The following is a 54,428-nucleotide window of genomic DNA, read 5'->3' on the forward strand; positions in this document are numbered from 1 at the left end:
ACTGGCGCTCGATCTGGGCGGCCGACCTGATGGAGGCGCTCTGCGCCGACCTGACGGCCCGTGGATTCGCCGCGTGGAACCTGGAGTACCGCCGCCCCGACCTGCACGGCTGGGACGCCACCACCGCCGACATCGCCGCCGGCCTCGCCGCCCTCCCCTCCATGGCCGCCTCCGAGACCACGACTCTGCCTGGAGCCGTTTCGGGGGAGGGGATGCTGCTCGACCTCGATCGGGTGGCGGTCGTCGGGCACTCGGCCGGGGGCCAGCTGGCCCTCAGAGCCGCGGCCGACGGCGCGGGCGTGGCGCTCGCCGTGTCCCTCGCAGGAGTGCTCGACCTGGAGGAGGGCGACCGCCGCCACCTCAGCTCGGGCGCGGTCGCGGCGGCGCTCGGCGGTCACGCCTCAGGGGAGAGCGAGGTGCCGCACGAGCGGTACACCTCCTCCAGCCCTCTGCTCCGCCTCCCCCTGGGAGTGCCGCAGCTCATCGTCCAGGGCTCGGGCGACGACCTCGATCTGGTCGACTTCAGCCGCAGGTACGCCAGGGCAGCCGAGGAGGCGGGGGACGAGGTCACCTACATGGAGATGTCAGGCGACCACTTCGCGGTGATCGCCCCCCGCACGCCCATCTGGCGCACCACCGCCCTGGCCATCGCCGACCACCTCTCCCGCAGGGTCCCGCCCAAGAAACCGGGCCTCTCCTGACCTCCTGCTCTCGAGAAGCGACATGCCGGTCGCCCACGGCGGGCCGGGCCGTCGGGCGGTGGCGTTTTCGTTCGCCGGGCCGTACGAAGGAAAAAGGAGGGAAGGGAGCCACTGTGGAGGTCACCATCGTCGGAGCCGGTCTGGTCGGCTGTCTGCTCGCCTGCTACCTCTCACGCCGCGGCCACGAGGTCACCCTCTACGAGCGCCGCCCCGACCCGAGGGCGGCGGGCGCCGAACGCGGCAGGTCGATCAACCTGGCGATCTCCGAGCGCGGCATCGACGCGCTGCGCAGGCTCGGCCTGGCCGAAGAGGTGCTGGCCGAGGCGCTGCCGATGCCGGGCAGGATGATGCACGCCACCGACGGCGCGCTCACCTTCCAGCCCTACTCTGCCGACGGCTCGCACGCGATCAACTCCATCAGCAGGGCCGCTCTGAACCGCAAACTCCTCGACGCCGCCGAGGCGCACCCGAACGTCACGGCCAGGTTCGGCCACCGGCTGGCCGGCATCGGCAACGGCACGCTGGAGTTCGAGACCGACGGCGGGCCGGTCACGGAGAAGGGTCCGCAGGTCGTCATCGGCGCCGACGGCGCCTACAGCGCGGTCAGGGCCAGGCTGCAGGCCCTGCAGGGGACCGATTTCAGCCAGGAGTACCTCGACTACGGCTACAAGGAGCTGACGATCCCGCCCAAGCTCGGCGAGTTCGCCTTCGACCCTGGAGCGCTGCACATCTGGCCGCGCGGCAGGTCGATGATGATCGCGCTGCCGAACCCCGACAAGTCGTTCACCTGCACGCTGTTCTGGCCGCATGAGGCGCTGGCCAGGCTGGACACTCCCGAGCGGGTCCGCGCCCACTTCACGCAGGAGTATCCCGACGCCGCCGAGGTGATGCCGCACCTGGCCTCCGACTACGCCCGCAACCCCGTCGGCCACCTGGTCACGATGCGCTGCGACCCGTGGCACGGCGCGGTCGGCGGCACGCTGATCGGGCTGGTCGGCGACGCGGCCCACGCGATCGTCCCCTTCTACGGCCAGGGCGCCAACTGCGGCTTCCAGGACTGCGTCGAGCTCGACCGGTGCCTGGAGGAGACGGGCGACGACTTCGCGGGGGCGCTCGAGCTGTTCCAGCGGCGCAAGGCCGACACCGACGTCATCGCCAGGCTCGCGCTGGACAACTTCGTGGAGATGCGCGACAAGGTGGGCTCCAGGGTGTTCCTCGCGCAGAAGAGGATCGAGCACGCGCTGGAGCGGATGCTGCCCGGGCGTTACGTCTCCCGCTACGAGCTGGTCTCCTTCACCACCACCCCGTACGCCGAGGTGGAGCGGCGGATCGCCCGCCAGCGAAGGTGGGCGGGGGCGTCCGCGGCCGCGCTGCTGATCGCCGGGGCGGTCACCTGGAAGAGATGGCGATAAGTCACGATTCCGATCGTGGTGACTCCCGAGCAAGTGCCCGGATCCGCTTCCGCGATGACGAAGCGCCGTCCAGGCGCCCCACTGTCACGGCGTCGGCTTGCTCCCGCTGTTTGACCGGCCCTTTTCGTGCGGCTGGCACGGCGCGGTCACAAATGGCAGATGAGGGCGATGGCGCCTCATTCCCTGAGCCGCCTGGATCCTCTTGGACGATCCGTGGCAGGAAAGGCTCACTATGACAGCGACGTCAAACACAACTCCATCAGGTCAGCCCGAGCGTCCGGGCATGAGGGATGGGGTGTGCAGCGAGTTCACCGTCGTTACCAAGATCAAGCCGGGCCATGCGGATGCGTTGCGTGAGGATCTCGCCACGCTCGCCAGCGGGTCGGATGACGCCGAGGCCCGTGCGGCGCTGCGCCAGATCAGCACCCTGCACGACGCACGTCACGTGATATTCGACAACGGCACCAGGCACCTGTTCGCCAGCGTCTTCGACGGCTCATGGGACACCTACATCGACGACTTCGGCAAGACGGCAATCGGGGGCCGCTTCGACAAGGTCTTCTCGCACACCGAAGGGGTTCCCCGGCATCACCCGATCCGAAGGTGAAGGACTGGTTCCTCGCCCAGCAGGCGCCCGCGGGGGTCTTCGTCAGCTCCTATCCCGATCTGACCGTCCAACACCTCCAGCGCCCAGGAAGAGGCGCTCCTGGCGGCGAAGATGGTCGGGCGCTGGCCGAGCGGGGCGCCGTTGGCGCTGACCCGGAGCATGACGACCCGGCGCTGGGCGCCGATCCGCACCGCAACAACGACTTCCTGTACCGGGAGAACGACGATCGCGGCTTCCGATGCCCCGCCGGTGCGCACATCCGGCGTGCCAATCCCCGCGATGCCACCATCATCGGCGACGCCCGGATGCACCGCCTCATCCGCCGCGGCGCCACCTACGGCCCGCCGCTGCCAGAGGGCGTGCTGGAAGACGACGGTGCCGACCGGGGCCTGATCGGAAGCTTCATCGGAGCCTATCTCGAACGCCAGTTTGAGTTCATCAAGACCGAGTGGGTCAACGACGGCAACTTCATCGGCTTCCCCGGCGAGAAGGACCCGGTAGCCGGGCATCACGACGGAACAGGCAGCGCCACCATCCCGCAGAAGCCGATCCGGCGCCGCCTGCAGAACCTGCCCAGCTTCGTGGTCACCCGAGGCGGCGAGTACTGCTTCATGCCGGGCCTGCGCGCCCTGCGCTGGCTGGCCGAGCTGAAGGACTGACGGCTGGACGATGTCGCGCGGCGATCTGTTGGCTCTCACGCATCGGGGGTAGCGGCAGGGATCGACCCGATTCAGGAGGACACGAACGATGACGTTCAATCCGCTGCGCGAGCGGGGCATCCCGCTGGACAAGCAGCTGCGCAACTGGCGCGAGCTGAACGTGACACCGATCGATCCCGACCACGCCGATCCCTACACCCGCTGCCGCATCATCGCGATGAACGGCATCGAGGTCGAAGCGGTGATGTTCAGCCACCAGATGGCCAGGCACTGCCCGGACACCGAGATCAAGCAGCAGCTCGCGCGGGTGCGCTACATCGAGGCGCAGCAGCAGAAGGCGGTCAACTGGCTGCTGCCTGGGCTGGCCTCTGTGCTGGAGACCACGCTCGCCTACGAGCAGGTGGCGGTGGACCTCACCGCCTGGGTGGCCAGGATGGAGCCGGACCCGTATCTCCAGCAGGCCTACCAGTTCGGCGTGCTGGAGGACTTCGACCATCTCTACCGCTACGCCAACCTGTACGAGATGATCGAGCACCGCAAGGCCGAGAAGGTCGTCGATCAGCTCACCGAGGTCATGCCGGGCCGTCCGACGATCATGCATCACCGCGATCCCGTCGACAACGTACGCGAGCCGTACGACAGGGCGACGGTGGACCCGCTCTCCAAGCTGCACGCGCTGACGATCATGTCGGCCGAGCAGCAGACGATGAACTTCTACATGAACGTGGGCCCCGAGTACATGGAGCCGATCGCCCGCCGGCTCTACCAGGAGATCGGGCTGATCGAAGAGGAGCACGTCACCCACTACGAGTCGCTCGTCGACCCGGGGGAGACCTGGTGGGAGATGCTGCTCAACCACGAGTACAACGAGTGCTACCTCTACCACTCCTTCATGGAGACGGAGACGGATCCGAAGGTGAAGGCGATCTGGGAGCTCCACCTCAACATGGAGCTGGAGCACCTGCGCCTGGCGGCCGAGATGTTCAACAAGCACGACACCCGCGACGTCGCCGAGGTCGTCTCGCCGAAGCTGCCGAAACCGGTCACCTTCGAGCCGAACAAGGAGTACGTCAGGGACCTCATCGCCACGCAGATCGACTACACCACGATCGGCACGGGCTACGTGCAGGAGGCCCACGAGCGCTTCGAGAAGTTCCAGGAGCAGATCCACGGCGGCGAGCAGCCGCCGAGCGAGGCCGTCATCGAGGAGAACAAGGCCAAGTCGGGGGAGGAGTACCGGCTGGAGACGGAGGGCCCGCACCCCGTCGAACGGCTGCGGCTCAGCTGAGAGGGCGAAGGACCGGCCGGACCACCCGGCCGGTCCTGCCTTCTCCCCTGATCAGCTCTGCTTGCCCATCGCCTTCCTGACGACGTCGCGGATCCTGTCGGCCATCGCGACCGGCGTGCCGATCAGCATGTTCGCCGTCGCGGTCTCGACGCCGGCGTGCGGATGCGTGGGCGCCAGCGCCTCGGCCGCCTTGACCCCTGCGGCCATCGCCCTGCGCTCGGCCTGGCTGGTCTCGGCGCGCAGGTGGGTGAACTCGTAGCGCTCCTCCGCCCTCGCATGGGCCAGGACGGCGGTGCGCAGCAGGTCCAGGTTGGCCAGGAACCTCGGGTCGTCCACCCCCGCCTTCTCGATCTGGGTGAGCATGTCCTTGGCCGCGTTCTCCTCGGCCAGCCGCTCGTCCACGACCTCGTCACCGCCGGCCAGCTTGCGCCGGGCGTAGGGGTGGACGACCTCCTCCTCGGCCGTCTCGTGGACGGCGAGCAGCCGCACCAGCCTCTGGAACGGCTCGCCCCTCGCGTCCGGTGGCGCGCTCTCGACCTCGGCGAACAGGTCCCTGATCATGGCGTGCTGCCGTAGGAGCAGATCGACGACGTCGTTCTCGTCCATCAGCTCAGGCATCGTGTGACGGTCACCCATGAGTGTCCTCCTCTCGAGTGAAGTCCGCGCCTACCCCTCACACGAGCACGAACACCTCCCACCCCTCGTCGTGGACCGCTCCCGCGAGGGGGTCGGCGGTGAGACGGGGCAGCTCGCCCAGGTCGATCGGGCACCTTCCCTCGCCCAGCCGCGCCAGCCCGTCGCTCACCTCCACCCCGGCCAGCTCCCGCAACCGGTCCCTGTAGGCGACCAGGTCGTCCAGCGAGACGGCGCGGCGGCGGAAGCGCTTGTTCGGGTATTCCGCCGCCAGCCTCGCCAGCCCCTCGGCCGCCTCCGGGGTGGGCTCGAGGACGGTGAGCACCAGCACGTCGCCGCGGTGCCGTACGGCGTACCAGTCGCGGTCGGGCAGCCGGGTGCTCGCCAGGTAGCCGTAGCCGACGCAGAGCACGAGCAGCGGACCCTTCAGCACGTAGTACCTGAGCGCCCTGAACGGCTCGGCCCCCGGGCCTCGGCGCACGCCGTGGTGGCGCAAGGCCGCCGCATCCCCTCCTCGGCCTGGGGCGTCGGCCGCAGGACGGTCAGGACGAGCTGCTCGCCGTGGTCGACCGCCAGCCACTCCCGCCCGGCGGGAAGCCGCCCGGGCAGCCGTCCGGCGCCGAAGGCCACCACCAGCGCGGGCAGGTCGGCAGGGACCCCTTGCCACCGGCCCGCGCGGCGATCAGGATCGTCGAGGGAGCGGCGGGATGGACCAGGCAATGATCGTGAAGACGTCCTCGGGTCGGGTCTCCGGCATCCGGGTGGAGAACGTGCACGCCTTCCTCGGCGTGCCCTTCGCCGCGCCGCCGTTCGGTGAGCACCGCTTCAGACCTCCCACGCCACCCGAGCCGTGGGAGGGCGTGCGGCCCGCCGTCGAGCACGGCCCCGCCGCGCCGCAACGCCCGGCCCAGGACATCGGGCTGTTCGCGCCCGACGTCTTCCGCTACGGAGCCGACTGCCTGAACCTCGACGTCCACACCCCCGACCCGGGTGCGGCGGGGCTGCCGGTGCTGGTCTGGTTCCACGGAGGGGCCTTCTCCGTCGGCGCGAACTCCGCCGCGTGGCAGCGCGGGCACCGCTTCGCCCGCGACGGCGTGGTGTGCGTGGCCGTCAACTACCGGCTCGGCTTCGAGGGCTTCCTCGCGCTCGACGACGTCCCTGCCAACCTGGGCGTGCTCGACTGGCTGGCCGCCCTGCGCTGGGTACGGGCCAACATCGCCGCCTTCGGCGGCAACCCGGCCGACGTGACGATCGCGGGCCAGTCGGCGGGAGGGGCCGCGGTGGCGACGCTCATGACCATGCCCGACGCCGCGGGCCTGTTCCGCAGGGCGATCGTCATGAGCGGCTCGGCCACCCTCGTCACCTCCCTGGCCGAGGCCAGGGCCCAGGCCAAGGAGCTGGCGGCCGTGCTCGGCGTCAGACCGGTGCGCGAGGACTTCGCCGCGCTGCCGCCCGAACGTCTGCTGGCCGAGCAGCCGCCGCCGACGACGGGACAGCTCGGTTCGCTGGGCGAGTCGGTGGCGATCAAGCCCGTCGTCGACGGCCAGGTGGTGCCGGGGGTCCCGCTGGAGGCGATCGCCGCTGGCATCGGCGGCCACCTGCGGCTGCTGGCGGGCAACACCTCGCAGGAGGCCGATGTCTTCGTCAGGCGCATGGTCGAGGGCATCGACCAGGGCACCGCGCGTGAAGCGGCCGAGGCGCTCGGCTTCTCCTCCGACCCCGAACCGCCGCCCGCAGAGCTGGTGGCGAGGGCGGTCACCCACCGCCTGTTCATCAGGGAGACGCGCCTGCTCCTGCGGGCGCGCTCAGCGGCCATCGCGCCCACCTATGCCTACGAGTTCCGCTGGGAGTCGCCGCTCGAGAGCCCCGCGGGCGGCGGCAGGGTCGGCGCGGTGCACAACCTCGACCTGCCGTTCGTCTTCGACGTGCTCGACGCCCCAGGCGTGGCGCGCACCGCGGGACACCACGCGCCCCAGGCGCTGGCGCACGAGATGCACGGAGCGTGGGTGCGCTTCGTCAGGGACGGCGATCCTGGCTGGCCCGCGGGGGTGAAGCGGATCCTCAGGTAGGGGCCTCCCCGCAGAAGGGGTGGTGCGGGGCGGCGGCCGGTCGCAGACTGTGAGCATGCAGTCCTATTCCAGCGCCATCGCGGACGTCGCGCTGCTCGGCGAGACGATCGGGGAGAACTTCGAGCGCGCGGTCCTGCGCTTCGGAGATCGGGAGGCGCTGGTCGAGGTGGCGACGGGCCGCCGGTGGACCTACGCCCAGCTGAACGACGAGGTGGACCGCCTGGCGCGCGCCCTGACCGCCAGAGGCATCGCCAAAGGCGACAGGGTGGGCATCTGGGCCCCCAACTGCGCCGAGTGGGTCTTCGTGCAGTACGCCACCGCCAAGATCGGCGCGATCCTCGTCAACGTCAACCCCGCCTATCGCGGCCACGAGCTGGAGTACGTGGTCAGGCAGTCGGGCATGAGCCTGCTGATCAGCGCCGTGGCCCACAAGGGCGGCGACTACCGCGCGATGGTCGAGGAGATCGGCTTCGGCGAGGTCGTCTACCTCGGGCAGGACAGCTGGCAGGCGCTGCTGGCCGAGCAGGCCCCGCTGAAGGAGGTCGCGCTCTCCTTCGACGACCCGATCAACATCCAGTACACCTCGGGCACGACGGGCTTCCCCAAGGGCGCGACCCTGTCGCACCACAACATCCTGAACAACGGCTTCTTCGTCGGCGAGCTGATCCACTACACCGAGCACGACCGCGTCTGCCTGCCGGTGCCGTTCTACCACTGCTTCGGCATGGTGATGGGCAACCTCGGCGCCACCTCGCACGGCGCGTGCATCGTCATCCCCTCGGCGGGCTTCGACCCCGAGGCGGCCCTGCGCGCGGTCGAGCAGGAGCGCTGCACCAGCCTGTACGGCGTGCCGACGATGTTCATCGCCGAGCTGGCCCTGCTGGAGAACCCGGCCACCGGCTACGACCTGTCCAGCCTGCGCACCGGCATCATGGCGGGCTCGCCCTGCCCCGTCGAGGTCATGAAGCGCGTCGTCGGCGAGATGAACATGCCCGAGGTCGCCATCTGCTACGGCATGACGGAGACCTCGCCCGTCTCCACGATGACCAGGACCGACGACAGCCTGGAGCGTCGCACCGAGACGGTCGGCCGCGTGATGCCGCACGTCGAGGTCAAGATCGTGCACCCGGAGACAGGCCTGACCGTCCCGCGCGGCGAGCCGGGCGAGCTGTGCACGCGCGGCTACTCGGTGATGCTCGGCTACTGGGAGGAGCCTGGCAAGACCGCCGAGGCGATCGACAGGGCCCGCTGGATGCACACCGGCGACCTGGCGGCCATGGACGACGACGGGTACGTCAACGTGGTCGGCCGGATCAAGGACATGGTGATCAGGGGAGGCGAGAACATCTACCCCAGGGAGATCGAGGAGTACCTCTACCGCCACCCCGACATCGCCGACGTGCAGGTCATCGGCGTGCCCGACGACAAGTACGGCGAGGAGCTCATGGCCTGGATCGTCGTGCGCGAAGGGGCCGAGCCGCCCACCGCCGAGGCGATCAGGGAGTTCTGCGCGGGGGAGATCGCCCACTACAAGATCCCGCGCTACGTCCACGTCGTCGAGGCGTTCCCGATGACCGTGACCGGCAAGATCAGGAAGGTGGAGATGCGCGAGCGCTCGATCGGCCTGCTCGGGCGGGGCTGAGGCGCGCCGTCCTGGCGCTCGCGTCAGGTCCTGTCGGTGCTGGTCTCCTTGATGAAGCGGCGCAGCTCCGCGCACAGGCCACCGGGGTTGTCGAGCGGAATGAGCGTCCGCGAGTCCGGGATCTCCACGTACTCGCCCCTCGGCAGCAGGGCGGCCAGCCGCCGCCCCGTCTGCGGCGGCATCATGCGGTCCTCGGCTCCCCACGCGACCAGCGCGGGCCCGCGGAAGCCCCGTAGCCGCTCGGCCGCCTTCAGATAGGTGTCCTTGTCGACACTCCTGCAGAACTTCGCGAAGTCCCTGCGCACCTCGGCGTCGGTGAGCAGGGGGCCGTACCACCGGCGCACCAGTTCGTAGGGGATGGGGCGCTTGGCCATCCCGCCGAGCGAGGTCCGCATCCGTACGAGGAACGGGACCCTGAAGGACTGCAGCAGGAGGAAGAGCCCGCCGGGGACCCTGCTCGCCGCGTGCAGGGTCCTGCCCTGGACACCGGGCGGATAGTTCTCCAGCGCCTCGCACGAGGTGAGCACCAGCCTGCCGATGCGCGCGTCGCGCACACCCACGAGCAGCTGGGCCGTGCCGGCGTCGTTCTGGACGAGAGTGACGTCACGCAGGTCCAGCCGCTCCATGAACTCGGCGAGGACGTCGGCGACCCCCTGCGCCGACAGGTCGGCCTCCGGCCGCATCGGCCGGCGATGGCTCCCGATCGGCAGGACGGGGACGACGACCCTGTAGTCGGCGCGCAGGTCCTCCACCACCGCCTGCCACACCGACTCGTCGAAGGCGAGGCCCGGCACGAGCACCACGGTCTCGCCCGGGCCGCCGGTGTCGGTGTAGTCGATGCGGCCGGCGGACAGGTCGATGTCAGGCATGGCTCCACCCTCTAGATAGATCGATCTAGTGAGAGACTATCCGTCATGAGAACGACAGGCGATACCAGGGCCCGCATCCTGACGGCGGCGACCGAGCTATTCAGGCGTCAGGGATACGCCGCCACCGGCATGAAGCAGATCGTCGCGGAAGCCGGGGCCCCCTACGGCTCGGCCTACCACTTCTTCCCAGGCGGCAAGGCGCAGCTCGGCGAGGAGGTGATCAGGACCTCCGGCGCGGCCTACCTGGGCCTCATCGCCCAGCTCTTCCCCGAGCCAGGCCCGCGTGCCGACCCCGCCCTCGCCACCGCCGAGGCCTTCGCCGCCGCCGCCGTGACCCTGCGGGAACTCGACTACGCCGACCCCTGCCCGGTCGCCACCATCGCCCTGGAGGTGGCCAGCACCAACCAGACGCTGCGCGGGGCCGCCGCGGAGGTCTTCGACAGCTGGATCGACGGCCTGGCCGCCTACTACTCGGCCTGCGGCATCGCGGGGCCCGCCGCCCGCGACATCGCCACGTCCGTCATCGGCCTGCTGGAAGGCGCCTTCATGCTCGGCAGGACGGCGCGCTCCACCCAGCCCGTGCTGACGGCGGCCACGGCCGCGGCCGCCGTCGTCCGCGCGACGCGGGCGCCGTCCACCGAGGCGTGACGAGCTTCCCTGCGTCCTGTGGGGTTGTTGGCAAAGCCGGCCGTCGTCGAGCCGTACAGGGCGGCACTGACCACGCTGCGGGACTCCGCGCCTCCCATCCCCGCCGCCACAGGGCGCTCGCCCAGGACTTCGGCGAGGGCTGGCGTCGGGGAGCACTCGACAGGTTCTCGGCATCCCCGGCGAGTCCCGGGCCGCCCGACCGCCCTCCGGGCGTCCCAGGTGGGCCGCCCGCTTGTCTGAATGCACCCCTGTAGCCGAGGGCGGCGGCGGGCCATTCTGAACGCATGCGACTGCCGAACCTCCGCCGCGCATCCCGACCTCATCGGTCAACTCGCCGGCGACAGCAGCGAGCTGGGGTGCCGTTCAGTTGCTCCTCAAGCCCCGTTGCCGACGGCGTCGCTGGGTGAGTACCCATCAGACTGGACGGCTCTCGCCCGTTGCGGGGCGGGAGCCGAATTGTGCGCGTGATCAGGAGGCGGGCGGTGGCGCGCTTCCTTCGTAGAACGGGTTCTCGGGCAGACGCTCGGGTGTGACGAGCAACCGGATCACGCCGGCCTTCACCTGCCACGCGTTCCAGACGATCCAGCCGGGTCCGACCCGGTCCGCAGGTAGCGGCTGGAAGGACGACATATTCCCCGTTTTCTTATCCGTTCGAATGAGACTGAACACCGCGGTCAGGTTACGCTTACGCGCCTCAGCCAGGATGTCGTCCACGGGGCGGCCGTTTCGCAGCCGGACCCCGTCGAACATCTCGCCTGGCGCCATGGCCGAGTCGAAGTTCGCGTATTCCTCTCCCGGCTTCGCCTGGCGTCCCAGTCTGACGTCCACGTTGCCGGTGAAACCGGCGGGGATCCGCATCACCATGAGGCAGTGGCTGTCCTGTCCTGGCCGGCATCCTCTGGGTGTCGTCTCCATTGTGAGGGGGACACCGTTGATCCGGGGGCCGGAGGGGTCTGGCTTAGCTTCCGGGTCGGGGCGAGAGCTACCCTTGCCCGCGATGATCATGCCGAGGATCTTCCCCACGCTGCCTGGCGAGACGGGTACTGGACGTAGATTGACGTTCAAGCCGACCGCGTGGAATGCCTGGGTGTACTTGTCGTGGTCGGCGAACGGGTCCTTGATGCGGGCGACGTATTGGCTACCTTCCCGGAGAATCTCCATCGCGGAGTTGGCGTAGGAGACCGCCACGCCACGTCCGTCCTCCAGCAGACTCGGACCCACCACGATGCCTGTTGCGAGCACGGCCGCAGCGGTCAGACCCAATACAAGACGGCGAGGACCGCGCACAACGTGTCGGCGGGGACGCCCCAGCCCTTCGGCGGCGATACCGGGTTCTTGGGCGGCGATCGAGGCTAGCAACGCCCGTGCCCCCGTCCCGGACGCGTGGCTGTCCGGCTGTCCGGGCTCGACCCGGGCCAGGGGCCTCAGCAGTTCGTTGATCTCATCGACGTTCCTCATAGCGACCTCCCCGCCGGAATCATCCGGCTTTTTGATGTGAACGGGACACCGGCTTCGTCAAGTGCGCGCGAGAAGCGCTTGCGGGCGCGATACAGCCTGATGCGCACGGCGTTGCGGGACAGTCCCAGCATCGTGGCGATCTCCTCGCGCCCCAGGCCCTCCCAGGCGACCAGCGAAAGAAGTTCACGGTCGTCGTCGGCCAGGCTCCGGAACACTGTGCTGATCACGCTCAGTTCAAGGCCGCTGTCAGGGGAATTCCCGTAAAGATCGGCCATCTCCGCGTCCAGTGCCACGCTGTGCAGCCGCTGTCGGACCGTGCTCCGGCGATGGTCGGCCAGCACCTTGCGCGCCACGCCATATAGCCAGAGCCTGGCCTCCTGCCCTGGTGGCAGCTCGGTCACCCGGCGCCAGGCGATGGTGAAGGTCTCCGCCACGACATCGGCCGCGTCCTGTGGGGAGTCACAGCGGCGCGCGGCGTAGGCTGCGATCTGGTCGTATGTCTCCCTGTAGAGGGCCTCGAACCTGGCCACCCCGTCGTCATCCACGGGCGATTCCCATGGCTGATCTCCTTCGTCGGTACGAAACGCGGACATCCCCCTACATGGCGAAAGGCGCCCCATCATTTCGCGTGACTCTGAGGAATCTTCAGCGCTTCTGCTCGACCACCGCGGCGGCCGGCTCAGCGCGCGCCGCCGACAACACCTGGCCGCCATCGCCGATGAGGCGGGCATCGGAATGCGGACCCCGGACGGCCTGGCCACCGCCCACGCCCACGGCCGTACCGGAGGCCGGCCCCCGGCCTTGGACGCCGCCAAGCCCGCCGCCGCCCGCGCCCGCCAGGAGCGCGGCGAGTCCATCACCGCCATCGCCAAGCACCTCGGTGTCGGCCGCTTCACCCTGTACCGAGTCCTGGAGGAGCAGGACCGGCCCGCCGCGGCGACGACGAAGCAGCCCGCGCCCGCGCCCATGCCCTCGAAGGCCGAGGACGAAGCGTGCGACGCCGCCACCTACGCCGCGCGGATGACGTCGGCGGCCTGAGCGACGTCGTCGGGCTCGCCGATCAGGCGGACGGACACGGGCATGCCCATTGCGGGCACCCCTGGCTCCAGCAGGTCAGGCAGCCGGGCACGTCGGTTATGAGTCCTGGCTGGAACGCGATCACTTGATGCGGCTGGACTTTGACCCCCGGTTGTCGGGATCTCCTCACGCCCGTTCTGGCTGTCGTGGTCGACCGCGGATGTCCGAATCTCTACCAGATCAGGCGCCGCCGAGGTCGGCGAGGCCGATCTCAGCGGCGGGCAGCTGCTGAATGTCCGGGCGGGCACGCAGACCGTCGAGCATGAGGGCCAGGTAGCGGTCCACGCTGCGCTGGGTGAGCTCGGTACGCAGGCCGGGCATCGGCCGCAGCAGCAGGGCCATCATCAGTGTCACGTCGCCGGCGTCCACGTCGTGGCGCAGGTCGCCGTCGGCCTGGGCACGGCGGACGAGCCGGTCGAGGATCTTCAGCAGGGTCCGGCGCAGCCGCCGTTCCTCGGGGTCGGCGTGGAGCTCTTCCCAGGTGCTGGTGAACCAGATCGACAACCAGGTGGCCAGCCGCAGTTCGGCGGCAGCCCGACGGATGAAGCGCGACAACGCCCCCCAGGCGTCTGGCTCCTCGTCCTCCGCGTCGCGCGCGATGGCCACCACGCGGTGGAAGCCATCCAGGGCGACCCCGCGCACCAGCGCTTCGCGGTCGGGAAAGCGGCGATAGAGGGTGGCGGTTCCGACGCCGGCGCGGCGTGCCACCTCCTCCATCGGCACCTCGGCGCCGCGTTCAGCGATGAGCGCACGGGCGGCCTCGATGATCTGCTCGCGGTTGAGCCTGGCGTCGGCCCGGAGCTGGCGCCCGGGACTCTCGTTACTCACTCCAGCAGTATACGGATGGACTGCCCTCATATAGCCTAGATAAGTGGAGGATCTTCTTTCACTTAGGAGGTTGATATGACTGCAGAGATGACCATCGCCCCGATACTCCACAGGATCGGGCACCGCGGGCGCGTGGCCGCCGACCTGGAGACGCTGTTCACCCTGCACCGTGCCTGGAGGGAGGCCGTGCCATACGAGAACCTCGACATCCAGCTCGGCAGGCCGATCAGCCTCGACCCGGACGCGCTGTTCGACAAGCTCGTGCGGCGGCGCCGCGGCGGCTACTGCTACGAGCAGAACGCCGGCCTGGCCATGCTGCTGCGCCTAGCCGGCTTCCAGGTGACGATGGTGGAGGCTGGCGTCATGCGCGCAGCCCGGGGCGAGGCGATGTGGGGTAACCACAACGCGCTGCTGGTCGACCTCGACGGCCGTCGTTGGCTGGCCGACGCGGGCATCGGGGACGGCTTCGTCGAGCCGCTGCTTCTGCATGAGGGGCCGCAGACCCAGGGAAACCTGACCTACCGGCTGGAGCGGCTCGATCCGGACACCTGGCGCTTCCATCACTACCCCAGCGGGACAATCACCTCCTACGACTTTCGGCTGCAGCCGCGCGGGATCGCCGACTTCGCCGCCCGCTCCCGGGAACTGTCTACCTCAGCCGAATCGACGTATGTCACCACGCTCATGGCCGCCCGGCCGACCGCTGGACACACCTTGGTACTGCTGTCACGCACACTGCGCCAGCTCGGCGCCGACGGCAGGACGTCCCGGGCGATTGGCGACGCGGACGAGTTCGCCAGAACGCTCTCCACACAATTCCTGGTACCGCTTGACGACCTCGGGCAGAGCGGCGTCGCCCGGCTCTGGGAGAAGACCGGCACCCAGGACGACCTATGGCGCGCACGCGTCAGCGACACCACTTAAAGCCTGTCGGTTGAGATCAACCGACAGGCTCTTTCGCTTCGTCGTAGCTGAGGCAAGCGCGGCCTGGGTGCGGGCAGATGTCCGCGGCCGCGGGACGCCGGACCAGGAGCGGCACCCGCTGCAGGCGCCCACTCAGCAGTCGTAGTCGGCGAAAAAGATGATCGAAAAAGCCGGTCCCGATGCAGCCCGCGATCAGGATCAGCGGTAACAGCCATCACGGCTTCCGCGTGCTGACCGCAGGCTACGGCATCCTGTCGCAGCTGGCCGCCACAGGCCGCTTCCGCGCCGAGGCCGAACGCTGGATCCCCGGCTTCGCCCCCGACCCTGCCTGAAGCCGGTCGCCGGCCACGTCCTAGCATGTCGGGATGCTCGAACTCCTCGGCCTGCTCGCGGTGGGTGTCGTGGCCGGGGTGGTCAGCACCGTCGTCAGCCTGGCCTCGATCATCTCCTACCCCGCGCTGCTGGCCTTCGGCCTGTCACCGCTGGCCGCCAACGTCACCAACACCGTCTCTCTGGTGTTCACCGGCATCGGGGCGGCGGCGGGGTCGAGGCCGGAGCTGAAGGGGCAGGGCGGCACGGTGCTGCGCCTGGGCTGGATCAGCGCGCTGGGCGGCGCGACGGGTGCGCTCCTGCTGCTGATCACCCCGTCGAGGACGTTCGAGCTCATCGCGCCCTTCCTGATCGCGATCGCGTCGCTGCTGCTGATCCGCCCGCCGGGGGTCAGGCCGGGAGGCAACCACAGCGTGCTGGCCAGGGTGGCGCTGTTCGCGGTGGCGATCTACGTCGGCTACTTCGGCGCGGCGGGCGGGATCCTCATGCTCGCCGTGCTCACCGCCGTCCTCGACCAGGCGCCCGCCAGGGTGAACGCGGTCAAGAACGTCATCTCGGGCCTGGCCAACTTCGTCGCGGCGGCCGGGTTCGCGCTCTTCGGCCCGGTGGTGTGGTGGGCCGTCGCGCCGCTGGCCGCGGGGTTCCTCATCGGCGGGTGGCTCGGGCCGTCGATCGCCCGCCGCCTGCCCGGCCGCTCGCTGCGTTACCTGGCGGCGGCGTGCGGGCTGGCCGTGGCGGTCAAGCTGGGTGTCGACGCTCTCACCTGACCGGCCTCTGACAGGCCGAGGCCGGTACGGCAGGCGCGCCCGCCGTACCGGCCCTGGGGGTTACTTCGTGTGCCTCAGCAGCTCGTGCACCGCCTTGATCTTGGCGACCGAGGCGGGCTCACCTCCCGCTGCCTTGGCCGTAGCCGCCGCCGTGCCGTTCGGCGAGGTGGCGGGCTTGCCCACGGTGAACAGCCACGTGTCGAAGACCGCGTCCAGCTGCTTGCCGGAGATCCGCTCGGCCAGCGCGATGAACTCGGACGTCTCGGCGTTGCCGTGCCGCTTGACGGTCGGCCAGGTCTTGACGATGTTCCAGAACGCCGCGTCGCCCACCTCGACCCTCAGCGCCTGCAGCGCCATCGCGCCCCTGTAGTAGGTGGCGTTGTGGAACAGGTCGGCCGCGCCCGGGTCGCCCGGCTTGACCTGCCAGAACTCGTCCTCAGCCGGCCACAGGCCGTAGAAGTAGTCGGCGACCTCCGCCGCCGTGCCCTCGCCCAGCTTCTCCGACCACATCCACTCGGCGTAGGTCGCGAAGCCCTCGTTGAGCCAGATGTGCTTCCAGTCCTTGACCGCGACACTGTCGCCGAACCACTGGTGGGCGTTCTCGTGCACGACCACGTAGGTGTCGGGGCCCGCCCTGAAGAAGCGGGGGTCGTAGACCGGCTGCGTCTGGGTCTCCAGCGCGAAGCCTGGCAGTGCGCTGGTGACCGAGCCGCCCATCGAGCGGAACGGATAGCGGCCGAAGCTGCCCGCCAGCCACTCGACGATCTGCGGCGTCTGCTCGATCGACTCCTTGGCCGCCGCCTCGTACTGGCCGAGGTCCTTGCTGTAGGCGGTCACCACGGGCAGGCCGTTGGACTGTCCCATGCGCACCTCCAGCTGGCCGATGAAGAGCGTGGCCAGGTAGGTGGCCATCGGCTTGTCCATCACCCAGGTCGAGGTGGTCTTCTCGCCCGAGGTGCGCTCCTTGACCTTGATGCCGTTGGTGATGGCCTGGGTGCCCTTCGGCACGCTGACCGTGATGTCGTAGGTGGCCTTGTCGAGCGGGTGGTCGTTGCTCGGGAACCACCACCACGCCACCTGCGGCTGGCCCAGGGCGAGCGCGCCGTCGGCGGTGGCGATCCAGGGCTGGAAGCCGCCCGTCTCGTCGGGAACCGGCACCTTGGACGGCGTGTCGGCGTAGCTCACCTCGACGAGGAACGGCTTGCCCCTGGTCAGCGCGCGGGCCGGGGTGATCTCCAGCTCGTGCAGCCCGGTCCTGGCGAACGTGGCGGGCCTGCCGTCGACCTTCACGCTGTCGACCTTGAGCAGGAAGTCGAGGTTGAAGCGGGTCAGGTGCTGGGTCGCCGTCGCCAGGATCCTCGCCCTGCCACGCAACAGGTCGGCCCCCGGCTGGTAGTCGAGGTTCAGGCTGTAGTGCTTGGCGTCGTAGCCGCCGTTGCCGTGGTTGGGGAAGTAGGAGTCTCCGATGCCCGGCGCCCCCGGGCCCCTGTCGGTAGCGGCCGCGGGGGTCGCCAGGACGAGCCCGGCCGCCGCGGTCATGGCGATAAGGGTGCGTGCTCGGATTAATCGCATCATCGCAAGGTAACCGAGGGTCGCCGCGTCGTCTACGAGTTTCGGCTGACCCCGGAGAAGCGCCTGGCGACCTCCCGCCACACGGGTGTGGCGGAGGGCTCGTCGAGCAGCGCCCGCCTGTGCAGCTCGGCCAGGTCGAAGCCGCGGTCGTCCCACTCCAGGATCCGCTCGGGCCACACCTCGGGATGGAACTGCACGCCCCATGCCGCCGCGCCGACCCTGAAGGCCTGGTAGGGGCAGGCCTCGGTCTCGGCGAGCCAGACCGCGTCCGGCGGCAGCTCCACGACCGCGTCCTTGTGGTGCTCGATCGCTGTGACGACCTTCGGCAGGCCGTGGAAGAGCGCGTCCTCGGCCGCCTCGGGGCGCAGGGTGATCGCCGTGCTGCCGTTCTCCGGCTCGCCCGCGTCGCCCTTCACCAGCCCGCCCGCCACCTCGGCGAGCATCTGCCCGCCCAGGCACACCCCCAGGTACGGCCGGCCCTCGTCGAGCGCCTCCCGCACCAGCGCCCTGGTCGCGGCCAGCCACGGCGCCCTGCCGTCCTCGGAGGGCAGGTAGCCGCCGCCCAGCACGACCAGTGCGCGTTCACCCAGCTCCTCGGGTACGGCGGCGCCCTCGAAGGCCCGCACGACCTCCAGCTCCAGGCCGTCGTCCGTCAGCCATTCGCCGAGCCTGCGAGGGCCACCGCTGGCGGCGTTCTGCACGACCAGGACATCACGCATCGGAGGCCTCCCGCAGCCAGTCGATGATCTGCTCGTCCACGTCCTCGGGGGAGTGGAGGGCGAAGACGTGCGCGCTCTCCACCCACGCGTTCCGGATCTTGTCGCGCACGGTCCAGCATTCTTCCGCATCACCACTCGAAGGCCGAGCAGGGGGGAGCGGCCGGGGGTGTCAGCGGCGCGGGGGCCACAGCGGGACGGGACGCGGACGGGCGGGCGCGCGTCAGCGGGGCATCGGGCGGATCCGGTCGTCTTCGCCGGGGCCGGCCGGCGGGGCGGAGGCGGGCTGGAAGGGGTCGAACGCCGGCGGGTACTGCTGCTGTTGCCGCTGCGGCGGGCCGTACGAGGGGTCCGGCGGCGCGGGCCTGGCCGCGCGCCACCTGGAGGGGAAGGCGGAGGCGGTCAGCAGCAGGATGCCGGCGATGAAGAGCACGCCGGTGGGGCCGAACATGTCGAAACCCCAGCGGAGTGGAGCGGGCAGCAGGTCGGCCAGGTCGCTGGGGTAGAGCATGGGGATCAGCAGCACCGCGCCCATGCCGGTGAAGCCGAGCCCGGTCACCAGCGAGGCGAGGGGCGACAGCCGCGAGCCGGCCAGGAAGCCCAGCGCGACGGCGCACGCCGCCAGCACGGCGGCCCCAAGCCACGAAGGCGAGAAGTCGGTCCTGAAGGCGTACGCGACCTGTCCGGAGCCGTACATCAGGCCGAGCATCAGCAAAGGGGTCAGGAGCAGTCCAGCGACCACTCCGAGGATATGGCGGGCAGCTTTGGACATAGGGGGCAGTCTAAAGCGTCAGCGGCTGGACTCTCTGACCACGAGCTCGGGTTGGAACATGATCTGCTGGTGGGCGTGGGTGTCGGGATTGTCACACTCGTCGAGGAGCAGCTCGGTGGCGACCCTGCCGAGCTGGTAGGTCGGCTGGCGGACCGAGCTGAGCGACACGGTGGAGGCCGAGGCGAAGTCGATGTCGTCGTAGCCGATCAGCGAGACCTGTTCGGGCACCCGTACGCCCGCCTGCAGCAGCCCGCGCAGCAGGCCGAGCGCCAGCAGGTCGTTGGCGCAGAACACCGCGTCGGGCAGGTCGGCGAGCAGCAACTCGGCGGCCTGCTGCCCGGCCTTGGCGGTCATCGCGGTCATCTCCAGCACACGCAGCCGCCCTGGATCGAGCCCCGCCGCCGCGAGCGCCCGCTCGGCGCCGACTCTTCGCTCCCTGCACTGGCGCATGGTCGCGGGCCCCGCCACGTAGGCCAGCCGCTCGGCGCCGCCCTCCAGCAGGTGGGCGGCGGCCATGGTGCCGCCCGTCACGTCGTTGACAGAGACCGCGCACTGGTCGGCGCGATCGGCGGGGTGGTCGACGAGCACGACGGCGATGCCGCGCGCCCTCAGCCGCTCCAGGCGGTGCGGATCGTCGTCGGAGGGGGTGATGAGCACGCCGCGCACCCGCTGCTCGGCGAAGACGAGCAGGTTGCGCTCCTCCTTGGACCTGCTGCCCGCCGAGTTGCCGAGGATCACCGCGTAGCCGCGGTCACTGGCGAGATCCTCCACGCCCGCGGCGACGTCGGTGAAGAACGGGTTGCCGATGTCGATCACCGACAGGCCGATCGTGCGGCTGTGGCCGGCGCGCAGCGTGGAGGCCGATCCGTGGCGGACGAAGCCCAGCTCGCGGATGACCTGCTCGACCCTTGTGCGCGTGGCGCCCGCGACCTTCTCTGGCCTGTTGAGCACGTTCGACACCGTGCCGGGTGAGACGCCCGCCCTTGCGGCGACCTCCTTGATGCTGACCGTTTCAGACAAGCCCGCCCCCGGGGTGGTAGGTGCGCAGCGGCTGGCTGCGCCGTACGAACTCGCGCAGGTCGCCCGCCAGCCCCCTGGCGCGGGCCTGGACCAGCACGTTGCCCAGAGCCGCCGCCTCGACAGGGCCCGCGACCACGGGCAGGCCCGTGGCGTCGGCCGTCAGCTGGCACAGCAGCGCGTTGCGCGCGCCGCCTCCGACCAGGTGCACGACGTCGATCTCCCGTCCGCTCAGCCGCGCGGCGTCGCTGATTGCTCGCTGGTAGGCGAGGGCGAGGCTTTCCAGGATGCATCGTACGGCCTGCGGCTTGTCGGCAGGGGCGGGCTGACCTGTGCGCTCGCAGTAGGCGGTGATCCGCGAGGGCATGTCGCCAGGCGGCAGGAAGGCGGGATCGTCGGGGTCGATGGTCATCTGTCCAGGCTTGGCGTGGGCGGCGGCCTGGAGCAGGCCCTCGAGGTCACTCTCGCCCCACGCGCGCAGGCACTCCTGCAGGATCCACAGGCCCATGACGTTGCGCAGGTAGCGGATCGTGCCGTCGATGCCCGCCTCGTTGGTGAAGTTGGCCGCCCTGCTCTCCTCGCTCAGCACGGGGGAGTCGAGCTCGACGCCCACCAGCGACCAGGTGCCGCACGAGATGTAGGCGAAGTCGGGGGTGCGGGCGGGCACGGCCGCCACGGCTGAGGCGGTGTCGTGCGAGGCGACACGGGTGACGACGGTGTCGAAGCCGAGCTCGGCCGTCACGGGACCGACGACGCTCCCGGGCTCGGAGATCTCGGGGAAGATGCGCGCAGGCAGCCCGAGACGGTCGATGAGGGGCAGCGCCCAGTCCCTCCGCGCGACGTCGAACAGGCCCGTCGTGGAGGCGTTCGTCAGCTCCGCGCCCCTGACGCCCGTCAGCCAGTAGGCGAACAGGTCGGGGATCATGAGCAGCGTCTCCGCCCGGTCGAGACGGTCCTCCAGCAGCTGGTAGAGGGTGTTGAACGGCAGGAACTGCAGGCCGTTCACCTCGTAGCGGTCGGCGTCGAGGCGCTCGGTGTACCCCGAGGTGCGGGCGTCCCTGTAGTGGACGGGGTTGCCGATCAGCCTGCCGTCGCCGTCCAGCAGGCCGTAGTCGACGGCCCACGAGTCGATGCCGATCGACTCGACGGGCCCGGCCTGCCGCAGGCCGTCCAGCATCTGGGAGTAGAGGCCGAGGACGTCCCAGTGCAGGGTGCCTGCCACGCTGACGGGACGGTTGGGGAAGCGGTGCGCCTCGACGAGCTCCACCCGTCCCCCGGAGATCTCGGCCCGCATCACCCGTCCGCTGGAGGCGCCCAGATCGACAGCTGTGAATCGCATCCCCCGATTAAAACGTACAAACCTCGCTGGCGAAACCTGGCATTGACGTTGCGCTGAGACCCGCCTAGATTCCATTAAAACGTTTTGGTAGATTCCTTGGAGGTTCCGTGCAGCGCGTGTGTTTCCTTCTCAAGGTCAAGCCGGATCGTCTGGAGGAGTACCGCGAACGTCACAGGAACGTGTGGCCGGAGATGCTCGAGGCGCTCAGCAGGACGGGATGGCGCAACTACTCGCTCTTCCTGCGCGACGACGGCCTGCTGGTCGGCTACCTGGAGACCGACGACTACGAGGCCGCGCGCTCGGCCATGGCCGAGACCGACGTCGACGCGCGCTGGCAGGCCGAGATGGCGCCCTTCTTCGAGGGGGACGACCGAGGGTTCCTCCTGCTGGACGAAGTCTTCCACCTGGATTGAGATCGGGGACTACAAGTGATCAAGGATTTGCTCCGGGGGCAGCGCATCGAGACGCCGTCGTGGGCCTACGGCAACTCGGGCACCAGGTTCAAGGTGTTCGCCCAGCAGGGGGTGCCGCGCGACCCCTACGAGAAACTGGCCGACGCCGCGCAGGTCCACGCCTTCACGGGGATCGCGCCCACCGTGGCGCTGCACATCCCGTGGGACAGGGTGGACGACTACGCGGCGCTGGCCCGGCACGCGCGCGACCTCGGCGTGGCCGTCGGGGCCATCAACTCCAACGTGTTCCAGGACGACGACTACAAGCTGGGCAGCGTCACCCACCCCGACCCCGTCGTGCGCCGCAAGGCACTCGGCCACCTGCTCGAATGCGTCGACATCATGGACGCCACCGGCTCCGACACGCTCAAGCTCTGGTTCTCCGACGGCACCAACTACCCGGGCCAGGACGACATCAGGGCGCGCCAGGACCGGCTCGCCGAGGCGCTCGCCGCCGTCTACGAGCGGCTCGGGGACGACCAGCGCTTCCTGCTGGAGTACAAGCTGTTCGAGCCCGCCTTCTACGTCACCGACGTGCCCGACTGGGGCACCGCCTACGCCCACTGCCTCAAGCTGGGCGACAAGGCGCAGGTCGTGGTCGACACCGGGCACCACGCGCCCGGCACCAACATCGAGTTCATCGTCGCGTTCCTGCTGCGCGAGGGGAAGCTCGGCGGCTTCGACTTCAACTCCCGCTTCTACGCCGACGACGACCTCATGGTCGGCGCGGCCGACCCCTTCCAGCTGTTCCGGATCATGTTCGAGGTCATCGGCGGCGGCGGGTACGGCCCGCACGTCGCCTTCATGCTCGACCAGTGCCACAACATCGAGCCCAAGATCCCCGGCCAGATCCGCTCGGTGATGAACGTCCAGGAGGCGACCGCCAAGGCCCTCCTGGTGGACCGCGAGGCGCTCGCCGCCGCGCAGCGGGCAGGTGACGTGCTCGGCGCCAACGCCGTGCTGATGGACGCCTACAACACCGACGTCAGGCCGCTGCTCGGTGAGCTGCGTGAGGAGATGGGGCTCGACCCCGACCCCATGGCCGCCTACGCCAGGTCCGGCTACTTCGAGAAGATCGCGGCCGAGCGGGTCGGCGGCGCCCAGGCGGGCTGGGGCGCCTGACCGCGCCCGCCGTACGGACAGCACCTCGATCACGCAATCCAAGGGAGAGATTCTGATGACGGTTACCGAGCTGCTCGACCGGGCCCACGCCCTCGGCTCGGATCCGCGCAACACCAACTTCGCGGGCGGCAACGCCTCCGCCAAGGGGGTGGAGCGCGACCCCGTGACAGGCGGCGACGTCGAGCTCATGTGGGTGAAGGGCTCGGGCGGCGACCTGGGCACGCTCAGCGCCGAAGGGCTGGCGGTCCTGCGCCTCGACCGGCTGCGCGCCATGGTCGACGGCTACCCGGGCGTCGAGCGCGAGGACGAGATGGTCGCCGCGTTCGACTTCTGCCTGCACGGCAAGGGCGGCGCGGCGCCGTCCATCGACACCGCCATGCACGGACTCGTCGACGCCGCCCACGTCGACCACCTGCACCCCGACTCCGGCATCGCGATCGCCACCGCGCAGGACGGGCCCGAGCTGACCGCGCGGATCTTCGGCGACAGGGTGCTGTGGGTGCCGTGGCGGCGTCCCGGCTTCCAGCTCGGCCTCGACATCGCCGCGCTGCAGGCGGCCAACCCCCAGGCGATCGGGTGCGTCCTCGGCGGGCACGGGATCACCGCGTGGGGCGAGACGAGCCAGGAGTGCCAGGCCAACTCCCTGGAGATCATCCGTACGGCCGCGCGGTACATCGAGGAGCACGGCAGGCCCGAGCCCTTCGGCCCGGTCATCCACGAGCCGCTCGACGAGGCGGCCCGCAGGGAGCGCGCGGCGGCGCTGTTCCCGCTGGTCAGGGGGCTGTGCTCGACCGACTCCCGCCAGGTCGGCCACTACACCGACAGCCCCGAGGTCCTCGACTTCCTCTCGAGGGCCGAGCACCCGCGCCTGGCCGCCCTCGGCACCTCCTGCCCCGACCACTTCCTGCGGACCAAGGTCGCCCCCCTGGTCGTGGACCTGCCGCCCGAGGCGTCGCTGGAGGAGGTCACGGAGCGGCTGCGCGTCCTGCACACCGCCTACCGTGAGGAGTACGCCGCCTACTACGAGCGGCACGCCGTGGACACCTCACCGGCGATGCGCGGCGCCGACCCCGCCATCGTGCTCGTGCCCGGCGTGGGCATGTTCTCCTTCGGCAAGGACAAGCAGACCGCTCGCGTCGCGGGGGAGTTCTACGTCAACGCCATCAACGTGATGCGCGGCGCCGAGGCCGTCTCCGTCTACGCCCCGATCCCCGAGTCGGAGAAGTTCCGCATCGAGTACTGGGAGCTGGAGGAGGCCAAGCTCCGCCGCCTCCCCAAGCCCAAGCCGCTGGCCGGGCGCGTGGCCCTGGTCACCGGTGGCGGGTCGGGCATCGGCGCGGCCACGGCCCGCCGCCTCGCCGCCGAGGGCGCCTGCGTCGTCGTCGCCGACCGTGATCTCGGCTCCGCCGAGAAGGTCGCCGCCGAGCTCGGCGCCCGCGCCCACCGGCCCTCCGACGTCGCCGTCGCCGCGGCCGTCGACGTCACCTCCGAGGAGCAGGTCGTCGAGGCCGTACGGCAGGCCGTCCTGGCCTTCGGCGGCCTCGACCTGGTCGTCAACAACGCCGGCCTGTCCCTGTCGCGGGCGCTGCTGGAGACCACGCTCGACGACTGGAACCTCCAGCACGACGTCATGGCCCGCGGCTCCTTCCTCGTCTCCCGCGAGGCGGCCAGGGTGCTGCTGCTGCAGGAGATGGGGGGCGACATCGTCTACATCTCCTCCAAGAACGCCGTCTTCGCCGGGCCCAACAACGTCGCCTACGGAGCCGCCAAGGCCGACCAGGCCCACCAGGTGCGGCTGCTGGCGGCCGAGCTCGGCGCGCACGGCGTCCGCGTCAACGGCGTCAACCCCGACGGGGTGGTGCGGGGCTCGGGCATCTTCGCGTCCGGGTGGGGCGCCAACAGGGCGGCGGTGTACGGGGTCGAGGAGGAGAAGCTCGGCGAGTTCTACGCCCAGCGGACGCTGCTGAAGCGCGAGGTGCTTCCCGAGCACATCGCCGCGGCGGTCTTCGCCCTGACCGGCGGCGACCTGTCGCTCACGACGGGACTCCACATCCCGGTGGACGCGGGCGTCGCCGCCGCCTTCCTACGCTGACCCCTTCAGGACCGGATTCGAAACTCGCGCGTCCGGTCCCACGGGTCGGGTCTCGGGCGTGCGGTCCCACGGGCCCGGTTCGACGGCCCTGGTTGCGCTGGTGCGGTCCCGCACGTCCGGTCCCGGGCGTGCGGGTCGCGGGCGATCGGCCTCGCGTGGCCGGGCTGCGCGTGCCGCCTGGGGCGGGCCGTCCTGAAGGGTCGGCCTCGCGTGGACTGCGCAGGGGCGACACGGGGTCTGCGGCGATCGTGGCGTGGTCGCGGGGGCGGCAGGCGAGGCCGCCTCTAGCATGGCCTTGTGAACGAGATCGATCTACGGCATCTACGACGTTGTGTGGAACTGGCGGCAGAGGCCGTCGAGGCGGGCGACGACCCGTTCGGCTCGGTCCTTGTCGCCGCCGACGGCACCGTCCTCGGAGAGGGACGCAACCACGAGACCACCTCCGGCGACCCGACCAGGCATCCCGAGATCGACCTGGCCAGGTGGGCGGCCACCCACCTGCCCGCCGAGGAGCGCGCGGCCACGACCCTCTACACCTCGGGCGAGCACTGCCCGATGTGCTCGGCCGCCCACGGATGGGCGGGCCTGGGCCGCATCGTCTACGCGACCTCCGCCGCCCAGCTCACCGCATGGCGGGCCGAGCTCGGCGCGCCCGCCTCGCCGGTCAGGCCGATTCCGATCCAGGAGGTCGTCCCCGGCATTCAGGTCGAGGGTCCCGTCCCCGAGCTCGAGAAAGACGTGCGCGCCCTCGTGCGCCGCTCCTTCCCCAAGTGATATGCCGGAAGGCATGGCAGAGAAAGAGCCCACGACCGAGCTCGACGCCCGGTTCAGCAGCGACAAGGCGACCCCGGTCAGCTGGTCCGACGCGCGCGGCCTGCTGGAGCGCGCGGAGATCTACTGGCTGTCGACCGTGCGCCCAGACGGGAGGCCGCACGTCACGCCGCTGATCGGCATCTGGCTGGACGGCGCGCTGCACTTCTGCACGGGCCCGGCCGAGCGCAAGGCCAGGAACCTGGAGACCAACACCCGCTGCGTCCTCACCACCGGCGGCAACTCCCTCACCGAGGGGACCGACGTGGTGGTCGAGGGCGAGGCGGTCCAGGTGCGCGACGAGCAGGCGCTGCGGCGGCTGGCCGCCGCCTACGAGGAGAAGTACGGCCCAAGCTGGCACTTCGACGTGGCTGACGGCGCCTTCGCGGGTGAGGGCGGCAGGGCGCTGGTCTTCGCGGTCGCGCCCCAGCAGGCCTTCGGATTCGCCAGGGAGGGCGAGTACGGCCAGACCCGCTGGCGGTTCTGACGGGGCGATCAGCGGGTGAGTTCGGGGAAGCCGGTCCGCCACGACGGGTGGGCGGGCCGCCAGCCGAGCGCGCGGGCCTTGGCGTTCGAGGCCCCGCGCTCCCACCCCTCTCGCCCCACCGTGAGCGGGGGAGCGGGGAGGTCCAGGGCGGCGGCCAGCGCGGGGACCCACTCCCAGGCCGCGGCGGGCTCGTCGTCCACCACGTTGACCACTCCGTCGGGCCAGTCGAGCGCCAGCAGCGCCGCCCGCGCCGCGTCCACGACGTGCACGAACGAGCTGACCGCGGCCCCCGCGGCCAGCCGTCCCTCGCGCAGCTCACCCTCGGCCCACCCGCCGGGGGAGTACCAGGTGCCCGGCCCGTAGAGCAGGCCGTAGCGGAGCACGACGTGCCGCTCCATCGAGGCGGCGGCCTCCTCCAGCGCCCTCGCGGGGCCGACCAGTCCCTCCCTTGAGGCGTCGAGCGGCTCGTCCTCCGTGGCGGGAGCGGCGCCGGGCCCGTACACCCACGAGATCGACTGCGCGACGATCTGTCCCGTGCCCGCCTTCACCGCCGCCTCGACCAGGTTGCGGGTGCCCTCGCGCCGGATGCGGGCGTTCTCGTCGAAGCGCCGCTCGCCCAGCGCGGTCAGCTGGTGGATCACCGCGTCGGGCCTGGCGTCGGCGAGCGCCCGGAAGGTGGCGTCGCGGTCGAAGACGTCCAGCCGTACGGCATCGGCGCCCGCCGCCCTGATCGCGGCCACCCCCGAGGCGGACCTGGAGGTGCCGACGACGGTGTGCCCCGCCGACAGGAGCAGGGGCAGCAACTGGCGGCCGATGGCGCCGGTCGCCCCGGCGAGCAGAACACGCATGCCCCGGAATATTAGGACACGGGAATGTCAGGGCCGCGGCCGGTAGAGGCCCGCGAGACGGTCCATCTCGCTGGCACCGAGGTGAACGGCCGCGGTGGTCGGGCCCTGCGGTCTAGTGAGGCCCCACCGCCGTCTCGGTCCCGCACGGGCCGCCGCCGGTCGAGGCGGCGATCCCCACGGGCTCGCCCGCCATGGTGAGCGTCGGGTACCAGGAGGAGATCCGCTCGGTGGAGCGTCCGACGTAATGGCAGATGAAGCTGCGCCTGAACCGGTCGGCCGTCGAGTTGGGCTCCGAGCCGTGCACCAGGCTGCCGTTGAAGAACAGCACGTCACCGGGGTTCATGTCGACGGGCGCGCGCTCCAGGCCGGGCGGCGGCGGGACGTACTCGCGGGTGAAGGAGACCTCGGTGTCGGCCTCCTCGGGGCAGAACAGGTCCATCAAGTGCGTGCCTGGCACCACCTCGAGCCCGCCGTTGGCCCTGTCGACCCTGTCGATCGCGATCCAGGCGGCGACACAGGTGCCAGGCTCGACCCGCAGGTAGAAGTTGTCCTGGTGCAACGCCTGCCCCCTCGCGCCCGGCGGCTTGAAGTAGAACATGCTCTGCGCTGCTATCGGCTCCTCGCCGAGCAGCTCGCGCAGGATGGCGGCGATCCTGGGGTCGAGCAGGTAGCGCAGGGCGACGTCGTTCACCTGGTGCGGGTGCATCACCCTGGGGAACTCGCGGAGGATGTCGTACGGCCCGCCGGGCTCCTGCGGCGTCGGCGTGAAGTGCCCGGGGATCGGGCCGCGCTCGTGCATCCGCATGAACTCGTCGCGCAGCTCGGCCACCTCCTCCGCGTCGAGCAGTCCGGGCACGACGACGTACCCCTGGTCGTGGAAGTCTGCGGTCCTCATGCCTCTCACGCTAGGCAGCGCGGCCGTGCGATGGTATGCCCGTGACGGTTGAGGACATGTCCGTTCCTGCTGCCGAGCTGGTGATCGTCGGCCACTTCGACCAGCACTCCGGATACGCGACGCGCCGTACCGGCGGCTCGCCCAGCTGGCTGCTGATGTGGACGCAGGCAGGGGCGGGGCTGGTCGAGCAGGCGGGCGTGCGCACCACGGCAGGCCCGGGTGACCTGGTCGTGCTCGGGCCTGGGGCGGCCCAGTACTACAGGACCGCGCCGGGTCAGCAGCGGTGGCGGTTCTGGTGGGTGCACTTCCAGCCGAGGCCCGCCTGGCTGCCGTGGCTGGCGCCGTACGCGCTGGCGCCCGGCTGCCACGTGATCCACGGCGCCGGGCACGACCGGGTGGAGCAGGCGCTTCTTCGCGCGGGCGCCGACGCCAGGTGGTCGGGGCACGGCGCGCCCGCCTCTCCCTCCCAGCCTGTCCAGCCGGTCGTGGCGGCCGCCGCCGAGGCCCGCGAGCTGGTCATGGGGGCGGTCGAGGAGGTGCTGCTGCTGGCCACGGCGGCGGCTCGCAGGCCTGGGGGCGGCGATCCGCGCGTCAGACAGGTCCAGGCGCTGATCGCGGCCGAGCCCTCGGCCCCGCACACGGTCGCCTCCCTGGCCCGCGTGGTCGCGCTGTCGCCGTCGAGGCTGGCGCACCTGTTCTCCGAGCAGACGGGCCGCACCCCGATGCAGGCGGTCAGGGAGGCGAGGGTCCGGCACGCCGCCAGGCTCCTCGAGGTCACCGACATGGACGTGGGCCAGGTCGCCGACGCGTCGGGATTCGTCAGCCCCTTCCACTTCAGCCGCGTCTTCAGCAGGGCGTTCGGGCTGTCGCCGAGGGAGTACCGCCGCCGCCTGCGTCACAGCATGGAGTCGGGCTGACGCCGGTACTCGGTCGGTGTCCTGCCGAGCGCGTCGCGGAAGGCGCGGTAGAAGCTCGACCGCGTCTGGAACCCGCTCTCGTGCGCGACCCTGTCGACGCCCCAGCCGGTGACCGACAACAGGCGGCGCGCGTGGGCCACGCGCAGCCTGGTGACGTACTGCCACACCGGCATGCCCAGCGTCTGCTTGAAGGCCAGCGCGGCGTAGGTCGGGTGCACACCGGCGTCGGCGGCGATGCCGTCCACCGTGAGGTCCTCGGTGTAGCGGCGGGCGACGACGGCCAGCATGCGCTCGGCCGCCCTGGCCTCGCTCTCGCCCGCCGTCCTCGCGGGGCGCCGCCCTCGCGCCAGACGGGCCAGGCGGGCGTGCATCTCCAGCAGGCACATCTCGGCCACGTCGGGCCGCGGGCCGGGCCTGAGGTCGGTGTCCCACCGGGCCATCAGGAAGGCGTCGTGCGGGCCCTCCTCGGCGGTGCCGTACAGGAACTCGCCCTGGAGCAGCCGGTCCAGCGGGCCGCGCAGCGCGGGCGTGCCCGTGAGGTCGGCCAGCGGAATGGTGGCCCAGAGGAAGTCGACGTCGTGCTCGGAGACCAGGCGGTGCGGATAGCCGCCCCAGAAGGCGGCCAGCCGTCCCGGCGGCAGGTCGAGCGTGCCCCAGACGGTCGCGTAGCGGGCGCCGCCCGACAGCACGAGGTTGAGCTCCACCTCGGGGTGGATGTGCGAGGTGGGCATCGGCCCCGAGGTCACGTGGAACGTCTGCAAGCCGACCACCTGCACCAGCGATCGCACACCTTGAGGATATGCGACAGGTCGGCGATCCGGGCCGGATGACCTCATGGGGTGTGGCACCGCAGAGTTGGGGGCATCCCCACCTCGCCTGGAGGCACGCACCATGTCGGAACTCGACGACTTCCTGTTCGACCTCAACGGCTACCTCATTCTCGAGAACGCGGTCGACGGCGACCTGCTCGCACGGCTCGACGCGGAGTTCGACGCCTTCCCCCGCGACCTGGCGCGCGGCGACTGGTACCGGGGCGCGCAGCGTCGCGACTACACCCCGGAGACCGGCTTCGAGCTGCACCAGGCCGTGGCCGCAGGCCGGCCGTTCGAGGAGCTGGTCGACCACCCGAGCTGGTTCGCCCTCGTGAAGCACTTCGCGGGGGAGGAGGACAGCTACGTGCCCGGCGTGTTCATCGACGAGACCATCGCCTCGATCCGCGAGTCGGGCGGCCACCACCCGGTGCACTCGGGCGGCTACCGCGGCGCGCTGCGCGGCAGCTACGGCTATTCCCACGGCGTCTTCAGGTGCGCCCAGGTCAACGTCATCCTGGCCCTCACCGACATCGGAGAGGGCGACGGCGCGACGATGGTCGTGCCCGGCTCCCACAAGTCGAACCTCCCTCACCCGCTGGCCGGTGACTACGCCAGGGGCGACCGCATGGACACCCTGCCGGGCGCGGTGCCCGTCCACCTGGCCAAGGGCGACGCCCTGCTGTTCGTCGACGGGCTCATGCACGGCGGCTCCACCCGCACCAACCCCGGCGAGCGCAGGGTCGTCATCTACAGGTACGGGCCGGTCTGGACGAGCAGCAGGTACGGCTACGCCTACGACGAGGCCTGGCTGAAGGAGCTGACCGAGCAGCGGCGCCGGGTGCTGCGGCCGGTCCCGCCCGTCCACATCGGCGACCCGTGCCCCGCCGAGCCGGGCGACCGCGACGACTGACCAGGCCCAGGGGCGCGGGACGCCCGCCGTCCCGCGCCCCCTGCCCGTCAGGCCGGCGCCCCTGCCGGTCAGTCGTCGCGTCGGCGACCCGTGAGGGCCCGTCGGGTCGGCGACTTCGCCGGGGCGGCCGGGTCAGCGGCTCGTCACGGCCGCCTGCGGCGGGACGGGGCCGGCGTCGGCCGTGAAGTGCTGGCGGTCGAGGTGGTCGACGGCGTAGTCGATCGCGCCGAGCACCACGCACTCCTCGCCCAGTGTCGAGGCCAGCACCTCGGGCATCCGCATGCAGGAGCGCTCGAGCCGCTCCCGCAGCGGCTCCAGCAGCACGTCGGCCGCGCGGGAGAAGCCGCCGCCCAGCACCACGACCTCCGGATCCAGCAGCAACGCCATCGCGGCGGCCCCCACAGCCAGGTCGTCCAGGTAGCGGCCGACCGCGTCGAGAGCCACGGGATCGCCGCTCCTGGCCGCGGCCAGCGTGTAGCCAGCCGCGTCCTCGGGCGCGGTCTCCTCGGGCACGATGGCGCACTCGTTCAGATGGTCGGTGGCCCGCAGCCAGCGCATCTCCGGCAGCATGCCGATCTCGCCCGCCGCCGTGCCGAAGCCGCGGTGCAGCCGCCCATCGATGATCAACGCCGCTCCCATGCGCCTGGCCACGTGCAGGAAGACCACGTCGCGCGAGCCTCGGGCCACCCCGCGCCTGCTCTCGGCCAGGGCGGCCAGCCTGCTGTCGTTCTCCACCAGCACCTCGCAGGGGAACATCTCGCGCAGCCGTCCTGCCAGGTCGAGGCCGGTCCAGGACGGCACCGACGCGGAGTAGGCGACCCTGCCGTCGGGGGTGACGATGCCCGTGGTGCCGACGGCCACCGTCCAGAGGTCGGCCACCGTCTTCCCGCTCAGCGTCAGGCATCCGGACACCGCCCTCTCGATCGCCGCGAGCCGGTCGTCGAGCGGGGCGCCCGGCAGCGCCGGCTGCCTGGTCTCTGCCAGGACCTGGCCGTCGAGGTCGGCGAGCGCGGCCCGCACGTTGTGCGCCCCTATGTCGATGCCGACCAGGTAGCCGCAGTTGGCCCTGAAGCGGTAGCGTCGCGCGGGCCTGCCCATCGTGCCGGGGCTCGGCGGCACCTCCTCCACCCAGCCCACCTGCGCCAGCTCGTCCACGACCTCCTTCGTGGAGGGCCTGGACAGGCCGGTGCGCTCGGCCAGCGCCGACAGCGTGAGCGGTCCCGCGCCGCGAAGTGCCCTGATCGCCGACAGCGAGTTCAGCTGCCGTAGCCGGGACAGATCGCCGCCACGCAGGTTCGCCATCGCCACCTCCTAATGTAGGTCTCCTCATTAAGTGTGCACCAGACGGAGACCTCTCCGGGCTGCGCCAGGCGCTTTTCCCCAAAGGTGTCCATTGACCCTCGGATAAGCGCGGTGCTACTAATGAAGCGCTCCTTCGTAACTAGGCGACAGGAAGGGCTTCTCATGCCGTTTGAAGAGGTCGGCGAGGTCGGTTGCGATCCCAGGACAGCGCTGGTGTTCGAGCACGGCTGGCAGTCGTGGAGCCCGACGGGCGCCTACCGCCTGGACGAACGGCCGCCCAGAGCGGCCGACCCCACCATCCAGACGCTCTGCTACCGCCCTGAGACCCCCGTCCCCGACGGGCTGTTCCAGGGCGAGGGCCTGCTCGCCCTCGACCCGGGCGACGGGGGCCCCGTGGAGGTCTGGTCGGCACCGGGCCCGCTCGAGGTGCCCTCCATCCGCGCCCGCCTCGAAAGCGGCCGCGTGGTCGTCTCCTCCGACGGCCCCGTACGGCACTGGCAGGCCGAAGGCGGGCTGGATCGGGCGCTGCGCGGCTGGGCCGACACCATGGCCACCGGCTTCGCCCCCGCGAGCTTTCCCGCGGTCGCGCCCATGTGGTGCACCTGGTACGGCTACTGGGACAAGGTCACCGAGGACGACGTCGTGGAGAACCTGCGCCTGTCCGAGCGGCACGGCCTCGGCGCCGACATGTTCCTCATCGACGACGGCTACGAGGCGGAGATCGGCGACTGGCTGGAGCCGCGTCCCGGATTCGGCTCACTGGAGCGGGCGAGCGCCGCCGTCGTCGAAGCCGGCAGGCGGGCCGGCATCTGGACCGCGCCCTTTCTGGTGGGCGAGCGCAGCCGCGTCTTCCGCGAGCATCCCGAGTGGCTGGTCGGCGGCGCGGACGCCGGACGCATGTGGGACCAGGGCCTGGCCGTCCTCGACGTCACCCACCCCGAGGCCGCCGCCCACCTGGTGAACGTCTTCAGGTCGTTCAGAGGGCTCGGCATCACGCACTTCAAGCTGGACTTCGTCTACGCGGGAGCCCTCGCCGGCCGCCGCCACCGGGACATCGACCCCATCGCGGCCTACCGCCTCGGCCTGGAGCTGATCCGCGAGGGCGCGGGCGCCGACGCCACCCTGCACGGGTGCGGCGCGCCGATGCTGCCCAGCATCGGCCTGGTGGACATCATGCGGGTCAGCCCCGACATCGCCCCCACGCTCCAGCCCAAGGCGGGCGACATCAGCCAGCCGTCCCAGCTCGGCGCCAGGCTCACCGGCGCGGCAAGGGAGTTCCTGCACGCGCGCTGGTGGGTCAACGACCCCGACTGCATCATGGCCCGTCCGGGGGTGGAGGCGCGCGAGGAGTGGGCCGCGCACATCGACGCCACCGGCGGCCTGCGCGGTTCGAGCGACCCCATCGCGGCGCTCGACGACTGGGGCATGGAGACGACCAGACGCCTGATGATCCCCACCCGCACGGAGCCGTCGTGATGGCGACGCTCCTGGCCCGCGACCGAGAGAAGGCCGAGCCAGGAGCCGCCCGTCCGGGAGCGGGTCCCAGGCGGCGCCGCTCCGGCGAGTGGTACGCCTACCTGTTCATCGGCCCCAGCCTGTTCGGCGTCTTCGCCTTCCTGCTGCTGCCCGTCGTCATCGTCTTCGGGCTGAGCTTCTTCGACTGGGAACTGCTCTCCGAGCCGGCCTTCGTGGGCCTGGACAACTACCGCCGCCTGGCGGGCGACGGCGAGGCCTGGCACTCGCTGCTCGTGACGCTGCTGTACGTGCTGCTGTGCGTGCCGCTGCAGACGCTCCTCGCGCTCGGTCTCGCGCTCCTGCTCAACCAGCGCGCGAAAGGCGTGAAGATCTACCGCGCGCTGTTCGTCGTGCCGTGGATGGCCACGCCGATCGTGATCGGCCTGGTCTGGAACTGGGTCTTCGACCCCCGTGACGGCGCGATCAACAGCGCGCTGGCCCTGGTGGGGATCACCGGGCCCGACTGGTTGTCCGATCCCGCATGGGCGCTGCCCGCGATCGCCCTGGTGACCGTCTGGCAGAACACCGGCTACAACATGCTGTTCTTCCTGGCCGGCCTGCAGGGCATCCCGCGCGAGCTCCACCAGGCCGCCGCCACCGACGGCGCCACCCCCCGGCAGCGCTTCCTCAGGATCACGCTGCCGCTGCTCAACCCCACGATGTTCTTCGTCATGGTGACCAACCTGATCGGCGCCTTCCAGGTCTTCGACACCGTCTTCGTGATGACGGACGGCGGGCCCAGCCAGAGCACCGAGGTGCTCAACTTCCGGATCTACGGCACCGCCTTCAGGGAGTTCGACTTCGGCTACGCCTCGACGCTCTCGATGCTGCTCTTCGCGATCATCCTGGCCGTGACGCTGGCACAGGTCCGCTTCTTCGGCAGGCGCACCACCTACGACGTGAGCTGAGGAGCCATGAAGCGATTCCTTCTCTACGCCGCCCTGCTGACCGGCGCCTTCGTCTCGGTCTTCCCCTACCTGCTCGTCGTGCTCACCGCCTTCAAGACGCAGGGGCAGCTCAACTCCACCGACCCGTGGCTGCCCGGTCTGCCGCCGACCCTGGCCAACATCACCAGGCTGCTCGGCGGCGACTTCCCCCGCTACCTCGGCAACACCGTGCTGATGACCGCCGCGCTGACGATCGGCCAGCTCGTCTTCACCACGTTCGCCGCCTACGCCTTCGCCAGGCTGCGCTTCCGCGGCAGGGACGCGCTGTTCTGGCTGTACGTGGCGACCATGATGGTGCCCAGCGCGGTGACCATGATCCCGCTGTTCCTCATCATGCGCGAGCTCGACGTCATCAACACCTGGTACGGCCTGCTCGCGCCGTACATCCTCGGCACGCCGTACGGGATCTTCCTGATGCGGCAGTTCTTCCGCGCTCTGCCCGGCGGCCTCGAAGAGGCGGCCAGGATCGACGGGGCGGGGCCGATGACGATCCTGGTGCGCATCCTGCTGCCGCTGTGCAGGCCCGCCCTCGGCACCCTCGCGATCATCACGGTGATCTCGTCGTGGAACAGCTTCCTGTGGCCCCTGATCATCACCAGCGGCGACGGCACCAAGGTCATGACCGTGGCGCTAGCCGGCCTCAAGGTCGGCATCGGCGTCGACTACAACCTCATGATGGCCGGCGGCCTCATCGCCCTGGTCCCCATGATCGCCATCTTCGTCTTCTTCCAGCGCTACATCGTCCGGTCGGTGGTCCTCACCGGTCTGAAGTGAAAGGCGAATCATGATCACCCCCCGATTCCGCATGGCGGGAGCGCTGCTCGGCGCCGCCATGCTCACCCTGACCGCCTGCGGCTCCGGAGACTCGGGCGGAGGCGAGAGCGACAAGGTCGCGCTCACCTACCGCATCTGGGACGAGCAGCAGAGGGTCGGCTACGACAAGATCATGGCGGCCTTCGAGAAGGCCAATCCGACCATCGACGTCACCATCGAGGTCCTGCCATGGGACCAGTACTGGACCAAGCTGACCGCCGACGCGGTCGCGGGCACCGCGCCCGACCTGTTCTGGATGAACACCGGCCAGTTCCCCGAGTACGTCACCAAGGGCGTGCTCGCCGACCTGTCCCCGCTCAAGCTCGACACCGCCGCCTACGACAAGAACGTCGTCGAGTCCTACACCCATGAGGGCAAGCTGTACGGCGTCCCCAAGGACCTGGGCATCGTCGGCCTGCTGTACAACAAGGACCTGTTCGAGCGCGCGGGCGTCGAGATGCCCGAGACCCTCACCTGGAAGGCCGACGGCAGCGGCACCTTCCTCGACCTGGCCCGCAAGCTCACCGTGGACGAGGGCGGCAAGCATCCGGGCGAGGACGGCTTCGACCCCACCAAGGTCAAGACGTACGGCTTCGCCTCGTGGAACCACTACCAGACCCAGTGGATGAACTGGGTCGTCTCCAACGGCGGCAAGCTGCTCGACAAGCCCTTCGGCGCCTACGCCTTCAACGACGCCGCCTCTGTCCAGGCCCTGCAGTTCGGGGTGGACCTGGTCAACAAGCACCACGTCTCGCCGCCGGCCACCAGGACCAACCCGCCGACGGGCAAGGCCACGGAGATGTTCCAGGCCGGCGAGGTGGCGATGTTCCCCGCCAACAACGCGCTGCTCCCGTTCGTGGCGCCCGAGTCCACCTTCGAGATCGGCGTCGCCATGATGCCCGAAGGCCCCGCGGGTCGCGCGGTCAACATCAACGGCCTGTCCGAGGCCGTCTACGCCAAGACCGACCACCCTGACGAGGCGATGAAGCTCGCGGCCTACCTGTCCACCAGGGAGCCGCAGAAGCTGATGGCCGACGAGGGGTTCGTCATCCCCGCCCTCGGCGGTCTCTCCCAGGGCTATGTCGACTACTGGAAGACCAAGAAGATCGACGTCGCGCCGTACCTGAAGCAGACCGAGGGCACCACCTTCAACCTGCCGGTCACCACCGGCTTCCCCGGCTTCGAACCGAAGCTCAACCAGATCTTCAACGAGATGTACCTCGGCAAGATCACCCCCCAGCAGGCCGCCGACCAGGCCGTGACCGAGGGGAACGCGACCATCAAATGATCACTCGGCGTTCGCTCCTCGCCGGGGGCCTGGGCCTCGTCGCCGCGCCGGGTGTCTCACCCGCGCGCCCGGCGGCGGCGGCCCGGCGCACCCCGCTGTCCGATCCCTTCCAGCTCGGCGTCGCCTCGGGCGAGCCCGACCCGCGCGGGGTGGTCCTGTGGACCCGCCTCGCCATGGACCCGACCGCCCTCGACGGCCTCGGCGGCATGCCGGGCCGTCCGGTGCCCGTGCGGTGGCAGGTCGCCAAGGACGAGAACTTCAGGCAGGTCGTACGGCAGGGCGCCGAGATCGCCAGGCCGGAGGCGGCGCACAGCGTGCACGTCGAGCTCGACGGCCTGGACTCGGGCGCCGAGTACTTCTACCGCTTCCGCGCGGGCGACGAGATCTCGCCCGTGGGCCGCACGCTGACCGCCCCCGCGCCCGGCGCGCGCAGCCGAGAGCTGAACCTCGCCTTCACCTCCTGCGCCGACTACCAGGTCGGCTGGTTCACCGCCTACCGCAGGATGGCCGAGGACCACCCCGACCTCGTCGCCTTCCTCGGCGACTACTTCTACGAGTACGGCGACTACAAGTACCCCGTGCGCGACCAGGCCGGGGGAGAGTGCCTCGACCTGGCCGGATACCGATTACGGCACGCCCAGCACAAGAGCGATCCCGACCTGCAGCAGGCGCACGCCATCGCGCCATGGGTGGTCGTGTGGGACGACCACGACATCGAGAACGGCTGGGCGGCGGACGTCCCCGAGCAGCCGGAGCCGCCGTTCCTGCCGCGCAGGGCCGCCGCCTTCCAGGCCTACTACGAGAACATGCCGCTGCGCAGGGCGCAGCGCCCCGACGGCCATAAGCTCCACCTCTACCGCAGCATCCGCTGGGGCGCGGTGGCCAACCTGCACCTGCTCGACACCCGGCAGTACCGCGACCTGTACGCCTGCGTGGTCCCGGCGGGAACGGTCGGCCCCGAGTGTGTGGAGCGCTTCGACGCCGACCGCACGATTCTGGGCCGAGAGCAGGAGGCCTGGCTGGAGGGCGAGCTGCGCTCGTCGTCGGCCACCTGGGACCTGTTCGGCCAGCAGGTCTTCATGATGGAGATGGACTGGGTCCTCGGCGAGCAGAGGGGCTGGTCCAACGAGGGCTGGGACGGCTACGTCGCCTCCCGCAACCGCCTGGCCGCCGCCATCGACGACCATGGCCGCAACGGCGTCGTGCTCACCGGCGACGTGCACTCGCACTGGGCGGGCGAGCTCAAGCGCGACCACCAGGACCCCGGCTCGAAGTCGGTGGCCGTCGAGCTGGTCACCACGTCGGTCAGCAGCGCGGGCGACGGCGTGGACGAGTACTGGAACACCGAGGCGCTCCTGCGGGAGAACCCGCACGTGAAGTTCTTCAACGGCCGCCGCGGCTACGTCAGGAGCCGCATCTCGCAGACCGAGATGAAGGTGGACTTCCGATCCCTGTCCCGCGTGACCGAGCCGCACGCCCCCGCCTACACCTCGGGCTCGTTCGTCATCGAGCCCGGCAGCCCGAGCCTCAACCCAGTCTGACGGGAACCCCCATGCGCACATCCGCGGCCGCCCTCGCGGCGGCTCTCCTCGGCGTGCTCGCCTTACCTCTGTCGGGCGCGCAGGCCCGTACGGCCGCGCCGCCCGCGGTCGAGGCCCCTCCGATGGGCTGGAACAGCCGCACGCTGGGCTGCTCGGTCTCCGAGACCTCGGTACGGCAGGCGGCCGACGCCATGGCCGGGCTCAGCCAGGCCGGCTACCGCTACGTGATCATCGACGACTGCTGGCTGGCCCCCCAGCGCACCTCGGGAGCGCTGGCCGCCCATCCCACGCGCTTTCCCTCCGGCATCAAGGCCCTGGCCGACCACCTGCACGGCAGGGGACTCAAGCTCGGGCTCGCCCTGTCGGCCGGCACCAAGGCGTGCGCGGGAGGCGGCCCCGGCTCCTACGGCAACGAGGCGGCGGACGGCGCGCTGCTCGCCACCTGGGGCGTCGACTACCTCAAGTACGACTGGTGCAACATCCCCACGGCCGACTTCCCCGGCAAGACCTCCCGCGACATCGCCGAGACGCTCTACCCGCGCATGCGGCAGGCGATCGGCGACTCGATGGTCTTCGCCATGAACAACGAGGACGGCAACAGCGTTCCATGGCTCTGGGGCGGTCAGCTGGCCACCACCTGGCGCACCAACGTCGTCAACCGGCCGATCGCCGACAGCTACTCCACGATGCTCGGCATCTGGGAGACCAACTCCCTGCGCGCGGACCACGCCCGCGCGGGCAGCTGGGCCGATCCCGACCTCATCCAGGCCGGCCGCGGCGGCATGACGGAGGCGGAGTACCGCAGCCAATTCACGCTCTGGGCCGTCGGCGCCGCCCCGCTGATCCTCCAGGCCGACCCTGGCAAAGCCCCGGCCTCGATCGTGGCCAACCCCAAGGTGATCGCCGTCGACCAGGACAGGCTCGGCGCGATGGGCCGCCTCGTGCAGAGCGACGGCTGGTACCACGTCATCTCCAAGCCGCTGGAGAACGGCGACCGCGCGATCGTGCTGTTCAACGAGAGCGACAGGCAGGCGACGATCTCCGTGAAGGGCAGCAGGCTGAAGCTGCCTGCCGCTCCCCGCTACCGGGTCGAGGACCTGTGGACGGGGGCCGTCTCCTCGACCACGGGTGACCTGGCCGCCTCGGTGCCCGCGCACGGCTCGGTCATGTACAGGGTCGGCCCCGGCGGGCAGAAGGACCCGTCGCTGGCGCTGTTCGAGCTGGACCCCGCGGCGGTCCTGGGCGACGACAGGCCCTCCGTCTTCGAGCCTGGCCTGGAACGGGAGGTCGTCGCCAGGGTCGTCGACGTGGGCCGCACGGGACGGCTCGGCGAGGCCAGGGTGACGCTCGCCGTACCGGAAGGGTGGCAGGCCAGGAGGACGGGCGAGGCGAGCTGGGCCGTCACCGCTCCGGCGGGAGCGCAGCAGGCGGAGCACACGCTCACCGCGACCGCCGTCCTGGCCACGCGCACCCTCGAGGCCGCGTCCGTCGCCACGGTCGCGCACGCGCCCGGCCCTGGCAGAAGCTACCTGAGCGACCTGCCGTGGCTGAGGTCCACGAGCCACTGGGGACCGGTCGAGCGGGACCAGAACGTCGGCGGGCAGGGACAGGGCGACGGCACACCGCTCACCATCGAGGGCGTCGTCCACGCCAAGGGGCTCGGCACGCACGCGCGCGCCGACATCGAGTTCTACACGGCCGGGCGCTGCACGACCGTCGAGTTCCAGGCCGGGATCGACGACAGCGCAGGGGCGGCCGGCTCGGTCGACTTCGAGGTCTGGGCGGACGGCGGGCGCGTCGCCCACTCCGGCGTGCTCACCGGAGCCCAGCCCGCCAAGAAGGTCACCGCCTCGGTCGAGGGCGCCACGTTCGTACGGCTGGTCGCGGCCAACGGCGGAGACAACGTCTTCTCCGACCACGCCGACTTCGCCGACGCCACCATCACCTGCACCTAGGAGGTCGCACTTAATGATCATTCCCAAGCCTGTCCTGTACGAGACCAGGCCGGGGCGGTTCGTCCTCGGCAGGCAGACCGCGCTCATCGCCGATCCCGCGCTGAGCGAGGTGGCCGCGTGGCTGCGCGGCGAACTCGGCGCCGTCACCGGCGGCGAGCTGCTCCCGGGAGGGCAGGGCCAGGGAGCGATCACGCTCGGACTCGGCGACCTGGCGCCGGAGGCCTACCGGCTCACGGTCGGGGCCGAGGGCGTGCGGATCGTGGCGGGCGGTCCCGCGGGGGCCTTCTACGGGGCCCAGACGCTGCGGCAGCTGCTGCCGTCCGAGGCCTTCAGGAAGGCGGGCATCGGCGGGACACTGGCGCTGCCCGCCGTGCACGTGGAGGACGAGCCGCGCTTCGGCTATCGCGGCTGCCTCCTCGACGTCGCCCGCCATTTCATGACAAAAGCGGATGTGCTGCGGTTCATCGACCTCATGGCGATGCACAAGCTCAACGTCCTGCACCTGCACCTGACAGACGACCAGGGATGGCGGCTGGAGATCAGGCGCTATCCCAGGCTCACCGAGGTGGGCGCGTGGCGCAGGGAGAGCCAGACCGGCTGGAACGGCGCCATGGACGGCCGCCCGCACGGCGGCTACTACACGCAGGACGACATCCGCGAGATCGTCGCCTACGCGGCGCGCCGTCACGTCATGGTCGTGCCCGAGATCGATCTGCCGGGCCACACCCAGGCCGCGATCGCCGCCTACCCCGAGCTCGGCAACCTCGGCGAGCCGCTCGAGGTGCGCACCACCTGGGGCGTCGGCGTCAACGTGCTGAACGTCGAGGACGCGACGATCACCTTCTTCGAGAACGTCTTCGAGGAGGTGCTCGACCTGTTCCCCAGCCCCTTCATCTGCGTGGGCGGCGACGAGTGCAGGAAAGACCAGTGGCGCGAGAGCCCCTCCGCCCAGGCCAGGATGAGCGAGCTCGGGCTGCGCGACGAGGACGCGCTCCAGAGCTGGTTCATCCACCGGTTCGACGAGTTCCTCACCGCTCGTGGCCGGCGGCTCGTCGGGTGGGACGAGATCCTGGAGGGCGGGCTGGCCCCCGGCGCCGTCGTGGCCTCCTGGCGCGGCGACCTGGGCGCCGTGGCGGCGGCCCGCGCGGGCCATGACGTGATCACCTGTCCGAGCACGTCCGTCTACCTCGACTACCGGCAGGCCCCCGGCGAGGAGGAGCCCGTCCCGTTCGGCACCGTGCTGGGCCTCGAGGACGTCTACGCCTTCGAGCCGCTGCCCAAGGAGCTGCGTGACGACCCCGCGGGCGCGCACGTCGTCGGGTCGCAGTGCGCCGTGTGGACCGAGTTGATCGACTCCAACCGGCGTGTGGACTACATGGCCTTCCCCCGCCTGTCGGCCTTCGCCGAGACCGTCTGGAGCACGCAGGAACGGGACCTCGGCGACTTCAGGGACCGGCTGGCCGCGCACCTGCCACGCCTGGCGGCCGTCGGCGTGGAGTACCGCCACGAGGACGGACCGCTGCCCTGGCAGACCAGGCCTGGCATCCCCGGCAGGCCGGAGGACCCCGAGCAGTGGCAGGCCAAGATCGACGCCTGGACGAGCAACCTCAGGCCGGCACCCTGACGGCTCCGGTGTCTTCCCTGGCCGTCGCCGGGACCGCACCGCAGGGGAAGCGTCCCTGAAAGAGTCCCTGAAAGATCCAGGAAACAGCGAACCCCCAGGTCGAGCGACCTGGGGGAACTGTGGGTGGACGATACTGGGATTGAACCAGTGACCTCTTCCGTGTCAGGGAAGCGCTCTCCCGCTGAGCTAATCGTCCTCGGGTGGCTCTCAGAGCGGAAGACGGGATTCGAACCCGCGACCCTCACCTTGGCAAGGTGATGCTCTACCACTGAGCCACTTCCGCGTTGCCGCGTGTTCGCGGCGACGTAGAGAACTGTAGCGAATCCTGGCCGAGTCCCCAAACCGTTCGAGGTAAGCCCCTTACTCGAAGGTGCATACTTACCTAGAGTTAGCTCAGTGCCTAGGGTAAGCCGTATGAGCACACTCATCGTGGACATCTGGTCCGACATCGTCTGCCCCTGGTGCTACCTGGGGAAGCGCAGGTTCGAGAGCGCGCTGGACGGGTTCGCGCGGCGTGACGCCGTACAGGTGCGCTGGCGCAGCTTCGAGCTCGATCCGCACGGGAGCAGGCGGGCGAACCTCACCCTCCCCGAGCGGCACAGACGCGACGTGGGAGGCACGCCCGAGCAGGCCAGGCAGCGCATCGGTGCGCTGAGCGACCTGGCCGCGCAGTCCGGCCTCACCTACCGGCTCGACCTGGCCAGGCCGGTCAACAGCTTCGACGCCCACCGGCTCATGCGCTACGCCGACCAGGAGGGCGTGGGGGAGCCGGTGCGCGAGCGGCTGCTGCTGGCCTACACCGGCGAGGGCGCCGTGCTCTCCGACCACGAGACCCTGGCCCGGCTCGGCGCCGAGGCCGGGCTGGACCCCGCCGCCACGCTGGCGATGCTCGGGAGCGCCGACTTCACCGAGTCGGTCAGGAAGGACGAGGCACTGGGGCGGCGGCTCGGCGTCTCGGGGGTGCCGACGTTCGTCTTCGCCGAGAAGTACGCCGTCTCGGGGGCGCAGCCGGTCGAGGTCTTCGCCGGCCTGCTCGAGCGGTCATGGCGCGAGATCGCCCCCGCCGAGCCCCTGGGCGGCGAAGGGGTCTGCACGGTCGGCGGCTCCTGCTGAGGCGGCGCCGCCCTGGGTGGCGGAGGCGTCTGTGCGGTCGGCGGCAACTGCCGACGTCGCGCCGCCCAGGGGGAGGGGCCTGTGTGTTCGCGGCCGCTGCCGGCGTCGCGCCGCCTGGCCCGCGTCAGGCGGTTTTCGTGCGGGCGCGGAAGGCGGCCGTCTTGACCCGGTTCTGGCAGGGGGTGGAGCAGAATCGGCGGGTGCCGTTGCGGGAGACGTCCACGTAGACGCGGTCGCAGTGCGGCGCCGTGCACACCCCGAGGCGATCGTGGAACTCGCTGCCCAGCACGATCGCCAGCCCCGTCGCGCAGCTGGCGGCCCAGTCTCCCGCCATCGTGCCGCCGGGGCCGTGGAAGTGCAGGTGCCATGGCTCCCCGTCGTGACGGTCGAGGCGCGGCCTGGCGCGGCTCTCGTCGAGCAGGCGGTTGACCTGCCCTGCCGCAGTGTCGACGTCACCCGAGGAGACCGCCTCGAACACCACGCGCAGCCGCTCGGCGACCTCGGCCAGCTCGCCCGCGTCGCCCTCGCCGACCTCCCGGTGGTTCGGGTAGCCGTTGCGCAGCCCCTCGGTGGCGGCGGCGGGCAGGTCGGCGGGCACGGGGAAGGGTCGCCCTCGCCGCTCACCGGGCGTGAGCGCGTTGACCAAGCCGACGGCCACCAGAACCACTCCGTCGTTGTGACTGTTGAAATCCACTTGACCGGTCACACCCTCACGTTCTACGTTGTGACTGTCGAAAGTATAGACGACGGTCACAAGGAGGCTTTCTGTGCTCACCAACGATGCCGCACTCGAATGGATCGCGCGCTGGGACCGCCAGCAGGAGGGTTACCTGCCTGACCGCGAGGAGCGCTTCACCGCCTTGATCGACGCCGTCGAGGCCTCCGGCCGTCCCGACCCGCTCGTGGTCGACCTGGGCTGCGGGCCGGGGTCGCTGTCGGCCAGGCTGCTGGAGAGGCTGCCGAAGGCCACCGTGATCGCCGTCGACGCCGACCCGCTCCTGCTCGGCCTCGGGCGCGCCGCCTATCCGCACCTGACCTTCTTCTCGCGTGACCTCCGCACGCCCGGCTGGAGCCAGGGGCTGGGCCTGGACCGTCCGGTGGACGCGGCGGTGAGCACGACCGCGCTGCACTGGATCTCCAGCCCCGAGCTGACCGCCATGTACGCCGAGGTCGCCTCGATCCTTCGTCCTGGCGGGCTGCTGCTGAACGGCGACCACTTCGAGTCCGACGACGCCACGCCGTCCATCGCGGAGTTGGAGCGGGCCGTCCACGACAAGCAGACCGCGCGCGCCTTCGCCGACGGCCTGCCGGAGGGCTGGCGGGACTGGTGGGACGCGGTCGCCGCCGACCCCGACCTGGCCGAGTTCAACGCCGCCCGCACCACCGCAGGGGCGGCACACCACGGCGCGGAGTCCCCCCTGCTGTCCATGCACGCGCAGGCGCTGACGGCGGCGGGGTTCGCCGAGGTCGGCACGCTGTGGCAGCGCGGCAACAACCGCCTGCTGTGCGCGGTCGCGAACTCCTGACCCACGGCCGTGGCGGCGCCGTTCTCTGTGGAGCGGCGCCCTCACGGCAGGGCGGCTCCTGGTGAATCCCGCCTGACGGGGGCAGGGGAGGCGGGACGACGGTGTTGTCCTGTAAGGAGCTAACATCACATACGCCGGTTACCTGAGCGAGAGAGTGGCAACATGCGCGACAACGAGGTCGTGAACGTAGGACCCGAGCCGTTGAGCTTCGGCGACGTCATCAGGGTGGCCCGACACGGCGCGCCCGTCCACCTGACCGACGACGCCATGGCGGCGATCTCCGCCGCGCGCCAGCGGATCGACGAGCTGGCCGAGAGCCCGATCCCCGCCTACGGCGTCTCGACCGGGTTCGGCGCGCTGGCCACCAGGCACATCGACCCCGCCCTGCGCGCCCAGCTCCAGCGCTCGCTGGTGCGCTCGCACGCGGCGGGCAGCGGGCCCGAGGTGGAGACAGAGGTGGTGCGCGCGCTCATGCTGCTGCGCCTGCACACCCTGGCCACCGGGCACACCGGCATCCGCCCGACGACGGCCAAGGCCATGGCAGGGCTGCTGAACGCGCACATCACCCCTGTCGTCCACGAATACGGCAGCCTGGGCTGCTCTGGAGACCTCGCACCGCTCGCGCACGTCGCCCTGACGCTGATGGGCGAAGGTGTCGTGCGGGATGGAGCGGGGAACGTCGGGCCGTCGGCCGAGGCGCTCAAGCAGGCGGGACTCGAGCCCGTCGAGCTGGCCGCCAAGGAGGGCCTGGCCCTCATCAACGGCACGGACGGCATGCTCGGCATGCTCATCCTCGCCATCGACGACCTGACCAGGCTGCTCAAGACCGCCGACATCAGCGCGGCGATGAGCGTGGAGGCGCTGCTCGGCACCGACCGCGTCTTCGCCCCCGAACTGCAGGCTTTGCGCCCCCAACCGGGCCAGGCGCTGGCCGCCTCGAACATGGTCAGGATCCTTCAGGACTCCGGCATCATGGAGAGCCACCGCGACCCCAACGCCTGCACGCGCGTCCAGGACGCCTACTCACTGCGCTGCGCGCCCCAGGTGGCGGGCGCCGCCCGTGACACCGTCGCCCACGCGGCCAACGTCGCCACCTGGGAGCTGGCCTCCGCCGTCGACAACCCGGCCGTGCTGGCCGACGGACGTGTCGAGTCCAACGGCAACTTCCACGGCGCCCCCGTCGCCTACGTCCTCGACTTCCTCGCCATCGTCGCCGCCGACGTGGCCTCGATGTCCGAGCGCAGGACCGACCGCTTCCTGGACGTGGCGCGCAACCACGGCCTGCCGGCCTTCCTCGCCGACGACCCCGGCGTCGACTCGGGACACATGATCGCCCAGTACACCCAGGCGGCCATCGTCTCGGAGATGAAGCGCCTGGCGGCCCCCGCGAGCGTCGACTCGATCCCGAGCTCGGCCATGCAGGAGGACCACGTCTCCATGGGCTGGTCGGCCGCGCGCAAGCTGCGCCGCTCGGTGGACGGCCTGACCAGGGTGCTGGCGATCGAGGTCCTCACCGCCGCCCGCGCCATCGACCTGCGAGCCCCGCTGCGCCCCGCCCCCGCGACGGGCGCGGTGGTAGGCGCCCTGAGGGAGAGCGTGGCCGGCCCCGGCCCCGACCGCTTCCTCGCCCCCGAGATCGAATCGGTGGTCCGGCTGGTCGCCGACGGCAGCGTGGTCTCCACCGTCGAGTCGGTGACAGGCCCGCTCGCCTGAGCAGGCCCGCTCGCCTGAGCAGGCCCGCTCGCCTGAGCAGGCCCGCTCGCCTGAGCAGGCCCGCTCGCCTGAGCAGGCCCGCTCGCAGGAGCAGGAGCAGGAGCAGGAGCAGGAGCAGGAGCAGGAGCAGGAGCGGGCCGCGCCACGCGGCCCGCCGCCGCCCTGTCACGGCAGGGCGACGATCAGGTCCACCTCCAGCAGCAGCCCCGGCATGAACAGCTTCGACACCTCCACGGTCGTGCTGGCAGGCGGGGTGCCTGTGAGGTACTTCCTGCGCACCGCGCCGTATTCCATGCGCATGTCCAGGTCCGTCATGTAGGTCCTGATGAAGGCGATGTCGGAGAAGTCCGCGCCCTGGTCGGCCAGGATCTTGCCGATGTTCTGGAAGACCACCTCGGCCTGCGTGGTCATGTCGCCCTCGCCGACCAGCTGTCCCCGCTCGTCGAAGGCGGCCTGTCCGGAGACGTAGAGCATGTCCCCGACCCGGACGGCGTGCGAGTACATCCCGTTGGTGGCCGCCACGCTGCCCGGGTTGACGCGCACCGCCCTGCCGCCCGCGGCATCCGAAGGGGGCGCGGCGCCGACGAAGGTGGCGATCGAGGTCACGTCGCGGTCGGCATAGCCCGCGTCCTCGGCCGCGGCCAGACGGGCGCCGGCCGCGCGGGCCATCGTCGCCCCCTCCCAGGTCCCCAGCCGCACGTCCTTCGCCGCCAGCCCCAGCGCGTACCGGGTCTCCCTCGCGGGCGCCGCCACCCGTGCGGCCAGGGCCCCGAGGGGCGTCTCCGCCAGCACCTCCGCCAATGCCTGCCTGCCGACGCCGTGCGCCTCGCCGTAGGCGAAGGTCTCGGCCAGCAGCACCTGCGCGGGCACCAGCGCGCCCATCACCGCCACCTTCATCGCCGCGCCCGCCCCGAGCGGCCCGAGCTCGCGCACCGTCCCGAAGACCGACAGAACCGGCCGGCACGCCGAGAGGTCGCCGCCCGCCAGTACCGTCAGCGTGCCTTCGGCGGCGGGGCCGACGCTGCCCAGCACCGGCGCGTCCACGAGGTTCACCGAGGACGGCAGCAGCCCCCGCAACGACAGGACGGCCTCGGGCCCGATCGTGGACATCTCCACCACCGTCGCCCCCTCCCGCAGCCCCGGCAGCGCCTGCGTCAGCACCTCCTCGACCGCGGGTCCGTCACGCAGCATGGTGATGACGACGTCCGCGTCCGCCACCGCCGCGCTGACGGGGCCGAGGCCGCGCCGCCACACCTTCACCTGGTGCCCGGCCTCCACGAGTCGCCGGGCCATGGGGACACCCATGCGTCCCTGTCCGAGAAATGCAATCACGTTCTGATTCAAGCCGGATGCGTGGCATTCCACCACCGACTAGATTGCATGACAGCCATGCTTGATACGAATGACTTGCGACTGTTCCACGAGGTCGCCCGCGAAGGATCCTTCACCGGCGCCGCCGAGTTGCTCGGCTACACACAGTCGGCGGTGTCCAGGCGCATCGCCGCCCTGGAGAGACAGGCGGGAGGGCCGCTGTTCGTGCGGCTGGCCAGAGGCGTCAGGCTCACGCCCGCGGGCGCCGCCCTGCGCAGGCACGCCGACGCCGTCCTCGACCGCCTCGGCAAGGCGGAGGAGGAGCTGGCCGCCATCCACAGAGGCGGCGGAGGGACGCTGCGGATAGGCGCGTTCGCCACCGCGAACGTGTGGCTGGTTCCCCAGGCGCTGAAGATGTTCACGGCGCGGTGGCCCGAGGTCGAGCTCCGCCTGGTCGAGGGGCTGAGCGGACGCCTGCTCGACCGGCTGGAGGCCGGAGCCCTCGACGTGGCCGTGGTCAGCGACTACCCGGCGGGCCTTCCCGCCGGGGCGGAGACGGTGCCGTTGCTGGAGGAGCGGCTGCTGGTGGCGCTCCCCCTGGGGCACAGGCTCGCCGACCGCGAGGTGATCGACCTGCGCGACCTGGCGGAGGAGACCTGGATCGAGGCGGCGCCGCCGGGTCAGACGACGATCCTGCAGGCGGCCTGCGCCCGGGCCGGGTTCACGCCGCGCGGCGGGCTGCGCGTGGCCGAGTGGACAGGGAAGTTCGGCTACGTCGCCGCGGGCCTCGGCGTGACGCTGGTTCCCGAACTCGCCGCCCGCGCCGTCCCCGACGGCCTGGTACTGCGGCCGATCTCCGAGGAGGGGCCGCGCAGGAAGGTCTACGCGGCGCTGCCCGAGGTGCCGCTGCCTTCCGCGCTCGCGTTCGTCGAACTCCTGGGACAATAGGGGCGTGCACGACAGTTTCGCCCATGTCGGTGGGCTCCTGGCCACCAGGCTCCGTGATCTCACCACCGATCTGGCCGCGCTCGACAGCGCGGGCTGGTGGGCCGTCGTGGTCGACTACGAGGGCAAGGTGACGTGCGCCCGCTTCGACGACGTACGGCCCGCGCCGCTGCCCCAGGCGGGGCCATGGATCGGGCCCGGCGCATGGCACAGCTCGCTCGACCAGGCCGCCTACGAACGAGGCGTCCAGCGCATCCGCGACTACATCGAGCAGGGCGAGGTCTACCAGGCCAACCTCTGCCGGGTGCTGTCCGCGCCGCTGCCGGCCTCGGCCGACCCGCTGGCCCTGGCGCACCGGCTCAGGCACGGCAACCCCGCCGCCTACGCCGCCGTGATCGACGTGCCGGGCACGAGCGTGGTGTCGGCCTCGCCCGAGCTCTACCTCTCACGCGACGGCGACGTGGTGGAGTCCAGGCCGATCAAGGGCACCGGCGTCACCGCCGACGACCTGCTCGACAAGGACTACGCCGAGAACGTGATGATCGTCGACCTGGTCCGCAACGACCTGGGCAGGGTCGCCGAGGTCGGCTCGGTCACCGTCCCCGCGCTCTACCACGTGGAGGACTACCCGGGCTCGGTGCACCTGGTCTCGACCGTCAGGGCCAGGCTGGCCGAGGGGATGGGATGGCCCGAGCTGTTCGCCGCCACCTTCCCTCCCGGCTCGGTCACCGGCGCCCCGAAATCTTCGGCCCTGCGCATCATCAATGAGCTCGAACCCGAGCCGCGCGGGCCGTACTGTGGGGCCGTGGGCTGGGTCGACGCCGACCGGCGCACGGCGGCGCTGGCCGTCGGGATCCGCACCTTCTGGATCACCGCAGGCGAGATCCGCTTCGGCACAGGAGCGGGCATCACCTGGGGCAGCGACCCTCGCCGCGAGTGGCGCGAGACCGAGCTGAAGGCGTCGCGGCTCATCACTTTGGCATCCTCAGGAGGAAATCGATGAACGTTCCCGTCTGGGTCAACGGGGAGCTGCTGGATCCGGCTCAGGCCACCGTCTCGGTGTTCGACCACGGACTGATGGTCGGCGACGGCGTGTTCGAGACCGTCAAGTGCGTCAGCGGCGAGTCGTTCGCGCTCACCAGGCACCTCGACAGGCTCAAGCTGTCGGCCCAGCGCATGGACCTGCCCGAGCCCGACGTCGACGCCATCGCCGACGGCGTGCGCCGCTGCCTGGCCGAGGCGCCCGCCTGGCCGCTCGGCCGCATCCGCATCACCTACACCAGCGGACCTGGCCCGCTCGGCTCCGACCGCGGCGACCAGGGCACCACCGCGATCGTCATCGTCGGCGAGCAGGCAGCATTCCCGCTCACCGCGGACGTCACCGTGGTCCCGTGGCCGCGCAACGAGCGCGGCGCGCTGGCGGGGGTCAAGTCGACCTCGTACGGCGACAACGCCAAGGCGCTGGCCTTCGCCAAGGCCCGCGGCGGCGGCGAGGCCATCTTCGAGAACCTGGCGGGCAACCTCTGCGAGGGCACGGGGTCGAACATCTTCCTGGTGCAGGGCGGCAGGCTGATCACCCCGACCCTCGAGTCGGGCTGCCTGGCCGGCGTCACGCGCGCGCTGACGCTGGAGTGGTGCGGCGGCGAGGAGGTCGACGTGCCGATCTCGGCGCTCTACGAGGCCGACGAGGCCTTCCTCACCTCCACGACCAGGGACATCCAGCCGATCCGCCTGGTCGACGGCACCGTGCTGCCGTCCGCTCCCGGGCCGGTCACCGCCAAGGCTCAGGAGATCTTCGCCGCCCGCGCGGCCGCCGACGTCGACCCGCGCTAGAGATCGTTCACGGGGCCGGGCGCCGGCGGATCCTCACGGGCGATGTGACGGCGGCCCGCCCGCGCGCCCGAGCGGCGTCGAGCGGGCAGGCGGGTGTGGTGACCACGGGGGAGCTCAGGGAGGCCTGCCGTACGGGCGGGGCCTCCCGCGGCCCTGAGGCCGCGGTCACCACCGCCCCTGCGGTCAGTAGGCCTTCTGGGTCTGCACGTTGAAGTCGGCCATCCGCACCGACTTGGCCGGGTCGGTCAGCGGGTCGGTGATCTCGATGACGTCCAGGCCGCGCAGCATGTCGCTGGAGTAGATGTAGCCGTTGTAGTAGTACGCCGACCACGAGCCGGCGATCACCCCGTCCTGCGGCTCGGGACCGCGCTCGAAGAAGCCGATCTCCTTCGGCGCCTCGGAGTCGGTGAAGTCCCAGATCGACACCCCGCCCTGGTACCACCCCTGGACCATGATGTCCTTGCCCTTGACCGGGATCAGCGAGCCGTTGTGCGCGACGCAGTTCTCCGCGGGCGTCTGCTCGCGGGGCATCTTGAAGTACCCGCGCCGCTCCAGCTTGCCGTCCACGATGTCGTAGACGGCGTTGGCGCCCTTCGTCACGGGGGTCTTGGCGTCGCAGGTCGGCATCCCGCCGCCGCCGAGCTCGTCGCCGAAGACCACCTTTGTGGCGTCGTTGTTGAACGTCGCCGAGTGCCAGATCTGGAAGTTCTCCCTGTCCTTGATCTGCTGGAGCACCTTCGGCTGCACGGGGTCGGAGATGTCGAGCAGCACCCCGTCGCCGAAGCAGGCGGCCGCGGCCAGGTTCTTCTCCGGGTAGGCGGTGATGTCGTGGCAGCCGGCCGCGAACGAGTCTCCGCCCTGCCCCTCGGGGAAGATGTTGGGCGAGGCGACCACCTTGGCCTGCTTCGGGTCCTTCACCGGCACCTCGACGATCTGGATCAGCTCGTGCGGCGAGCGGCAGGTCGGGGAGCCGGAGTCGGGGCCCGCCGAGCCGGGCGAGGAGACGTAGATGTAGAGGGTGTCGGGGTTCTTGCCCGGCACCATCGTGTGCGTGTGCGAGCCGCATTCGGTCGCCACCGAGCTCACGTACTTCGGCGCGCTCTTGTCGCTGATGTCGAAGACCCGGATGCCTTCCCACGGCCTGACGCCCTCGCCGGTCTCCATGCGGAGCGGCTTGGACTGGCAGGTCTCGTCCGAGCGCGGCTCGTCCACGGACAGGAACAGCAGGTTGCCGTAGACCGAGACGTCGTTCTGCTGCGATTCGCAGGCGACCGTGCTGACCGTCTTCGGCTTGGTCGGGTCGCTGATGTCGTAGACGGTAAAACCGCCGAAGTTGCCGACGAACACGTAGTCGCCCTGGAAGGCCAGGTCGGAGTTCAGGTTCGAGTCGCCGTCGAGCGGCGCCTCACGCGGCATGTTCGCGACCAGCTTGACGTTGTCGCTGGTCATCACGTCGCCGGGCGCGGCGGTGGCCGACGGGGAGGCCGAGGTCGCCGGGGGTGGTGAGGAGGCGGCCGCCTGCGGGGACTGCGAGGGCGGTGGAGACGACGCGCACGCCGACAACACCAGCGCCAATGCCGCCACGCCACCCAGCCTGGAAAAGATCACATGCGCCCCCTTCGGAATTATGGCCCAGTATGGAAGCTATGTCAGCCAAGGTCCAAGCGGGCGCAGTTGTCGTCACGGTTATCGTGACGCTCGCGGGATGCTCGGCTCCGTCCGCCGGGCCCTCGCCCGTGGGCTGGGGCCCGCCGGTGATCGTCCCGGGCGCGCCGGGAGAGGCGGGCCGTACGGCCAGGCCGGGGGAGAGCCTGCCGGCCAGGGACTGGACGGCCGTGGCGGCGGACGTGCGCTTCGCCGAGGGCATGATCCCCCACCACCGGCAGGCGTTGGAGATGGCGGGGCTGGTCGACTCGCGCACCACCACCAAGGGCGTGCGCGACGTGGCGCGGCAGATCACGCTCACCCAGCAGCCGGAGATCTCGTTGATGTCCGACTGGCTGAGCGGCCTCGGCAGAGCGGCGCCCGGCCACGACTCGCACGGCGCCGACGGCTACGGCATGGCCTCGCTGGAGGAGATGAACAGGCTGCGCGCGGCGCGCGGCCCCGCCTTCGACCGGCTCTTCCTGCAGCTGATGATCAGACATCACGAGGGCGCCAGGCGTATGGCGAGCGAGGAGCTGAAAGGCGGCCAGGACCAGAGGATGCGACTGATGGCCGACGACGTCTACACGGGCCAGGGCATCGAGATCGCGCGCATGAAGGAGATCCTGACCCCGTAGATCACAATGCCCATGCCGGGGGCGGCATGGGCATCGTGGAGCGCCTTGGGGGTGTGGGCTCTCCAGGCTTTCAGAGGGCGGAGGAGGTCAGGACGGCCAGAGCATGTTGGTCAGCTCGGCGTCCAGATCCATGAAATCGGTCTCCCGGCCTGCGGGCACGAGATCATACGTGCGGTGCAGGAACTCGGTGAGAGGAGCCAGCGGGACTTCGAAGAGCGCCTGTCCGAACGGTGACGTCAGGCTGATGTGAAGCGTGCGCTCGCCGTCGGCGCGTGCGGGCCAAACCTGCACGTCGCCGTCGCCGACACGCCTCACGATGCCAACTGTCAGCAGTTCTCGGGCGAAGATCCACTCGACCGGTTCGTCGTTCCCTACGTGGAAGGCCATGCGTATGGCGTACGGGTCGTCGGCTGTGTAGCTCAGTCCGGCGAGCAGGGGGACGGTGGTACGGTCGGGGACCACAAGCCGAAGGCCAAGCTCGGCGGAGACGGTGGTGCTGTTCATCGTCAGCCAAACCTTTTCGTCGTACGGTCCCCTCTTCGGGGCTTTCACTGCTCTGACGGACTTCGTCCTGAGCTATGACGCGGAACGAAGAAACCTGTAGGAAAGATTCCGCCTCCAGGCCCTTCTGTAACGCAACTCACAGCTGGACATTTGGGCATCTACCTGGCTAAACATCATCAACTGGGCGATGTTTGCGAGGGTTTTGCGCGGTGCTGGCGTCGTCCCGGCGCGCCCCGCCACGACCTTTCGGGCGATCGAGGCCTTCCGGAACAGCTCGATGGTATGCCAACGAGCCACCATGCTGACGGGCAACCGGCCCCATTGCCCCGAAACCCGCCCAGCGCCGCCCTCCATGCCGCTGCTGAGGGCGTCGTGGAGCGTCGCCGGGCGTCACGGGGCTTCGCTTCGCGAGTGGGCCGGAAGTGCGGTATGGTTTTCCCCGTCGGCGCCGCAAGGAGCCGGACAGGGCGGGCGATTAGCTCAGGGGGAGAGCGCTTCGTTCACACCGAAGAGGTCACTGGTTCGATCCCAGTATCGCCCACCAGCTCAAAGGCCGCTTTCCGTTTCGGAAAGCGGCCTTTTTGATCTTCCGAGTGACTAGCTGAGTGACTATGCCTCAGAGGGGAAGATCCGGTCCATTGCCTGGGCTCCCTCCAGCATCACCGGTCTGAGCTGCTTGCGGTAGACGGTCTCCGTGACGGTCGTGTTGAAGTGGCCGACCAGGCGGGAGATGCTCTCCAGCGGCACACCCTCATCGGAGAGCAGCGAGACGAAGCTGTGCCGCATCTCGCGCGGAGTCCACTCCGCCTCGTTGAGCCCCGCCTTCTTCGTGATCGCCTTGAAGGCCCTGCGCACGTTGCCCGCGTCTAACTCGGTTCCGAAGCGGGTGCAGAAGACCAGGTCGTTGTCCTGCCACCGGTCTCCGGTCCTCTCGCGTATGGCCTGCTGTCGGGTGAGGTGCAGGGCGAGCGCGTCGACGCAGCGCTTGGGCAGCGCGAGCGTGCGCCGTGACCTCCTTGTCTTGGTGTCGCCGCCTGAGCGCACGGAGTGCCACACCATGATCGATGGGGGAGCGGGCGGGGAGGCGTGAGGCTTGCCGGCGTCCGCTGGTTCTCTACCGAGGTGAAGTCCCGCTCGTTCAAGCTCTCCGCCGAGATGAAGGACGGCAAGGTCACCGACACCGTACGGCGGATCCCCTGAGCGGCCTGATCACAGCCGCCGGCGACATCTGCCCGCACACCGGCCGCGCCCGCCTCGGCTACGACCGCGCCCGCGTCGTGCTCGACACCTACACCGGGGACGACCTGCACCAACTGCGCCACTCCGCCGCCACCCGCCTCGGCGAGGCCGAAGTGCCGCTGCAGCTCATCACGGGCAAGACCCGGCACAAGAACCCCCGCACCGCCATGCGCCACGTCAAACCCGGCGCCAACTGGACCACCACCCCGCCCAGCGCATCCTGGCCTACCTCACCGAGCCGTCAGACTGCGGGGCGGTTCCATGCCTGGCCATCCGGCGCGTGGTTGGCTTTCCCCAGGCGGAA

At 70.6% G+C, this 54,428-nt stretch carries 54 protein-coding genes and 3 tRNA genes (2 of these 57 running past the window's edge); 35 read left to right on the plus strand and 22 right to left on the minus strand.

The annotated features are described in order from the left end of the window. The 5 genes from ABFX50_RS22555 to ABFX50_RS22575 form a co-directional block, all read left to right on the plus strand. Positions 1-701: the 3' portion of an alpha/beta hydrolase gene (locus ABFX50_RS22555; protein ID WP_346149278.1), read on the plus strand. 475 nt of this gene lie to the left of the window's left edge; only the last 701 of its 1,176 coding nucleotides appear in the window; the start codon falls outside the window, past its left edge; it ends in the stop codon at positions 699-701. 113 nt (positions 702-814) lie between these two features. After that, a complete protein-coding gene (locus tag ABFX50_RS22560; protein WP_346149280.1) occupies positions 815-2,113 on the plus strand; it encodes an FAD-dependent oxidoreductase in 1,299 nt (432 codons plus the stop codon). A gap of 283 nt (positions 2,114-2,396) precedes the next feature. Continuing rightward, positions 2,397-2,720, plus strand: coding sequence for a hypothetical protein (locus tag ABFX50_RS22565; RefSeq protein ID WP_346149282.1), 324 nt, complete (start codon positions 2,397-2,399; stop codon positions 2,718-2,720). Continuing rightward, positions 2,717-3,379: a hypothetical protein gene (locus tag ABFX50_RS22570; protein ID WP_346149284.1), complete on the plus strand. Its 663-nt coding sequence runs from the start codon at positions 2,717-2,719 to the stop codon at positions 3,377-3,379. Before ABFX50_RS22565 ends, ABFX50_RS22570 begins: the two co-directional genes overlap by 4 nt. A gap of 88 nt (positions 3,380-3,467) precedes the next feature. Further along, entirely contained in the window at positions 3,468-4,667 is a 1,200-nt protein-coding gene (locus ABFX50_RS22575) for a hypothetical protein (protein WP_346149286.1), read from the plus strand. 51 nt (positions 4,668-4,718) lie between these two features. Here ABFX50_RS22575 and ABFX50_RS22580 read toward each other — a convergent pair whose 3' ends face one another. Then, entirely contained in the window at positions 4,719-5,303 is a 585-nt protein-coding gene (locus ABFX50_RS22580) for a hemerythrin domain-containing protein (RefSeq protein ID WP_346149288.1), read from the minus strand. Positions 5,304-5,340: 37 nt separating this feature from the next. After that, on the minus strand, positions 5,341-5,796 hold the full coding sequence (locus ABFX50_RS22585; RefSeq protein WP_346149290.1) for a hypothetical protein: 456 nt from the start codon (positions 5,794-5,796) through the stop codon (positions 5,341-5,343). Positions 5,797-6,019: 223 nt separating this feature from the next. Here ABFX50_RS22585 and ABFX50_RS22590 point away from each other — a divergent pair, with 223 nt between their 5' ends. Together ABFX50_RS22590 and ABFX50_RS22595 are read left to right on the plus strand one after the other, a co-directional pair. Next, entirely contained in the window at positions 6,020-7,369 is a 1,350-nt protein-coding gene (locus ABFX50_RS22590) for a carboxylesterase/lipase family protein (RefSeq protein ID WP_346149292.1), read from the plus strand. Positions 7,370-7,424: 55 nt separating this feature from the next. Next, positions 7,425-9,011 (plus strand): AMP-binding protein, encoded by a 1,587-nt coding sequence (locus ABFX50_RS22595; RefSeq protein ID WP_346149294.1) that lies wholly within the window; start codon positions 7,425-7,427, stop codon positions 9,009-9,011. A 23-nt stretch (positions 9,012-9,034) separates the two neighbouring features. On the opposite strand, the gene ABFX50_RS22600 is transcribed toward ABFX50_RS22595, so the two are convergent. After that, positions 9,035-9,880, minus strand: coding sequence for an alpha/beta fold hydrolase (locus tag ABFX50_RS22600; protein WP_346149296.1), 846 nt, complete (start codon positions 9,878-9,880; stop codon positions 9,035-9,037). Between the two features lie 45 nt (positions 9,881-9,925). Between ABFX50_RS22600 and ABFX50_RS22605 the strand changes: the two genes are divergently transcribed. Beyond that, on the plus strand, positions 9,926-10,528 hold the full coding sequence (locus tag ABFX50_RS22605) for a TetR/AcrR family transcriptional regulator (RefSeq protein ID WP_346149298.1): 603 nt from the start codon (positions 9,926-9,928) through the stop codon (positions 10,526-10,528). Between the two features lie 468 nt (positions 10,529-10,996). On the opposite strand, the gene ABFX50_RS22610 is transcribed toward ABFX50_RS22605, so the two are convergent. Both ABFX50_RS22610 and ABFX50_RS22615 read right to left on the minus strand, forming a co-directional pair. Further along, positions 10,997-11,986: a hypothetical protein gene (locus ABFX50_RS22610; protein WP_346149300.1), complete on the minus strand. Its 990-nt coding sequence runs from the start codon at positions 11,984-11,986 to the stop codon at positions 10,997-10,999. Continuing rightward, positions 11,983-12,531: an RNA polymerase sigma factor gene (locus tag ABFX50_RS22615; RefSeq protein ID WP_346149302.1), complete on the minus strand. Its 549-nt coding sequence runs from the start codon at positions 12,529-12,531 to the stop codon at positions 11,983-11,985. Before ABFX50_RS22615 ends, ABFX50_RS22610 begins: the two co-directional genes overlap by 4 nt. A 190-nt stretch (positions 12,532-12,721) precedes the next feature. On the opposite strand from ABFX50_RS22615, the gene ABFX50_RS22620 reads away from it, so the two are divergent. After that, the gene (locus tag ABFX50_RS22620; RefSeq protein WP_346149304.1) at positions 12,722-13,024 is read left to right on the plus strand and encodes a helix-turn-helix domain-containing protein; all 303 of its coding nucleotides are present in this window, start codon (positions 12,722-12,724) and stop codon (positions 13,022-13,024) included. A 219-nt stretch (positions 13,025-13,243) separates the two neighbouring features. Here ABFX50_RS22620 and ABFX50_RS22625 read toward each other — a convergent pair whose 3' ends face one another. Then, positions 13,244-13,891, minus strand: coding sequence for a TetR/AcrR family transcriptional regulator (locus ABFX50_RS22625; RefSeq protein WP_346149306.1), 648 nt, complete (start codon positions 13,889-13,891; stop codon positions 13,244-13,246). 87 nt (positions 13,892-13,978) lie between these two features. Here ABFX50_RS22625 and ABFX50_RS22630 point away from each other — a divergent pair, with 87 nt between their 5' ends. From ABFX50_RS22630 to ABFX50_RS22640, 3 genes are all read left to right on the plus strand, one after another. Continuing rightward, positions 13,979-14,815 carry an arylamine N-acetyltransferase family protein gene (locus ABFX50_RS22630; RefSeq protein WP_346149308.1) on the plus strand — a complete coding sequence of 279 codons (837 nt, stop codon included), beginning with the start codon at positions 13,979-13,981 and terminating at the stop codon, positions 14,813-14,815. A 179-nt stretch (positions 14,816-14,994) separates the two neighbouring features. Further along, complete coding sequence (locus ABFX50_RS22635) at positions 14,995-15,147, plus strand: hypothetical protein (protein ID WP_346149310.1); 153 nt, start codon at positions 14,995-14,997, stop codon at positions 15,145-15,147. 33 nt (positions 15,148-15,180) lie between these two features. Continuing rightward, on the plus strand, positions 15,181-15,912 hold the full coding sequence (locus ABFX50_RS22640) for a sulfite exporter TauE/SafE family protein (RefSeq protein WP_346149312.1): 732 nt from the start codon (positions 15,181-15,183) through the stop codon (positions 15,910-15,912). Positions 15,913-15,972: 60 nt separating this feature from the next. On the opposite strand, the gene ABFX50_RS22645 is transcribed toward ABFX50_RS22640, so the two are convergent. From ABFX50_RS22645 to ABFX50_RS22665, 5 genes are all read right to left on the minus strand, one after another. Continuing rightward, positions 15,973-17,451: a M1 family metallopeptidase gene (locus ABFX50_RS22645; protein WP_346149314.1), complete on the minus strand. Its 1,479-nt coding sequence runs from the start codon at positions 17,449-17,451 to the stop codon at positions 15,973-15,975. 65 nt (positions 17,452-17,516) lie between these two features. Further along, positions 17,517-18,203 carry a type 1 glutamine amidotransferase gene (locus ABFX50_RS22650; protein WP_346149316.1) on the minus strand — a complete coding sequence of 229 codons (687 nt, stop codon included), beginning with the start codon at positions 18,201-18,203 and terminating at the stop codon, positions 17,517-17,519. 220 nt (positions 18,204-18,423) lie between these two features. Further along, a complete protein-coding gene (locus ABFX50_RS22655; RefSeq protein WP_346149318.1) occupies positions 18,424-18,972 on the minus strand; it encodes a hypothetical protein in 549 nt (182 codons plus the stop codon). 18 nt (positions 18,973-18,990) lie between these two features. Further along, positions 18,991-19,992, minus strand: a complete 1,002-nt coding sequence (locus tag ABFX50_RS22660) for a LacI family DNA-binding transcriptional regulator (protein ID WP_346149320.1) — start codon at positions 19,990-19,992, stop codon at positions 18,991-18,993. Next, positions 19,985-21,328 (minus strand): rhamnulokinase, encoded by a 1,344-nt coding sequence (locus ABFX50_RS22665; RefSeq protein ID WP_346149322.1) that lies wholly within the window; start codon positions 21,326-21,328, stop codon positions 19,985-19,987. Before ABFX50_RS22665 ends, ABFX50_RS22660 begins: the two co-directional genes overlap by 8 nt. A gap of 107 nt (positions 21,329-21,435) precedes the next feature. On the opposite strand from ABFX50_RS22665, the gene ABFX50_RS22670 reads away from it, so the two are divergent. The 5 genes from ABFX50_RS22670 to ABFX50_RS22690 all read left to right on the plus strand — a co-directional run bounded on the left by ABFX50_RS22670 (position 21,436) and on the right by ABFX50_RS22690 (position 26,291). Further along, on the plus strand, positions 21,436-21,741 hold the full coding sequence (locus ABFX50_RS22670; RefSeq protein WP_183659727.1) for an L-rhamnose mutarotase: 306 nt from the start codon (positions 21,436-21,438) through the stop codon (positions 21,739-21,741). 15 nt (positions 21,742-21,756) lie between these two features. Next, positions 21,757-22,902, plus strand: a complete 1,146-nt coding sequence (gene rhaI, locus ABFX50_RS22675; protein WP_183659728.1) for an L-rhamnose isomerase — start codon at positions 21,757-21,759, stop codon at positions 22,900-22,902. A 55-nt stretch (positions 22,903-22,957) separates the two neighbouring features. Next, on the plus strand, positions 22,958-24,994 hold the full coding sequence (locus ABFX50_RS22680; RefSeq protein ID WP_346149325.1) for a bifunctional aldolase/short-chain dehydrogenase: 2,037 nt from the start codon (positions 22,958-22,960) through the stop codon (positions 24,992-24,994). Between the two features lie 297 nt (positions 24,995-25,291). Next, positions 25,292-25,768 (plus strand): nucleoside deaminase, encoded by a 477-nt coding sequence (locus tag ABFX50_RS22685; protein WP_346149327.1) that lies wholly within the window; start codon positions 25,292-25,294, stop codon positions 25,766-25,768. 13 nt (positions 25,769-25,781) lie between these two features. Then, a complete protein-coding gene (locus tag ABFX50_RS22690) occupies positions 25,782-26,291 on the plus strand; it encodes a pyridoxamine 5'-phosphate oxidase family protein (RefSeq protein WP_346149329.1) in 510 nt (169 codons plus the stop codon). Positions 26,292-26,299: 8 nt separating this feature from the next. Here ABFX50_RS22690 and ABFX50_RS22695 read toward each other — a convergent pair whose 3' ends face one another. Both ABFX50_RS22695 and ABFX50_RS22700 read right to left on the minus strand, forming a co-directional pair. Then, complete coding sequence (locus ABFX50_RS22695) at positions 26,300-27,139, minus strand: NAD-dependent epimerase/dehydratase family protein (protein WP_346149331.1); 840 nt, start codon at positions 27,137-27,139, stop codon at positions 26,300-26,302. Positions 27,140-27,251: 112 nt separating this feature from the next. Beyond that, positions 27,252-28,034: a phytanoyl-CoA dioxygenase family protein gene (locus ABFX50_RS22700; protein ID WP_346149333.1), complete on the minus strand. Its 783-nt coding sequence runs from the start codon at positions 28,032-28,034 to the stop codon at positions 27,252-27,254. Positions 28,035-28,090: 56 nt separating this feature from the next. Between ABFX50_RS22700 and ABFX50_RS22705 the strand changes: the two genes are divergently transcribed. After that, entirely contained in the window at positions 28,091-28,951 is an 861-nt protein-coding gene (locus tag ABFX50_RS22705) for a helix-turn-helix domain-containing protein (RefSeq protein WP_346149335.1), read from the plus strand. Here the strand turns inward: ABFX50_RS22705 and ABFX50_RS22710 are convergent. After that, positions 28,930-29,739 (minus strand): helix-turn-helix domain-containing protein, encoded by an 810-nt coding sequence (locus tag ABFX50_RS22710; protein ID WP_346149337.1) that lies wholly within the window; start codon positions 29,737-29,739, stop codon positions 28,930-28,932. The two genes, ABFX50_RS22705 and ABFX50_RS22710, sit on opposite strands and share 22 nt — an antisense overlap. A gap of 103 nt (positions 29,740-29,842) precedes the next feature. Here ABFX50_RS22710 and ABFX50_RS22715 point away from each other — a divergent pair, with 103 nt between their 5' ends. Next, the gene (locus ABFX50_RS22715) at positions 29,843-30,673 is read left to right on the plus strand and encodes a phytanoyl-CoA dioxygenase family protein (RefSeq protein WP_346149339.1); all 831 of its coding nucleotides are present in this window, start codon (positions 29,843-29,845) and stop codon (positions 30,671-30,673) included. 132 nt (positions 30,674-30,805) lie between these two features. Here ABFX50_RS22715 and ABFX50_RS22720 read toward each other — a convergent pair whose 3' ends face one another. Continuing rightward, positions 30,806-31,975: an ROK family transcriptional regulator gene (locus tag ABFX50_RS22720; RefSeq protein WP_346149341.1), complete on the minus strand. Its 1,170-nt coding sequence runs from the start codon at positions 31,973-31,975 to the stop codon at positions 30,806-30,808. Between the two features lie 162 nt (positions 31,976-32,137). Here ABFX50_RS22720 and ABFX50_RS22725 point away from each other — a divergent pair, with 162 nt between their 5' ends. Genes ABFX50_RS22725 through ABFX50_RS22755 form a run of 7 tightly spaced genes read left to right on the plus strand, consistent with a single transcriptional unit; the run spans position 32,138 to position 41,658 of the window. Then, positions 32,138-33,451, plus strand: a complete 1,314-nt coding sequence (locus tag ABFX50_RS22725; RefSeq protein WP_346149343.1) for a glycoside hydrolase family 36 protein — start codon at positions 32,138-32,140, stop codon at positions 33,449-33,451. Further along, positions 33,451-34,398 carry a carbohydrate ABC transporter permease gene (locus ABFX50_RS22730; protein ID WP_346149433.1) on the plus strand — a complete coding sequence of 316 codons (948 nt, stop codon included), beginning with the start codon at positions 33,451-33,453 and terminating at the stop codon, positions 34,396-34,398. The genes ABFX50_RS22725 and ABFX50_RS22730 overlap by 1 nt, the downstream gene beginning before the upstream one ends. Before the next feature lie 6 nt (positions 34,399-34,404). Further along, complete coding sequence (locus ABFX50_RS22735; protein ID WP_346149345.1) at positions 34,405-35,211, plus strand: carbohydrate ABC transporter permease; 807 nt, start codon at positions 34,405-34,407, stop codon at positions 35,209-35,211. Positions 35,212-35,221: 10 nt separating this feature from the next. After that, complete coding sequence (locus ABFX50_RS22740; protein ID WP_346149347.1) at positions 35,222-36,538, plus strand: ABC transporter substrate-binding protein; 1,317 nt, start codon at positions 35,222-35,224, stop codon at positions 36,536-36,538. Then, positions 36,535-38,079 (plus strand): alkaline phosphatase D family protein, encoded by a 1,545-nt coding sequence (locus ABFX50_RS22745; protein ID WP_346149349.1) that lies wholly within the window; start codon positions 36,535-36,537, stop codon positions 38,077-38,079. Before ABFX50_RS22740 ends, ABFX50_RS22745 begins: the two co-directional genes overlap by 4 nt. An 11-nt stretch (positions 38,080-38,090) precedes the next feature. Beyond that, positions 38,091-40,034 carry an NPCBM/NEW2 domain-containing protein gene (locus ABFX50_RS22750; RefSeq protein ID WP_346149351.1) on the plus strand — a complete coding sequence of 648 codons (1,944 nt, stop codon included), beginning with the start codon at positions 38,091-38,093 and terminating at the stop codon, positions 40,032-40,034. A 13-nt stretch (positions 40,035-40,047) separates the two neighbouring features. Then, positions 40,048-41,658, plus strand: coding sequence for a beta-N-acetylhexosaminidase (locus tag ABFX50_RS22755; protein WP_346149353.1), 1,611 nt, complete (start codon positions 40,048-40,050; stop codon positions 41,656-41,658). A gap of 124 nt (positions 41,659-41,782) precedes the next feature. Here the strand turns inward: ABFX50_RS22755 and ABFX50_RS22760 are convergent. Beyond that, positions 41,783-41,854, minus strand: a tRNA-Val gene (locus tag ABFX50_RS22760). Positions 41,855-41,869: 15 nt separating this feature from the next. Further along, a tRNA-Gly gene (locus ABFX50_RS22765) sits at positions 41,870-41,941 on the minus strand. Between the two features lie 131 nt (positions 41,942-42,072). On the opposite strand from ABFX50_RS22765, the gene ABFX50_RS22770 reads away from it, so the two are divergent. After that, positions 42,073-42,771, plus strand: coding sequence for a DsbA family oxidoreductase (locus ABFX50_RS22770; RefSeq protein ID WP_346149355.1), 699 nt, complete (start codon positions 42,073-42,075; stop codon positions 42,769-42,771). Positions 42,772-42,895: 124 nt separating this feature from the next. On the opposite strand, the gene ABFX50_RS22775 is transcribed toward ABFX50_RS22770, so the two are convergent. Continuing rightward, the gene (locus ABFX50_RS22775) at positions 42,896-43,465 is read right to left on the minus strand and encodes a CGNR zinc finger domain-containing protein (protein ID WP_346149357.1); all 570 of its coding nucleotides are present in this window, start codon (positions 43,463-43,465) and stop codon (positions 42,896-42,898) included. Positions 43,466-43,538: 73 nt separating this feature from the next. Between ABFX50_RS22775 and ABFX50_RS22780 the strand changes: the two genes are divergently transcribed. Continuing rightward, on the plus strand, positions 43,539-44,297 hold the full coding sequence (locus tag ABFX50_RS22780; RefSeq protein ID WP_346149359.1) for a class I SAM-dependent methyltransferase: 759 nt from the start codon (positions 43,539-43,541) through the stop codon (positions 44,295-44,297). A gap of 162 nt (positions 44,298-44,459) precedes the next feature. After that, positions 44,460-46,010 (plus strand): histidine ammonia-lyase, encoded by a 1,551-nt coding sequence (gene hutH / locus ABFX50_RS22785; RefSeq protein WP_346149361.1) that lies wholly within the window; start codon positions 44,460-44,462, stop codon positions 46,008-46,010. Between the two features lie 165 nt (positions 46,011-46,175). Here the strand turns inward: hutH and ABFX50_RS22790 are convergent, their stop codons facing one another. After that, positions 46,176-47,378 carry a Rid family hydrolase gene (locus ABFX50_RS22790; RefSeq protein WP_346149363.1) on the minus strand — a complete coding sequence of 401 codons (1,203 nt, stop codon included), beginning with the start codon at positions 47,376-47,378 and terminating at the stop codon, positions 46,176-46,178. A gap of 21 nt (positions 47,379-47,399) precedes the next feature. Between ABFX50_RS22790 and ABFX50_RS22795 the strand changes: the two genes are divergently transcribed. The 3 genes from ABFX50_RS22795 to ABFX50_RS22805 are packed head-to-tail and all read left to right on the plus strand — an operon-like array spanning position 47,400 to position 50,099. Next, positions 47,400-48,269 (plus strand): LysR family transcriptional regulator, encoded by an 870-nt coding sequence (locus ABFX50_RS22795; RefSeq protein WP_346149365.1) that lies wholly within the window; start codon positions 47,400-47,402, stop codon positions 48,267-48,269. 4 nt (positions 48,270-48,273) lie between these two features. Continuing rightward, positions 48,274-49,269 carry a chorismate-binding protein gene (locus ABFX50_RS22800; protein ID WP_346149367.1) on the plus strand — a complete coding sequence of 332 codons (996 nt, stop codon included), beginning with the start codon at positions 48,274-48,276 and terminating at the stop codon, positions 49,267-49,269. Then, positions 49,266-50,099 carry an aminotransferase class IV gene (locus ABFX50_RS22805; RefSeq protein ID WP_346149369.1) on the plus strand — a complete coding sequence of 278 codons (834 nt, stop codon included), beginning with the start codon at positions 49,266-49,268 and terminating at the stop codon, positions 50,097-50,099. The genes ABFX50_RS22800 and ABFX50_RS22805 overlap by 4 nt, the downstream gene beginning before the upstream one ends. Positions 50,100-50,282: 183 nt before the next feature. Here the strand turns inward: ABFX50_RS22805 and ABFX50_RS22810 are convergent, their stop codons facing one another. After that, positions 50,283-51,707: an LVIVD repeat-containing protein gene (locus ABFX50_RS22810; protein WP_346149371.1), complete on the minus strand. Its 1,425-nt coding sequence runs from the start codon at positions 51,705-51,707 to the stop codon at positions 50,283-50,285. Between the two features lie 38 nt (positions 51,708-51,745). Here ABFX50_RS22810 and ABFX50_RS22815 point away from each other — a divergent pair, with 38 nt between their 5' ends. Beyond that, entirely contained in the window at positions 51,746-52,381 is a 636-nt protein-coding gene (locus tag ABFX50_RS22815) for a DUF305 domain-containing protein (protein ID WP_346149373.1), read from the plus strand. Between the two features lie 87 nt (positions 52,382-52,468). On the opposite strand, the gene ABFX50_RS22820 is transcribed toward ABFX50_RS22815, so the two are convergent. Continuing rightward, positions 52,469-52,885, minus strand: coding sequence for an SsgA family sporulation/cell division regulator (locus ABFX50_RS22820; RefSeq protein WP_183659751.1), 417 nt, complete (start codon positions 52,883-52,885; stop codon positions 52,469-52,471). A gap of 469 nt (positions 52,886-53,354) precedes the next feature. Here ABFX50_RS22820 and ABFX50_RS22825 point away from each other — a divergent pair. Beyond that, positions 53,355-53,429, plus strand: a tRNA-Val gene (locus ABFX50_RS22825). 65 nt (positions 53,430-53,494) lie between these two features. Here ABFX50_RS22825 and ABFX50_RS22830 read toward each other — a convergent pair. Beyond that, complete coding sequence (locus tag ABFX50_RS22830) at positions 53,495-53,944, minus strand: tyrosine-type recombinase/integrase (protein WP_346149375.1); 450 nt, start codon at positions 53,942-53,944, stop codon at positions 53,495-53,497. 218 nt (positions 53,945-54,162) lie between these two features. Here ABFX50_RS22830 and ABFX50_RS22835 point away from each other — a divergent pair, with 218 nt between their 5' ends. Further along, positions 54,163-54,428 carry the 5' portion of a site-specific integrase gene (locus ABFX50_RS22835; protein WP_346149377.1) on the plus strand. The gene runs 28 nt beyond the window's last position, so the window shows 266 of its 294 coding nt (coding positions 1-266); the start codon lies at positions 54,163-54,165; the stop codon falls past the right edge of the window.

It is taken from the genome of Nonomuraea recticatena, from assembly GCF_039533245.1.
Lineage (GTDB): Bacteria > Actinomycetota > Actinomycetes > Streptosporangiales > Streptosporangiaceae > Nonomuraea > Nonomuraea roseola.

Coding starts and splice junctions, on each gene's coding strand:
- ABFX50_RS22565 (WP_346149282.1), top strand. CDS start 2,397: ATGAGGGATGGGGTGTGCAGCGAGTTCACCGTCGTTACCAAGATCAAG.
- ABFX50_RS22575 (WP_346149286.1), top strand. CDS start 3,468: ATGACGTTCAATCCGCTGCGCGAGCGGGGCATCCCGCTGGACAAGCAG.
- ABFX50_RS22580 (WP_346149288.1), bottom strand. CDS start 5,303: ATGGGTGACCGTCACACGATGCCTGAGCTGATGGACGAGAACGACGTC.
- ABFX50_RS22590 (WP_346149292.1), top strand. CDS start 6,020: ATGATCGTGAAGACGTCCTCGGGTCGGGTCTCCGGCATCCGGGTGGAG.
- ABFX50_RS22595 (WP_346149294.1), top strand. CDS start 7,425: ATGCAGTCCTATTCCAGCGCCATCGCGGACGTCGCGCTGCTCGGCGAG.
- ABFX50_RS22600 (WP_346149296.1), bottom strand. CDS start 9,880: ATGCCTGACATCGACCTGTCCGCCGGCCGCATCGACTACACCGACACC.
- ABFX50_RS22605 (WP_346149298.1), top strand. CDS start 9,926: ATGAGAACGACAGGCGATACCAGGGCCCGCATCCTGACGGCGGCGACC.
- ABFX50_RS22610 (WP_346149300.1), bottom strand. CDS start 11,986: ATGAGGAACGTCGATGAGATCAACGAACTGCTGAGGCCCCTGGCCCGG.
- ABFX50_RS22620 (WP_346149304.1), top strand. CDS start 12,722: ATGCGGACCCCGGACGGCCTGGCCACCGCCCACGCCCACGGCCGTACC.
- ABFX50_RS22630 (WP_346149308.1), top strand. CDS start 13,979: ATGACCATCGCCCCGATACTCCACAGGATCGGGCACCGCGGGCGCGTG.
- ABFX50_RS22635 (WP_346149310.1), top strand. CDS start 14,995: ATGCAGCCCGCGATCAGGATCAGCGGTAACAGCCATCACGGCTTCCGC.
- ABFX50_RS22640 (WP_346149312.1), top strand. CDS start 15,181: ATGCTCGAACTCCTCGGCCTGCTCGCGGTGGGTGTCGTGGCCGGGGTG.
- ABFX50_RS22645 (WP_346149314.1), bottom strand. CDS start 17,451: ATGACCGCGGCGGCCGGGCTCGTCCTGGCGACCCCCGCGGCCGCTACC.
- ABFX50_RS22650 (WP_346149316.1), bottom strand. CDS start 18,203: ATGCGTGATGTCCTGGTCGTGCAGAACGCCGCCAGCGGTGGCCCTCGC.
- ABFX50_RS22655 (WP_346149318.1), bottom strand. CDS start 18,972: ATGTCCAAAGCTGCCCGCCATATCCTCGGAGTGGTCGCTGGACTGCTC.
- ABFX50_RS22665 (WP_346149322.1), bottom strand. CDS start 21,328: ATGCGATTCACAGCTGTCGATCTGGGCGCCTCCAGCGGACGGGTGATG.
- ABFX50_RS22680 (WP_346149325.1), top strand. CDS start 22,958: ATGACGGTTACCGAGCTGCTCGACCGGGCCCACGCCCTCGGCTCGGAT.
- ABFX50_RS22690 (WP_346149329.1), top strand. CDS start 25,782: ATGGCAGAGAAAGAGCCCACGACCGAGCTCGACGCCCGGTTCAGCAGC.
- ABFX50_RS22695 (WP_346149331.1), bottom strand. CDS start 27,139: ATGCGTGTTCTGCTCGCCGGGGCGACCGGCGCCATCGGCCGCCAGTTG.
- ABFX50_RS22700 (WP_346149333.1), bottom strand. CDS start 28,034: ATGAGGACCGCAGACTTCCACGACCAGGGGTACGTCGTCGTGCCCGGA.
- ABFX50_RS22705 (WP_346149335.1), top strand. CDS start 28,091: ATGTCCGTTCCTGCTGCCGAGCTGGTGATCGTCGGCCACTTCGACCAG.
- ABFX50_RS22715 (WP_346149339.1), top strand. CDS start 29,843: ATGTCGGAACTCGACGACTTCCTGTTCGACCTCAACGGCTACCTCATT.
- ABFX50_RS22720 (WP_346149341.1), bottom strand. CDS start 31,975: ATGGCGAACCTGCGTGGCGGCGATCTGTCCCGGCTACGGCAGCTGAAC.
- ABFX50_RS22725 (WP_346149343.1), top strand. CDS start 32,138: ATGCCGTTTGAAGAGGTCGGCGAGGTCGGTTGCGATCCCAGGACAGCG.
- ABFX50_RS22730 (WP_346149433.1), top strand. CDS start 33,451: ATGGCGACGCTCCTGGCCCGCGACCGAGAGAAGGCCGAGCCAGGAGCC.
- ABFX50_RS22735 (WP_346149345.1), top strand. CDS start 34,405: ATGAAGCGATTCCTTCTCTACGCCGCCCTGCTGACCGGCGCCTTCGTC.
- ABFX50_RS22740 (WP_346149347.1), top strand. CDS start 35,222: ATGATCACCCCCCGATTCCGCATGGCGGGAGCGCTGCTCGGCGCCGCC.
- ABFX50_RS22745 (WP_346149349.1), top strand. CDS start 36,535: ATGATCACTCGGCGTTCGCTCCTCGCCGGGGGCCTGGGCCTCGTCGCC.
- ABFX50_RS22750 (WP_346149351.1), top strand. CDS start 38,091: ATGCGCACATCCGCGGCCGCCCTCGCGGCGGCTCTCCTCGGCGTGCTC.
- ABFX50_RS22755 (WP_346149353.1), top strand. CDS start 40,048: ATGATCATTCCCAAGCCTGTCCTGTACGAGACCAGGCCGGGGCGGTTC.
- ABFX50_RS22770 (WP_346149355.1), top strand. CDS start 42,073: ATGAGCACACTCATCGTGGACATCTGGTCCGACATCGTCTGCCCCTGG.
- hutH (WP_346149361.1), top strand. CDS start 44,460: ATGCGCGACAACGAGGTCGTGAACGTAGGACCCGAGCCGTTGAGCTTC.
- ABFX50_RS22795 (WP_346149365.1), top strand. CDS start 47,400: ATGCTTGATACGAATGACTTGCGACTGTTCCACGAGGTCGCCCGCGAA.
- ABFX50_RS22805 (WP_346149369.1), top strand. CDS start 49,266: ATGAACGTTCCCGTCTGGGTCAACGGGGAGCTGCTGGATCCGGCTCAG.
- ABFX50_RS22815 (WP_346149373.1), top strand. CDS start 51,746: ATGTCAGCCAAGGTCCAAGCGGGCGCAGTTGTCGTCACGGTTATCGTG.
- ABFX50_RS22820 (WP_183659751.1), bottom strand. CDS start 52,885: ATGAACAGCACCACCGTCTCCGCCGAGCTTGGCCTTCGGCTTGTGGTC.
- ABFX50_RS22830 (WP_346149375.1), bottom strand. CDS start 53,944: ATGGTGTGGCACTCCGTGCGCTCAGGCGGCGACACCAAGACAAGGAGG.